This window comes from Humibacillus sp. DSM 29435, assembly GCF_001758225.1.
GTDB lineage: Bacteria > Actinomycetota > Actinomycetes > Actinomycetales > Dermatophilaceae > DSM-29435.
This window is the reverse complement of the sequence record NZ_MAST01000053.1, coordinates 1-57,671: the sequence shown is the minus strand read 5'-3', so window position 1 is coordinate 57,671 and position 57,671 is coordinate 1. Positions and strand designations below refer to the sequence as shown.

General features: G+C 68.9%; 49 protein-coding genes and 1 pseudogene (1 of these 50 running past the window's edge). 20 read left to right on the top strand and 30 right to left on the bottom strand.

From position 1 onward, the window contains the following. On the bottom strand, positions 1-423 hold the 5' portion of the coding sequence (hemQ, locus tag BA895_RS21340) for a hydrogen peroxide-dependent heme synthase (RefSeq protein ID WP_070193904.1). 279 nt of this gene lie to the left of the window's left edge; the window shows 423 of its 702 coding nt (coding positions 1-423); it begins with the start codon at positions 421-423; its stop codon lies beyond the left edge, outside the window. A 59-nt stretch (positions 424-482) separates the two neighbouring features. Next, positions 483-1,871 (bottom strand): protoporphyrinogen oxidase, encoded by a 1,389-nt coding sequence (gene hemG, locus BA895_RS21335; RefSeq protein ID WP_070194038.1) that lies wholly within the window; start codon positions 1,869-1,871, stop codon positions 483-485. On the opposite strand from hemG, the pseudogene BA895_RS24660 reads away from it, so the two are divergent. Continuing rightward, positions 1,777-2,973, top strand: a pseudogene (locus BA895_RS24660) (DUF4349 domain-containing protein); the annotation flags it as partial. The gene hemG and the pseudogene BA895_RS24660 sit on opposite strands and share 95 nt — an antisense overlap. 219 nt (positions 2,974-3,192) lie before the next feature. On the opposite strand, the gene murJ reads toward BA895_RS24660, so the two are convergent. Both murJ and hemE read right to left on the bottom strand, forming a co-directional pair. Next, positions 3,193-4,884 (bottom strand): murein biosynthesis integral membrane protein MurJ, encoded by a 1,692-nt coding sequence (gene murJ / locus BA895_RS21325; RefSeq protein ID WP_070193902.1) that lies wholly within the window; start codon positions 4,882-4,884, stop codon positions 3,193-3,195. Beyond that, the gene (hemE, locus tag BA895_RS21320; protein WP_083283633.1) at positions 4,884-5,945 is read right to left on the bottom strand and encodes a uroporphyrinogen decarboxylase; all 1,062 of its coding nucleotides are present in this window, start codon (positions 5,943-5,945) and stop codon (positions 4,884-4,886) included. The genes murJ and hemE overlap by 1 nt, the downstream gene beginning before the upstream one ends. A gap of 238 nt (positions 5,946-6,183) precedes the next feature. Between hemE and BA895_RS21315 the strand changes: the two genes are divergently transcribed. The 5 genes from BA895_RS21315 (at position 6,184) to BA895_RS21295 (ending at position 13,325) form a co-directional block, all read left to right on the top strand. Further along, a complete protein-coding gene (locus BA895_RS21315; protein ID WP_070193901.1) occupies positions 6,184-6,768 on the top strand; it encodes a DUF3000 domain-containing protein in 585 nt (194 codons plus the stop codon). Next, positions 6,765-8,060, top strand: coding sequence for an HRDC domain-containing protein (locus BA895_RS21310; protein WP_070193900.1), 1,296 nt, complete (start codon positions 6,765-6,767; stop codon positions 8,058-8,060). The genes BA895_RS21315 and BA895_RS21310 overlap by 4 nt, the downstream gene beginning before the upstream one ends. A gap of 145 nt (positions 8,061-8,205) precedes the next feature. Continuing rightward, positions 8,206-9,450, top strand: coding sequence for a thiolase family protein (locus tag BA895_RS21305; RefSeq protein WP_070193899.1), 1,245 nt, complete (start codon positions 8,206-8,208; stop codon positions 9,448-9,450). Between the two features lie 5 nt (positions 9,451-9,455). After that, the gene (locus BA895_RS21300) at positions 9,456-11,648 is read left to right on the top strand and encodes a 3-hydroxyacyl-CoA dehydrogenase NAD-binding domain-containing protein (protein ID WP_083283632.1); all 2,193 of its coding nucleotides are present in this window, start codon (positions 9,456-9,458) and stop codon (positions 11,646-11,648) included. Between the two features lie 147 nt (positions 11,649-11,795). Beyond that, positions 11,796-13,325, top strand: coding sequence for a UDP-N-acetylglucosamine 1-carboxyvinyltransferase (locus tag BA895_RS21295; protein WP_070193898.1), 1,530 nt, complete (start codon positions 11,796-11,798; stop codon positions 13,323-13,325). A gap of 31 nt (positions 13,326-13,356) precedes the next feature. Here BA895_RS21295 and BA895_RS21290 read toward each other — a convergent pair whose 3' ends face one another. The 7 genes from BA895_RS21290 to BA895_RS21260 all read right to left on the bottom strand — a co-directional run bounded on the left by BA895_RS21290 (position 13,357) and on the right by BA895_RS21260 (position 23,692). Continuing rightward, positions 13,357-13,671 carry a hypothetical protein gene (locus BA895_RS21290; RefSeq protein ID WP_070193897.1) on the bottom strand — a complete coding sequence of 105 codons (315 nt, stop codon included), beginning with the start codon at positions 13,669-13,671 and terminating at the stop codon, positions 13,357-13,359. Positions 13,672-13,730: 59 nt separating this feature from the next. Further along, a complete protein-coding gene (dxs, locus tag BA895_RS21285) occupies positions 13,731-15,596 on the bottom strand; it encodes a 1-deoxy-D-xylulose-5-phosphate synthase (RefSeq protein WP_070194035.1) in 1,866 nt (621 codons plus the stop codon). A gap of 173 nt (positions 15,597-15,769) precedes the next feature. Next, positions 15,770-16,138 carry a hypothetical protein gene (locus BA895_RS21280; protein WP_070193896.1) on the bottom strand — a complete coding sequence of 123 codons (369 nt, stop codon included), beginning with the start codon at positions 16,136-16,138 and terminating at the stop codon, positions 15,770-15,772. A gap of 52 nt (positions 16,139-16,190) precedes the next feature. Beyond that, entirely contained in the window at positions 16,191-17,363 is a 1,173-nt protein-coding gene (locus BA895_RS21275) for a C39 family peptidase (protein ID WP_070193895.1), read from the bottom strand. 95 nt (positions 17,364-17,458) lie between these two features. Further along, positions 17,459-20,293, bottom strand: coding sequence for an aconitate hydratase (locus tag BA895_RS21270; protein ID WP_070193894.1), 2,835 nt, complete (start codon positions 20,291-20,293; stop codon positions 17,459-17,461). Between the two features lie 133 nt (positions 20,294-20,426). Beyond that, on the bottom strand, positions 20,427-21,686 hold the full coding sequence (locus tag BA895_RS21265) for a class I SAM-dependent RNA methyltransferase (RefSeq protein ID WP_070193893.1): 1,260 nt from the start codon (positions 21,684-21,686) through the stop codon (positions 20,427-20,429). Beyond that, positions 21,683-23,692, bottom strand: coding sequence for an APC family permease (locus tag BA895_RS21260; protein WP_070193892.1), 2,010 nt, complete (start codon positions 23,690-23,692; stop codon positions 21,683-21,685). Before BA895_RS21260 ends, BA895_RS21265 begins: the two co-directional genes overlap by 4 nt. A 133-nt stretch (positions 23,693-23,825) precedes the next feature. Here BA895_RS21260 and BA895_RS21255 point away from each other — a divergent pair, with 133 nt between their 5' ends. Together BA895_RS21255 and BA895_RS21250 are read left to right on the top strand one after the other, a co-directional pair. After that, positions 23,826-24,488, top strand: coding sequence for a TrkA family potassium uptake protein (locus BA895_RS21255; protein ID WP_070193891.1), 663 nt, complete (start codon positions 23,826-23,828; stop codon positions 24,486-24,488). Between the two features lie 53 nt (positions 24,489-24,541). Continuing rightward, positions 24,542-25,231: a TrkA family potassium uptake protein gene (locus BA895_RS21250; RefSeq protein ID WP_070193890.1), complete on the top strand. Its 690-nt coding sequence runs from the start codon at positions 24,542-24,544 to the stop codon at positions 25,229-25,231. 10 nt (positions 25,232-25,241) lie between these two features. On the opposite strand, the gene BA895_RS21245 is transcribed toward BA895_RS21250, so the two are convergent. The 5 genes from BA895_RS21245 to BA895_RS21225 form a co-directional block, all read right to left on the bottom strand. Next, positions 25,242-25,958: a DUF3159 domain-containing protein gene (locus tag BA895_RS21245; RefSeq protein WP_070193889.1), complete on the bottom strand. Its 717-nt coding sequence runs from the start codon at positions 25,956-25,958 to the stop codon at positions 25,242-25,244. Further along, positions 25,951-26,343 (bottom strand): OB-fold nucleic acid binding domain-containing protein, encoded by a 393-nt coding sequence (locus BA895_RS21240; RefSeq protein WP_070193888.1) that lies wholly within the window; start codon positions 26,341-26,343, stop codon positions 25,951-25,953. Before BA895_RS21240 ends, BA895_RS21245 begins: the two co-directional genes overlap by 8 nt. Before the next feature lie 4 nt (positions 26,344-26,347). Next, complete coding sequence (locus BA895_RS21235; protein WP_139142819.1) at positions 26,348-27,175, bottom strand: DUF3710 domain-containing protein; 828 nt, start codon at positions 27,173-27,175, stop codon at positions 26,348-26,350. Continuing rightward, positions 27,172-27,639, bottom strand: coding sequence for a dUTP diphosphatase (gene dut / locus BA895_RS21230; RefSeq protein WP_070194033.1), 468 nt, complete (start codon positions 27,637-27,639; stop codon positions 27,172-27,174). The genes BA895_RS21235 and dut overlap by 4 nt, the downstream gene beginning before the upstream one ends. Before the next feature lie 191 nt (positions 27,640-27,830). Continuing rightward, positions 27,831-28,130, bottom strand: a complete 300-nt coding sequence (locus BA895_RS21225) for a DUF4193 domain-containing protein (RefSeq protein WP_070193887.1) — start codon at positions 28,128-28,130, stop codon at positions 27,831-27,833. 429 nt (positions 28,131-28,559) lie between these two features. Here BA895_RS21225 and BA895_RS21220 point away from each other — a divergent pair, with 429 nt between their 5' ends. Further along, positions 28,560-28,745 (top strand): hypothetical protein, encoded by a 186-nt coding sequence (locus tag BA895_RS21220; protein ID WP_070193886.1) that lies wholly within the window; start codon positions 28,560-28,562, stop codon positions 28,743-28,745. A gap of 27 nt (positions 28,746-28,772) precedes the next feature. Here BA895_RS21220 and BA895_RS21215 read toward each other — a convergent pair whose 3' ends face one another. From BA895_RS21215 to BA895_RS21205, 3 genes are read right to left on the bottom strand one after another with little or no spacing between them, the layout of a single operon-like run. Then, positions 28,773-29,648, bottom strand: coding sequence for an inositol monophosphatase family protein (locus tag BA895_RS21215; protein ID WP_070193885.1), 876 nt, complete (start codon positions 29,646-29,648; stop codon positions 28,773-28,775). Next, positions 29,645-30,811 carry a ferrochelatase gene (locus tag BA895_RS21210; RefSeq protein WP_070194032.1) on the bottom strand — a complete coding sequence of 389 codons (1,167 nt, stop codon included), beginning with the start codon at positions 30,809-30,811 and terminating at the stop codon, positions 29,645-29,647. Before BA895_RS21210 ends, BA895_RS21215 begins: the two co-directional genes overlap by 4 nt. Positions 30,812-30,861: 50 nt before the next feature. Next, a complete protein-coding gene (locus BA895_RS21205) occupies positions 30,862-31,506 on the bottom strand; it encodes a trimeric intracellular cation channel family protein (RefSeq protein WP_070194031.1) in 645 nt (214 codons plus the stop codon). A 103-nt stretch (positions 31,507-31,609) separates the two neighbouring features. On the opposite strand from BA895_RS21205, the gene sepH reads away from it, so the two are divergent. Continuing rightward, complete coding sequence (gene sepH / locus BA895_RS21200) at positions 31,610-33,031, top strand: septation protein SepH (protein ID WP_070193884.1); 1,422 nt, start codon at positions 31,610-31,612, stop codon at positions 33,029-33,031. Between the two features lie 313 nt (positions 33,032-33,344). Here the strand turns inward: sepH and BA895_RS24835 are convergent, their stop codons facing one another. From BA895_RS24835 to BA895_RS21185, 3 genes are all read right to left on the bottom strand, one after another. After that, complete coding sequence (locus BA895_RS24835; RefSeq protein ID WP_070193883.1) at positions 33,345-35,192, bottom strand: LuxR family transcriptional regulator; 1,848 nt, start codon at positions 35,190-35,192, stop codon at positions 33,345-33,347. Next, positions 35,134-36,255: an AAA family ATPase gene (locus tag BA895_RS21190; protein WP_070193882.1), complete on the bottom strand. Its 1,122-nt coding sequence runs from the start codon at positions 36,253-36,255 to the stop codon at positions 35,134-35,136. Before BA895_RS21190 ends, BA895_RS24835 begins: the two co-directional genes overlap by 59 nt. A gap of 332 nt (positions 36,256-36,587) precedes the next feature. Continuing rightward, positions 36,588-37,256, bottom strand: a complete 669-nt coding sequence (locus BA895_RS21185) for a hypothetical protein (protein WP_083283630.1) — start codon at positions 37,254-37,256, stop codon at positions 36,588-36,590. A 999-nt stretch (positions 37,257-38,255) separates the two neighbouring features. Between BA895_RS21185 and BA895_RS21180 the strand changes: the two genes are divergently transcribed. Then, on the top strand, positions 38,256-38,957 hold the full coding sequence (locus BA895_RS21180; protein WP_070193881.1) for a hypothetical protein: 702 nt from the start codon (positions 38,256-38,258) through the stop codon (positions 38,955-38,957). 628 nt (positions 38,958-39,585) lie between these two features. Here the strand turns inward: BA895_RS21180 and BA895_RS21175 are convergent. Further along, positions 39,586-40,539 carry a hypothetical protein gene (locus BA895_RS21175; RefSeq protein WP_139142818.1) on the bottom strand — a complete coding sequence of 318 codons (954 nt, stop codon included), beginning with the start codon at positions 40,537-40,539 and terminating at the stop codon, positions 39,586-39,588. Positions 40,540-40,754: 215 nt separating this feature from the next. After that, positions 40,755-41,417, bottom strand: coding sequence for a TetR/AcrR family transcriptional regulator (locus BA895_RS21170; protein WP_217493962.1), 663 nt, complete (start codon positions 41,415-41,417; stop codon positions 40,755-40,757). A gap of 210 nt (positions 41,418-41,627) precedes the next feature. On the opposite strand from BA895_RS21170, the gene BA895_RS21165 reads away from it, so the two are divergent. After that, a complete protein-coding gene (locus BA895_RS21165) occupies positions 41,628-42,239 on the top strand; it encodes an NADPH-dependent F420 reductase (protein ID WP_070193879.1) in 612 nt (203 codons plus the stop codon). A gap of 440 nt (positions 42,240-42,679) precedes the next feature. Here BA895_RS21165 and BA895_RS21160 read toward each other — a convergent pair whose 3' ends face one another. Beyond that, positions 42,680-43,468, bottom strand: coding sequence for a nucleoside phosphorylase (locus BA895_RS21160; RefSeq protein WP_070193878.1), 789 nt, complete (start codon positions 43,466-43,468; stop codon positions 42,680-42,682). 360 nt (positions 43,469-43,828) lie between these two features. Between BA895_RS21160 and BA895_RS21155 the strand changes: the two genes are divergently transcribed. Both BA895_RS21155 and BA895_RS21150 read left to right on the top strand, forming a co-directional pair. Beyond that, a complete protein-coding gene (locus BA895_RS21155) occupies positions 43,829-44,062 on the top strand; it encodes a DUF2191 domain-containing protein (RefSeq protein WP_070193877.1) in 234 nt (77 codons plus the stop codon). Next, positions 44,059-44,388, top strand: a complete 330-nt coding sequence (locus BA895_RS21150) for a type II toxin-antitoxin system PemK/MazF family toxin (protein WP_070193876.1) — start codon at positions 44,059-44,061, stop codon at positions 44,386-44,388. The genes BA895_RS21155 and BA895_RS21150 overlap by 4 nt, the downstream gene beginning before the upstream one ends. Before the next feature lie 170 nt (positions 44,389-44,558). Here BA895_RS21150 and BA895_RS21145 read toward each other — a convergent pair whose 3' ends face one another. Further along, positions 44,559-45,011, bottom strand: coding sequence for a MarR family winged helix-turn-helix transcriptional regulator (locus BA895_RS21145; RefSeq protein ID WP_070193875.1), 453 nt, complete (start codon positions 45,009-45,011; stop codon positions 44,559-44,561). A 63-nt stretch (positions 45,012-45,074) separates the two neighbouring features. On the opposite strand from BA895_RS21145, the gene BA895_RS21140 reads away from it, so the two are divergent. From BA895_RS21140 to BA895_RS21130, 3 genes are all read left to right on the top strand, one after another. Continuing rightward, entirely contained in the window at positions 45,075-45,443 is a 369-nt protein-coding gene (locus BA895_RS21140; protein ID WP_070193874.1) for a VOC family protein, read from the top strand. 299 nt (positions 45,444-45,742) lie between these two features. Continuing rightward, positions 45,743-47,248 carry an HNH endonuclease family protein gene (locus BA895_RS21135; protein ID WP_139142817.1) on the top strand — a complete coding sequence of 502 codons (1,506 nt, stop codon included), beginning with the start codon at positions 45,743-45,745 and terminating at the stop codon, positions 47,246-47,248. 79 nt (positions 47,249-47,327) lie between these two features. Beyond that, complete coding sequence (locus BA895_RS21130; protein WP_070193872.1) at positions 47,328-48,518, top strand: DUF4236 domain-containing protein; 1,191 nt, start codon at positions 47,328-47,330, stop codon at positions 48,516-48,518. A 120-nt stretch (positions 48,519-48,638) separates the two neighbouring features. Here BA895_RS21130 and BA895_RS21125 read toward each other — a convergent pair whose 3' ends face one another. The 3 genes from BA895_RS21125 to BA895_RS21115 are packed head-to-tail and all read right to left on the bottom strand — an operon-like array spanning position 48,639 to position 51,095. Next, on the bottom strand, positions 48,639-49,331 hold the full coding sequence (locus BA895_RS21125) for a thymidine kinase (RefSeq protein ID WP_070193871.1): 693 nt from the start codon (positions 49,329-49,331) through the stop codon (positions 48,639-48,641). Positions 49,332-49,341: 10 nt separating this feature from the next. Beyond that, positions 49,342-50,490, bottom strand: coding sequence for an alkaline phosphatase family protein (locus BA895_RS21120; protein ID WP_070193870.1), 1,149 nt, complete (start codon positions 50,488-50,490; stop codon positions 49,342-49,344). Continuing rightward, a complete protein-coding gene (locus BA895_RS21115; RefSeq protein WP_070193869.1) occupies positions 50,487-51,095 on the bottom strand; it encodes a DUF5998 family protein in 609 nt (202 codons plus the stop codon). The genes BA895_RS21120 and BA895_RS21115 overlap by 4 nt, the downstream gene beginning before the upstream one ends. 288 nt (positions 51,096-51,383) lie before the next feature. Between BA895_RS21115 and BA895_RS21110 the strand changes: the two genes are divergently transcribed. From BA895_RS21110 to BA895_RS21100, 3 genes are read left to right on the top strand one after another with little or no spacing between them, the layout of a single operon-like run. Then, positions 51,384-52,748: an ABC transporter substrate-binding protein gene (locus BA895_RS21110; RefSeq protein ID WP_070193868.1), complete on the top strand. Its 1,365-nt coding sequence runs from the start codon at positions 51,384-51,386 to the stop codon at positions 52,746-52,748. A 21-nt stretch (positions 52,749-52,769) separates the two neighbouring features. Continuing rightward, the gene (locus BA895_RS21105; protein ID WP_083283629.1) at positions 52,770-53,801 is read left to right on the top strand and encodes a carbohydrate ABC transporter permease; all 1,032 of its coding nucleotides are present in this window, start codon (positions 52,770-52,772) and stop codon (positions 53,799-53,801) included. Next, entirely contained in the window at positions 53,798-54,751 is a 954-nt protein-coding gene (locus BA895_RS21100) for a carbohydrate ABC transporter permease (RefSeq protein WP_070193867.1), read from the top strand. Before BA895_RS21105 ends, BA895_RS21100 begins: the two co-directional genes overlap by 4 nt. A gap of 25 nt (positions 54,752-54,776) precedes the next feature. Here BA895_RS21100 and BA895_RS21095 read toward each other — a convergent pair whose 3' ends face one another. Further along, on the bottom strand, positions 54,777-57,500 hold the full coding sequence (locus BA895_RS21095; protein WP_083283667.1) for a GNAT family N-acetyltransferase: 2,724 nt from the start codon (positions 57,498-57,500) through the stop codon (positions 54,777-54,779). Positions 57,501-57,671 lie beyond the last annotated feature (171 nt).

The window sequence follows — 57,671 nt, the reverse complement described above, 5'->3', positions numbered from 1 at the left end:
GTACGACCTGACGAAGGGGTAGACGCAGATGTACTTGCGAGCGTTCTCGTCGGCCATGAACGCGGGGATGTGGCTCTTGTTGAACTCGGCCGGGCGATGCAGCGCTGCCGAGCTCCAGACCGGGCGCAGGTGCGCACCGAACTCGGTGCGGAGCAGCCCGTGGTAGGCATCCTGGAGCGACTCGATCGTCTCGGCGTGCCACCAGACCATGAAGTCGGCGTCACCGCGCAAGCCACCCACGTCGTAGAGCCCGCGCACCACGACCCCGCTGTCGGAGACCTCCCCGAGGAAGGCCTCGAACTCGCTCGTGAGCTTCTCGCGGTCATCGCCCAGCGGCTGGTCGACGGCGAAGACCGACCACATGCAGTAGCGGATCGTGTCGTTGATCTCACGCATCTGTGACGGGGTCAGCTTCTCGCTCATGGCCCCATCATCCCAAGTCGGTCGAACACTTCGTGACGCGGGTGCCCGTGCGGGGTTCTTCAGCCGGCGAGGTGGGCCAGCACCTCGCGCGCCGCAGCGCGGCCCGAGCCGATACAGGCCGGGATGCCGACCCCGTCGTAGGCGGCCCCGCACGTGGCCACCCCGGCCGCCGGGGCCCGGGCCGCCTCGATCCGCGAACGGTGGCCGACGGTGTACTGGGGCAGGCCGCCGCCCCAGCGCTGCACGTGGGTGTCGACAGGAACCGGAAGCGGCCCACCGAGCACGGTGGCCAGGTCGCGTAGCGCGAGGTCGACGAGATCGGCATCGGGTCGTTGCAACGTCGCCACCTCACCGAACCGGCCCACGGAGGCCCGCAGGAACGTCGTGTCGGGATGGGCGCGGGCCAGCCAGGGCCACTTGAGCGAGCTGAAGGTCGCTGCCTTGATGGTGAGCGCCTCGGTCGGGGGCACGAGGAACCCACTGCCCTCGAGCACGTCAGGAGCCGGCCCGGCGAGCGCGATCGTCACGATGGCCATCGACGCGTAGTCGACAGTCGCCAGGGATGCTGCGGCCGCGGGCGCCACGTCGGCCAGCAGCCGGGCCGTGGGCGCGGCCGGGGTGGCCAGCACCACGGCGTCGAACACCTCGTCGACGGCATCCGTCGTGGGTCCCGTGGTGAGTACCCAGGCGCCGGCGCCATCAGGTCGCAGGGCGCGGGCCGTCGTGCTGGTGCGCACCTGCACCCCGCGGTGCCCGAGCGCATCGGCGAGCAGGGCCGGCAGGGTGCCGAGCCCACCCACCAGGGAGGCGAACACCGGGGTGGCGTTCTCGGCGGCCGCCGCCGCGACCCGACCGGCCAGCTCGACGATGGAGCGACCCTCGCGGGCAGCGGCGAACATGGCCGGCACCGCCACCTCGAGAGAGATGGCCCGGGAGTGACCCGCGTACACGCCGGCCAGCAGGGGCTCGACGAGCTTGTCGGTCACGGCTCGCCCGAGCCGCCCATCGACGAAGTCACCCACCGCAACATCCGCGTCGGTTCGCGAGATCTTCTCTGCCGCAGCCCGATCCACCTCACCATCGGTGAGCAGGCCTCGGAGGGCTTCGATGTCTGACGGCACCCCCATCAGTGTTCCGCGCGGCAGAGGCCAGCGGCGACCACCCGACACGATCGCCGCGCCCACGGCAGCCGGGTGCGTCACACGGTCGTCGAGGCGCAGCTCGCCGACCAGAGCCAGGGCCTCCGGTCGCCGGGCCAGCATCGACTCGGCTCCGACGTCGATGGCCACCCCGGCCACCGTGTCGAGACGAAGCTTGCCCCCGACCGTGTCAGCGGCCTCGAACACCGAGACCATGAGGTCGGCGGGGCCTGCGGGGTCGTTGACCAGCTGCCACGCCGCGGCCAACCCGCTGATCCCCGCTCCGACGACCGCGACCTTCCTGCCCATGGAGCCACTCTCCCATCCGGCCCCTGCAACGATCCCGGCGACCTGGGTGTCTTCACCAGCATCCCCCTCGCAGCGACCACGCCGCAGCGCCGGAACCCGAAACAGGACGGTCACCATGACGACGATCAGCCACTGGAACGACATCTCGCCGGCTCGCCGCCGCACCGCCCGGCTGGTGCTCGCGGTGGCCGCGGTGCTCATCCTGCTCGCCTCGGTGCCCGTAGGCCTTCGTGTGCTCGGCGGAGGGTCGTCCAGCTCGAGCTCGACCTCTGCCTCAGCCGGAGCGGGCGGGTCGGCCGACGAGAGTGCCGCCAGGTCGGCACTCTCGTCGGCCGACGTGGCCGCGGCGGCACCCGTGGCGGGGGGCGTTCCCGGCGCGGCGTCGGCAGCAGCCTCGCCGGTCGTCACACCGAAGCTGGCCCGCAGCGCCTGGCTGGGCCTCGAGGTCGCCGACCTCAGCGCCTCGAGCGCACAGGCGCGTTCGGTGGCAGCGGGAGCCGGCGGCGCGGTGACCTACGAGAACGTGGTGACCGGCACCGGACCCGACGGGAACACAAACGGGTCGCCGTCACGTGCCGAGGGACCGAGCCAAGCGACCCCCGAAGGCGTCGACCTCGCCCCGGTCGGGGTGGACCAGGCCCGGCTCACCCTCAGCGTTCCCGCACCCAAGCTCGACGGGGTGCTGGCCGACCTGTCCCGGCTCGGGACCGTCTCGTACCGCTCTTCGCAGACCCAGGACGTGACCGACACCTACGTCGACACTCAGGCCCGCATCGCTCCGGCCAAGGCCAGCGTGGCGCGCGTGCAGGCCCTGCTCGCGGACGCCACCGACCTCAAGCAGGTCGTGCTGATCGAGAGCGAGCTGAGCAAGCGGCAGTCCGACCTCGACTCGCTCACCCAGAGACTTGCCCAGCTCGACCAGCAGACCACCATGTCGGACGTCACCGTCACCCTCTGGACCGACGCGACGGCCCCAGCGGCATCCGACAACGGCTTCGCTGTCGACCTGAGAAAGGCCTGGGACGGGCTGCTGGGCTCGGTCACCGTCATTGTCGCCGGTGTAGCCACCCTGCTGCCGTGGCTCGTCGTGCTCGGTCTGATCGCCTGGGTCGGGCTGCGTCTGCTGCGCCGCCATTCCCCAGCAGCCGTATCCGACGTGGCCCAGGCGGCCCACGTAGCCCCGACGCCTGACCCGAGCGCCACCGACCCGACGCAACACACCGGGGAGTCGTCAACCACCGGCAGCTGCAGTCGGGCATGGTTGTCGACTACCAGGTGTGTTGCGGAGGCGCGGGGGTGGGTCGGTCAACGGGGGTGGGCGTCATCGGCCCACCCTGCGCCGAACGAGGTTGCCCAGGTCGCGCACCTCTCGAACGTGCAGCAGGTGCGCCACGAGCAGGTACACGACGACCAGCACGAGCCCGACGAGGCCGATCTCGACGGCGCTGGCGAACATCCGTTCGACGATGGGCGTATTCGCGTTGATCGCGTCGGTCGTGAAGGGGGCCACCACCGACGAGGTGCCCCAGGCGAGAACGCCCGCCACCGCCGCCGCCACACCGATACGGGCGACAGTGTCGAACACCGAGACGAGGCCGAGACCGCCGATGCGCCGTCGCAGGATCGACAGCCCGACGCCTGAGCTGACGACATTGCCGATCGTCTGTCCGAACGCCATCACGGCGATGGCCCAGACGGGCGCGATGACCAGCGTGACGACCGCCGCGGCCGCGCTGATGCCGGTGAGCAACACCTGCATGAGCACGGTGGGGCGCCCGTCTTCGAGGGCGAAGAAGATGCGGTAGCAGAGCAGGTCGATGCCGAAGGGGATGAGGCCGAGGATCATGATGACGAGCACGGCGGCTGCCACGTCGACCGACCTCGGGTCGATGCCGGGGTTGAGCAAGGAGACGACCGGGTGGGCGAGCACCATCACTCCCACCATCACGGGCAGGTTGGCGACGAGTGGCATCACCAACCCGGTCCGGAAGTCACGCCGCAGCCCCGGGAGGTCGCCCTCGGCGGCCGCCCGGGAGAAGCGTGGGAACAGCGCCGTGATCACCGACACCGTGATGAAGGCGTGCGGCAGCATGAAGAGGGTGAACGCCACAGCGGAGACCGCAGGCCCCCTCACCACTTCGGCCAGGCCGAGTCCCTTGCCCACGCTCGTGGCGTGGTTGAGCGCCCCCTGGCTGATGAAGAAGCCGAGCTGCGAGATGGCGAGGCCGGCAAAGGCCCAGAGCGCGAGGCGGCTCACGCCACCCAGCCCGACGCCTCGCACGCCCCACCGCGGCCGGTAACGGAAGCCGGTGCCACGCAGGGCCGGCACGAGCCAGAGTGCCTGAACGACGACCGAGAGGGTGGCTGAGCCGGCGAACAGCCAGATCATCGGACCGGTCCACTCCGACGGGTCGCGGTCGCGCGGCATCCCGTTGGGGTCGAACAGTGCCGGTTTCGGAAAGAGCACGATGAACAGCAGGAGACCGGCCACGGCGACGACGTTGGCCATGAAGGGCGCCCAGGCGAAGGCGCCGAACCGCCCACGGGCGTTGAGGATCTGTCCCAGCAGGGCGAACAGCCCGTAGAAGAAGATCTGCGGGAGGCAGACGAGCGAGAAGGCGACGGCCAGGGCGGTGAAGTCGGGTGAGGAGTTGGAGGCGAGCAGCCAGACGAAACCGCCGGCACCGGCCATGACGGCCACGGTGATGAGCGCCATCCCGGTCAACGCGAGGGTGATGACGCGGTCGGTGAACTCCTGCCCGCCGTCTTCGAGCTTCATCGCCCGCGCCAGCGACGGGATGAGCACAGCGTTGAGGATGCCGCCGGCCGCCAGCACGTAGAGCACGTTCGGCAGCGTGTTGGCGATCGTGAACGCGTCACCCGCGAACTTCGTGCCGATGATCGCGGTGATGAGGCCGTTACGCACCACGCCGAGCACTCGGGAGGCCACCGACCCACCGAACATGGTCAGGCTGGAGCGGGCGACGGACGGGGCCGCGATGGTGGCGGTCATCAGCGCGCAGAGACCTCGTGCACCAGCTCGGTGACCCTGGTGAGCACGTCGGCGTCGACCTCGGGAAGCACGCCGTGACCGAGGTTGAAGATGTGGCCGGGCGCGCGGCGGCCCTCCTCGACGATCTCACGTACCCGTCGCTCGAGAGCCGGCCACGGTGCGAAGAGCAGGGCGGGGTCGAGGTTTCCCTGCACTGCGAACTCAGGCCCGAGGCGCCGGGTCGCGTCGGTCAGCGACACCCGGTAGTCGACACCCACGACCTCGGCCCCAGCCGCACCCATCAGGTCGAGCAGCTCGCCCGTGCCCACCCCGAAGTGGATGCGGGGAACGTCGAGGTCGGCGACCGCGGCGAGGGCGGCGGTGGAGTGACGCTGCACGTGCTCTACGTAGTCGGCGCGCGACAGGGCGCCGACCCAGGAGTCGAACAGCTGCACGACGCTCGCCCCCGCCTCGGCCTGCACGCGCAGGTACTCCCCCGAGATCTGGGCGAGCCGTTCGCACAGGGCTGCCCACAGCTGGGGGTCGCCGTGCATCAGCGCCTTGGTCTTGACGTGGTTCTTGGAGGGACCGCCCTCGACGAGATAGGAGGCCAACGTGAAGGGAGCCCCGGCGAAGCCGATGAGCGGAGTCGCGCCGAGCTCGTCGACCAGCATTCGCACGGCCTCGGTCACGTACGGCACGTGGTCGGGGGTCAGCTCGGGAAGGCGATCGAGATCTCGAACAGAACGGATCGGGTCTGCGACGACAGGACCGACCCCTGGCACGATGTCGAGGTCGATGCCGACAGCCTTGAGGGGAACGACGATGTCGCTGAAGAAGATGGCGGCATCCACCCCGTGTCGTCGCACAGGCTGGAGGGTGATCTCGGTGACGAGGTCAGGGCGCATGCACGACTCGAGCATCGGCACGCCTTCACGAACCCGGCGGTACTCGGGCAGGGAGCGCCCGGCCTGACGCATGAACCACACCGGGGTTCGCGAGACCGGCTCACGGCGCGCCGCTCTCACCACGTCACTCGCTCTGGTGGCTCTGGCGGTGGAGGGCTGGGTGGGGATCGGCACCGGCCAATCGTGCCACGATGCCACTGGTCCGACTAACGATCAGCGCCTCCGTCGAGGACACACCCAGGACGGTCCGTGCTTCAACCGTGCCGTCGACCGCGCCGTCGACTGCGGGATGGCGAAGCGTCACCACAGGCCGACAACCGGGCCGAGGTGGGCCCGCCGCGCCGACCGACCCGCGAGTACTGGTCGGCGCGCCCTGAGGACAGATCGGCTCCCCCCGGCTTATCGTCGTTGGGTGCACACGAGAACGTTGCCGGGCAACCACGGCGCAGTGTTCGCCCGAGCGCTGTCGTCGTTGCGTGACGTTCGGATGCGGGCGGAGGTTCGCCTCACGGAGGTGCCGGCGCCGACGCGCATCGCGCCGTACGCTGCGGCCCTGACGGCTGACGTCATCGACCCCACCGATCCCGAGGAGGATCTCGCGACCGGGCGCTTCGTGCTGCTCCACGACCCGGCCGCCCCCGAGACGTGGGACGGGTGCTGGCGCATCGTCACCTTCGCCCGTGCCGAGCTCGAGCCCGAGCTGGGCGCCGACCCGATGCTCGGTGCCGTCGGCTGGTCGTGGTTGACCGACTCCCTCGCGGACCGCGACCTGAGATGGACCGCCGAGGCCGGCACCGTGACCCGGGTGGTGTCTGAGAGCTTCGCCGGGCTCGCTGACCGCGAGGCGAGCGTCGAGATGGAGATCCGCGCCTCGTGGACCCCCGCCAGCGGCGCGGTGGCCGACCATCTGCGTGCGTGGGGCGACATGCTCTGCACGGTGGCCGGCATCCCGCCGCTGCCCGACGGAGTCGTCCCCCTGCCCGGGCAGCGCCGGTGACGGAGACCTCGCCGACGACCGATCCGGGTGATGACACCGCGCCCGAGCAGCCGGAGCCCAGCGAGCCCCTCCCCCAGCTCACTCTGCTGACGGCGCCTCGCGACGGGGTGCCTGAGGTCACCGCGACGGAACGGGGCCTGATGCGGGCGGCCGAAGCCATCGCGTCGGGCACCGGCCCGGTGAGCATCGACGCCGAGCGGGCATCCGGCTACCGGTACGGGCAACGCGCCTACCTCGTGCAGCTGCGGCGACGTGGGTCGGGGAGCTGGCTCATCGACCCGATGGGCTGCCCCGACCTGTCCCCGCTCGGCGAGGCCATCGGCGAGGAGGAGTGGATCCTGCACGCCGCCACCCAGGACCTCCCCTGCCTCAGCGAGATCGGCCTGCATCCCAGGTCGCTGTTCGACACCGAGCTGGGCGGACGTCTCGCCGGTCGACCGCGCGTGGGCCTCGGCGCGATGGTCGAGCACTACCTCGGTCTGTCGCTCGCCAAGGAGCACTCGGCGGCAGACTGGTCGACCAGGCCCCTGCCCGAGCCGTGGCTGCGCTACGCCGCTCTCGACGTCGAGGTGCTGGGCGAGCTGCGCGATGCGGTGGCGGACGACCTCGCCGCGCAGGGCAAAGGCGCCTGGGCCGCCGAGGAGTTCGCGAGCCTGCTCGACTTCACCGGCCCCGAGCCCCGGGTCGATCCCTGGCGCCGCACCTCCGGCATGCACAAGGTGAGGGGGCGGCGCGGACTGGCGATCGTGCGCGAGCTCTGGTTCGCTCGCGACCGGCTGGCCCAGCAGCGAGACACCTCACCGGGCCGCATCCTGCCCGACGGGGCCATCAGCGAGCTGGCGATCGCGCACCAACGCGCCACCCGGCCACCGACGACCCTCACGTCGCAGGACCCCCGCATGGCACGGTCCATCCGGCGAAACCACGACAGCCTCGTCGACGCCATCGCCATCGCCCTCGCCCTCCCCGAGGCGGAGCTGCCACCGCTCACGTTGCCTCCCACCGGCCCGCCGCCGGTCAAGTCGTGGGCCGACCGTGACCCCGTGGCTGCGGCACGCATGACACGGGCCCGCGAGCTGCTGCTTGCAGTGTCCGACGAGCTGGCCGTTCCGGTCGAGAACCTGCTGACGCCTGACCTGCTGCGCCGCCTCCTGTGGAACCGTGGCGACAGCCCGTCGACCGACGAGGTGCGAGCGGCCCTTCTGGCGCTCGGAGCGCGACAGTGGCAGACCACGATCACGGCCCCGCTGATCGCGCTCGCTTGCCGTGAGAACCCGTCACCGAACGCCTGAGCTCGGCTCGGCTCGGCTCGGTTTCGGTGACCGAACGCGTGACGGTGATCACCTCCGCACCCGTTTGGGTAGAAAGTTACCGAGGAGTAGGATCCGGATGTCGGCTCTGGCCGACCCTTGACCCCGCCTGAACCAGGAGACCATCGTGCCCCGCCAGCTCAATGAGGTCGTCTTCGTCGACGGCATCCGCACGCCGTTCGGAAAGGCCGGGGCGAAAGGCATGTACGCCCAGACCAGGGCCGATGACCTCGTCGTCAAGTGCATCCGGGAACTGCTCCGGCGCCACCCCGAGCTGCCGAAGGAGCGCGTCGAGGAGGTCGCCATCGCCGCAACGACCCAGATCGGTGACCAGGGCCTGACGCTCGGACGCACGGCCGCCCTGCTTGCGGGACTGCCGAACACGACACCGGGCTACTCCATCGACCGGATGTGTGCGGGCGCGATGACGGCCGTCACCAGCACGGCATCCTCGATCGCCTTCGGCGCCTGCGACATCGCGATCGCCGGTGGCGTGGAGCACATGGGTCGTCACCCGATGGGCGAGGGCGTCGACCCCAACCCGCGGATCGTGGCCGAGCGGATCGTCGACCCTGACGCGCTCGTCATGGGCAAGACGGCCGAGAACCTGCACGACCGCTTTCCGCAGCTGACCAAGCAGCGCGCCGACGCCTTCGCGGTGGGCAGCCAGAACAAGCTGGCGAGGGCCTACGCCGAGGGCCACATCCAACCTGACCTGGTGGCCGTCGCCACGCGCCACGACGAGCTCGGCTTCGGTCTCGCAACCGTCGACGAGCCACCCCGGCCAGGCACGACGGTCGATGACCTCAGTGCGCTCAAGACACCGTTCCGGGCGCACGGCAACGTGACCGCCGGAAACGCCGCTGGGCTCAACGACGGCGCCACCGCGTGCCTGCTCGCGTCAGAGCAGGTGGCCGGCGAGCTCGGCCTCCCGGTGCGGATGAGGCTCGTGTCGTTCGCGTTCGTCGGAGTGGAGCCCGAGGTGATGGGCGTCGGACCGGTGCCGGCCACTGAGAAGGCGCTCGCCAAGGCCGGGCTGGCCATCGACGACATCGGGCTCTTCGAGCTCAACGAGGCGTTCGCCGTGCAGGTGCTCGCCTTTCTCGACCACTTCGGCCTCGCCGACGACGACCCGCGGGTCAACGAGTACGGCGGGGCCATCGCCGTCGGTCACCCGCTCGCCAGCTCTGGTGTGCGGCTGATGACCCAGCTGGCCCGGCAGTTCGAGTCACACCCCGAGGTGCGCTACGGGCTCACGGCAATGTGCATCGGCATCGGCATGGGCGGAGCCGTGATCTGGGAGAACCCGCATCACCCCGACTACGTATCGAGCACGGCAGCCACTGCGGGCCAGAAGGAGATCGACCAGTGACCCCCATGACCGAGGCCATCGTGCCCGCATCCCAGCCCACATCCCAGCCCACATCCCAGCCCACAGCCCAGCCCACAGCCGAGTTCGCCGGCGAGGTCGTCACCCACGCGCACGTGCGCGACGTCGAGCTGCCCCACGGCGCCGGCCGACTCGCCCTCGTCACGCTCGACAACGGCTTCGACCACACGCGACCGAACACCTTCGGGCCCGCCTCGATCGCCGAGCTCTCGAGCGCCGTCAACGGCCTGCGAGCCCGGGCCGCGGCCGGTGAGATCGTGGCCGTGGGCGTCACGGGCAAGCCGTTCATCTTCGCCGTGGGCGCCGACCTCACCGGGGTGTCGCACATCGTCGCGCGCGACCAGGCGCTGCAGATCGCGCGGGCCGGCCACGCCGCCTTCGCCGACTTCGCCGACCTCCCCGTGCCGACCTTCGCGTTCGTCAACGGCGCTGCCATGGGCGGCGGGGTCGAGCTCGCGCTCTCGGCCGACTACCGCACCATCAGCAAGGGAGTGCCGGCGGTCGCCCTGCCCGAGGTGTTCCTCGGGCTCGTGCCCGGGTGGGGCGGGTGCTGGATGCTGCCCAACCTCGTCGGCGTCGAGCGCGCGCTGACGATGATCATCGACAACCCGCTGAGCCAGAACCGCATGATGAGCGGCTCGGCCGCGTACCGTCTGGGGCTGGCCGACGCCATCTTCGAGCCGGCCGACTTTCTCGAGGAGTCACTCGCGTGGGCGGCCGCCGTCGTAGCCGGTGAGACCACCGTCGAACGCCCCGAGGTCGACCGCGACGAGCGGCTGTGGGCGACAGCCGTCACCAAGGCCACGGCCCTGGCCGACGCCAAGACCGGACGTCAGGCCAGAAGCCCCTACGCGGCGCTCGACCTGGTCAGCGCCGCTCGCACCGCGACCCGCGAGGAGGGCTTCGCGGCCGAGAACGAGGTGCTCGCCGACCTGCTGATGAGCGACGAGCTGCGGGCCGGGCTCTACGCCTTCGACCTCATGCAGAAGCGGGCCAGGCGCCCGGCGGGAGCGCCCGACAAGGCCCTGGCCCGCCCGGTCACCAAGGTCGGCATCGTCGGGGCCGGTCTGATGGCCAGCCAGCTGGCGCTGCTCTTCGTGCAGCGTCTTCAGGTGCCCGTCGTGCTCACCGACATCGACGACGGGCGCGTGGCCAGGGGCGTCGGCTACGTTCACGCCGAGCTCGACAAGCTCGCCGGCAAGGGCCGGCTGAGCCCTGACAGACTCAGGCGCTACCGGGCCCTCGTCACCGGCTCCACGAACAAGGACGGCTTCGCCGACGCCGACTTCGTGATCGAGGCAGTCTTCGAGCAGATGTCGGTCAAACAACAGGTCTTCGCCGAGGTGGAGAAGGTGGTGGGCCCCAATTGTGTGCTCGCCACGAACACCTCGAGCCTGTCGATCGCCGAGATGGCCTCGAAGCTCACCCACCCGGAGCGCGTCGTGGGCTTCCACTTCTTCAACCCGGTCGCCGTCATGCCGCTGCTCGAGATCATCCCCGGTGAACGCACCGACGATGCCACCCTCGCGACCGCGTTCGCCGTGGGCAAGGCGCTGAAGAAGACCTGCATCAGGGCCGCTGACCGCCCGTCGTTCATCGTCAACCGGCTCCTGGGCCGGTTCATGGGCGAGGCCGCCAGGGTGGTCGACGAGGGCACCCCCATCGACGTCGTCGACCGCGCCTTCGCCGGCCTGGCCCCGATGCCACCCTTCGTGCTCATCGGGCTCGTCGGACCGGCGATCGCCCTGCACAACGGCGAGACGCTGGTGGCGGCTTTTCCCGACCGGTTCTACGCCTCGCCCACCCTGCAGCGCATCGTCGCGGCCGGCAAGCCCGGCTTCTACGACCTCAGCTCGGGTCGCCCGGTGCTCGACCCCGAGGTCGCCGAGATGATCGAGACTCCCGCCGACCCCGTGGTGCTCGGGGCCGATGCCGTTCGCGACCGGGTACTGACGGTGCTGGCCGACGAGGCGCGGCGGATGCTCGACGAGGGGGTGGCGCAGGCACCGATGGACATCGACCTGGCCATGATCACCGGGGCGGGATTCTCCTTCTGGAACGGGGGCATCACTCCCCTGCTCGACCGCACGGGTGTCGCCGTGGCGGTCACCGGCCGCAGGTTCCTGCCCGAGGGTGTCGCCAACGTGGCGAATGCAGCGACGACCAGCACGAGTCGCTGAGCCGGGTTCGCGTGTTCGAGTGGTGGTTCGAGAAGGTCAGGTGCCCTCCAGGCGGGCTGAACGGCATCCACGCTTCTCATCATTCTTGCCGCCTTCATTGAAGGTCACATTTGAGGGGTATCTCATATATGAGTTAGAGTCTCGGGCGTGACTCCGTCTTATCTGACCCGCATCGGCAGCCTCATCCGCGACGCCCGCCGCCACAAGGGGCTGACCCAGACCGACCTGGCCGAGCTGCTCGCCACCTCCCAGAGCGCGGTGGCCCGCATCGAACAGGGCCGTCAGAACCTCAGCCTCGACACGCTGGCCAAGATCGGCGACGCCCTCGATAGCGAGTTCGTCTCGCTCGGGCACTCGGGTCCGCAGCACCTTCGCATCGTCGGTGGCACCCGCCTCAGCGGCTCGATCGACGTCAAGACCTCCAAGAACGCCGCCGTAGCGCTGCTCTGCGCCTCGCTGCTCAACCGGGGCCGCACGACCCTTCGCAACCTCGCCCGCATCGAGGAGGTCAACCGCATCCTCGAGGTGCTCGCCTCGATCGGCGTCAAGACGCGATGGCTGCCCGACAGCAGTGACCTCGAGATCACTCCTCCGGCTCGGCTCAACCTCAGCGACATCGACGTCGAGGCGGCCCGCCGCACCCGCACGGTGATCATGTTCCTCGGCCCGCTGCTGCACGAACTGGAGGAGTTCCAGCTTCCCTACGCCGGCGGCTGTGACCTCGGCACCCGCACCGTCGAGCCGCACCTGAGCGCCTTGCGCTCCTTCGGGCTCGAGGTCACGGCCACCCACGGCTTCTACGACGCCCGGTCCGACCGCTCGGTGGGCCCGACCCGACCGATCGTGCTGACCGAGCGCGGAGACACGGTGACCGAGAACGTCATCATGGCCGCGGCCCGGTACGAGGGCGTCACCGTGATCCGCAACGCCTCGCCCAACTACATGGTGCAAGACCTGTGCTTCTTTCTCGAGAAGCTCGGCGTGCAGATCGAGGGCATCGGCAGCACGACCCTGACGGTGCACGGCCGACGTGAGATCGACGTCGACGTCGAGTACTCCCCCAGCGAAGACCCCATCGAGGCGATGAGCCTGATCGCCGCCGCCGTCGTCACCGACTCCGAGATCACCATCCGCCGGGTGCCGATCGAGTTCATCGAGATCGAGCTGGCGACCCTCGACGGCATGGGCATGAAGTATGAGCTCACCGAGGAGTACCGGTCGGCCAACGGCCAGACCCGACTCGTCGACCTGACCACCATCGCCGGACCCCTCCGCGCTCCGACCGACAAGATCCACCCGATGCCCTTCCCCGGGCTCAACATCGACAACCTGCCGTTCTTCGCGCTCATCGGCGCCGTGGCCGAGGGCAGCACGATGATCCACGACTGGGTCTACGAGAACCGGGCCATCTACCTCACCGAGCTGACCAAGGTGGGCGCCCGCGTGCAGCTGCTCGACCCGCACCGTGTCATCGTCGAGGGCCCGACGAAGTGGCGGGCCGCCGAGGTGGTCTGCCCGCCGGCCCTGCGCCCGGCCGTCGTGGTGCTGCTGGCCATGCTGGCTGCGCCGGGCACGTCGGTGCTGCGTAACGTCTACGTGATCAACCGGGGCTACGAAGACCTCGCCGAGCGGCTCAACCGTCTCGGCGCGACCATCGAGGTCTTCCGCGACATCTGACCGGCCGATCTCTGTGGGCGGTTGACTCGACTCAGCGCCGGTCGGAAACGACCCACGACGCGATGCCGCTCGCGGCTGCGACTGTGAGCACCGCGGGCCAGCCGCCGATCTTCTTCGCGAGCACGTGCGAGGCGCCGAAACCTCCGAGGTAGAGGGCTGCCAGCCCGGCGGCGCCGGGTACGCCGGCCTTGGCGAGCCAGCTGCGACCGGCATACAGCCCGGCCACGCCGAGCACGACCCCACCCAGCGGGCGGATGCCGCTCTCCCGTGCCACGACGTAGCCGCCGACGAGACCGAGGGCGGCGATCGGGGCGGTGGTCACGTCGTGGGCATCTCTTGGCTGCATGTCACCGATGGTAGGCCGGAGACCTGCGCCCCCTCACCTGGGTGGGGCGGCGAGCCGGATCAGAGCCGCCGCTCGAGGTCGGTCACGATGTGCTCGGCCGTGAGCCCGAGCTGCTCGAGCAGCTGACCCCGCGACGCGTGCTCGAGAAACTGCTTCGGGATGCCGTAGGGGTGCACCGGAACGGACACGCCCGCTGTGTGCAGCGCGAGGCCGACTGCCGCCCCGATCCCGCCGCTCACCAGGTTGTCCTCGATGACGGCGACGGCGCCCGCGGCACCCGCCAGCGCCACCACGTCGTCGTTGACCGGAAGCACCCAGCGCGGGTCGATGACCCGCACCGTGCGGCCCATGGCGGCGATCTTCTCGCCGGCCTCGACGGCGAGACCGGCAAAGGCCCCCACCCCGATGACCAGCAGGTCGACGTCGGCGTCTGCGTTCTCGAACAGCACATCGACCTCGCCGTGGCGACGAACCGCCAGCAAGGGGTCGGCCACGTCACCCTTCGGGAAGCGGATCACGGTGGGGCCGTCGGTGACGTCGATCGCCTCGCGCAGGGCCGCCCGCACCTGGTCACCGTCGCGGGGAGCAGCGAGACGGAGGCCGGGCACGATCGAGGTCAGCGTCATGTCCCACATGCCGTTGTGCGAGGCGCCGTCACTGCCGGTCAGCCCGGCCCGGTCGAGGATGAAGGTCACCCCGGCGTGGTGCAGGGCGCAGTCCATCAGCAGCTGGTCGAAGGCCCGGTTGAGAAAGGTGGCGTACACGGCGACGACCGGGTGCAACCCCGCGTAGGCCAGGCCTGAGGCCATCGTCACCGCATGTTGCTCGGCGATGCCCACGTCGAACACCCGGTCGGGGTGAGCCGCGGCAAAACCGTCGAGCCCGACCGGGATCATCATCGCGGCCGTGATGGCCACGACGTCGGGCCGGTCGCGGCCGATCGCGACCATCTCCTCGTTGAACTCGTCGGTCCAGATGCGACCGCTCACCTCGAACGGCAGGCCCGTCTCGGGGTTGATCTTGCCCACGCTGTGGAACTGGTCGGCGGCATCGTCGATGGCCGGCTGGTAGCCGCGCCCCTTCTGGGTGATGACGTGCACGATGACGGGGCCGCCGAACTCCTTCGCCTGGCGCAGCGCCTTCTCCAGGGTCTCCTCGTCGTGACCGTCGACGGGCCCGACGTACTTCAGGCCCAGATCCTCGAACATCCCCTGCGGGGCCATGATGTCCTTGAGGCCCTTCTTGACCCCGTGGAGCGTCTCGAACATGGCGCCGCCGACGACCGGAGTGCGCTCGAGAGAGCGCTTGCCCCAGTCGAGGAACCGTTCGTAGCTGCGGGTGGTGCGCATGGTGGCGAGGTGCTCGGCGAGGGCGCCGATCGTCGGGGCGTACGAACGCTCGTTGTCGTTGACGACGATCACGAGCGGCAGGGTGCGGTCGACCGCGATGTTGTTGATGGCCTCCCACGCCATGCCACCGGTGAGGGCACCGTCACCGATGACGGCGACGGTGTGCCGGTCGTTCTCGCCGCGCAGCCGTCGACCCTTGGCAATGCCGTCGGCCCACGACAGCGAGGTCGACGCGTGCGAGTTCTCGACGACGTCGTGCCTCGACTCGGCTCGGCTCGGGTAGCCCGAGAGACCTCCCCGCTTCTTCAGCTGGGCGAAGTTCTGGCGACCGGTGAGCAGCTTGTGCACGTAGGACTGGTGACCGGTGTCGAACACGATGGCGTCGCGCGGCGAGTCGAAGACCCGGTGGAGGGCGATGGTGAGCTCGACGACGCCGAGGTTGGGCCCGAGGTGTCCCCCGGTCTTCGACACCTCCGACACCAGGAACGAGCGGATCTCCTCGGCGAGCCGGGGTAGCTGCTCGGCGGGCAGCGCTTTGAGCCGAGCGGGGCTCGTGATGGTCTCGAGCAGGCTCACGCTTGCGTCGTCCTCTCCAGTGGGTTGCCCAACCGAGTCTACGGGTCGGCGCGTGAGCCGGTCGGACGGTCGGCCGGTGACCTTCATCGCCCTCAGGGGTGGCCGGGGCGCTCGATGCGCGGATGCCGTACGCGCCGGCTGACCCGCACGGTGGCCCCGCAGGCCTGCGGGCTTCACAGGCGCGGGGCGAACACCTTTCCCTGCAGCGCCTCATGGAGCAGCCTCGTCGATCGTGACGCCGCGAGCAGCCGAATCCCCTCGGCCTCGATCTGCAGCAGGATCTCGGTCAGCGCCTCCGGCGGAACGTGGGGTCCGATCGCCACGCGCGCCTCGCGCCAGGCTTCCCGCATCGCGGTGACCTGGCCCTCGAGGTGGCGCCCCGTCAGCCAGGCGAGGGCGATCGGATGCTTGCGCCACCCGTCGTAGGCGCGGTAGTCGGGCGGACACTGGTCGAGCAGCCAGAGCACCGCACGGGCCTCCCAGCCCGGTGTCTGCGCAGGCGGCACCCCGACGGGCCATCCGGGAGGAGTGTGGGCGGCCATGCCCCCAGTGTGCCCCGGTGGTGGGTCAACGCCCCGACGGGTGGGGGTGGCGTCACGCCCAGTTGGCCTCTGAAGGCGGGCTGGGTAGCGGCACGTGGTGGGGGTGCATGACGTAGGTGAGGCCACCGTGCTTGCCAAGCCACACCTTCTCGAACTGGTCGCGCCGGTACACGGTGCGGACCTGCTCGTTGCTCGCGATGCGGTGGCTGTTCGGGTCGTTGGAGATGACGTCGCCCTCGGCCGTGAAGCCGATGATGGTCAGCAGGTGCCCTCCGGTGTCGTAGCCGGCCCCGTCGAGCTGGTCGGAGGTGAACGTGACCGACACGACGAGGGGGATGCCGGCCGCGACGAACGACTCGGCCTCGGTCAGGTCACGCAACCGGGTCACGTAGGCGCGCAGCCCGCGGGTCGCGGCGTACGCGACGTTGAAAGCCCAGTTTCCGGCGCCACCGTACGACTGGTCGAACACTCGGCTCACGGCGTGCACCACGGCCAGCTCAGCGGTGTCGACAGCGTCAGACGCCGCGGGCACCTGGGTCACCCAGGCCACCTCGTCGGGGCCTGGCCCCACTCCCCAGTGCTCGAGCAGCATCGTCGTGGAGGTGGGCGAGCACCACGACTCGCCGCCGCCGTCCCAGGCCGGGAACGAACCCACGTGCAACCGCTGCGAGTGCGGCGGCACTGCGATCTCGGAACCGACCCCGGCACCGGCTTCGCTGACCGGGGCGTCGTCGATGACCATGCCTGACACCGCCCCGGCCACAAGCGTGACCTCGGGCCACGGGCCGGCCGGATCGGCGCTCAGACCGGTCACCCGAACCTGCCATGCCGAGAAGGGGTGGGCAGGGGCCGCGACGAAGGCATCCGCCGCCACGTGACCGGCATCCGTGGTCTGCCCCTCGACCGTGGTTCGGGTGATGGCGCCGCCGTCAGCCGGAAGCCGGTCGCACCAGCGGGCGAAGGTCAGCCACGGCGTCCAGCCGAGGTCGCTGCGCAGGCGCGCCTCGACGAGGAGCCAGGAGCCGGGCGGCGTCGTGCAGTTCCAGGAGGGGATCAGCTCGGTCGCCGGAAACGCCGACTCGACCACGGGTGAGCTCCAGTGCCGGGTAGACCAGACCACCGTGGAGTCGTCGGAGGAGTGTGCATCGGCGTCGAGCAACGGCTCGCCCGGCTCCCACCCGAAACGGTTCTCCCAGACGGTCAGGGTCACGTGGCGATCGGTCACGCGAGCAGCATGCCAGAACGCCGGTCAGCACACGTCACGGTCTGCCGTCGCCCCAGGCGACCGCAGACCGTGACGTGTGCGCTGGCGGGCCCAGGTCAGCTGTTGACGAGCGACCGCAGCACGTACTGAAGGATGCCGCCGTTGCGGTAGTAATCGGCCTCGCCCGGGGTGTCGATGCGCACGACGGCTTCGAACGTCACCGTCTCACCCGACTCCTTGGCTGCAGTGACGGTGACCGTCTTGGGGGTGGTGCCCTCGTTGAGGGCCGTCATGCCGCTCACCGAGAACGTCTCGGTGCCGTCGAGCCCGAGCGAGTCGGCGTTCTCACCCTGCGGGTACTGCAGCGGGATGACGCCCATGCCGATCAGGTTCGAGCGGTGGATCCGCTCGTAGCTCTCGGCGACGACCGCCTGCACGCCCAGCAGTGCGGTGCCCTTGGCCGCCCAGTCGCGCGAGGAGCCGGAGCCGTACTCCTTGCCGGCCAGGATGACGAGCGGAACGCCGGCCTGCTGGTAGGCCTGCGAGGCGTCGTAGATCGTGGCCTGTTCGCCGCCCTCCAGGAAGTTGCGCGTGAAGCCTCCCTCGACCCCGTCGAGCAGCAGGTTGCGCAGCCGGATGTTGGCGAAGGTGCCCCGGATCATCACCTCGTGGTTGCCGCGACGCGAGCCGTAGGAGTTGAAGTCCTTGCGCTCGATGCCGTGCTCACGCAGGTAGACGCCGGCGGGGCTGTCGTTCTTGATCGCCCCGGCCGGGCTGATGTGGTCGGTCGTGACCGAGTCACCGAGCTTGGCCAGCACCCGGGCTCCGTCGATGTCGGCGACCGGGGTGGTCTCCATGGTCATCCCGTCGAAGTACGGGGGCTTGCGCACGTAGGTGGAGTCGTCCTCCCACGCGAAGGTGTCACCCTCCGGCGTCGGAAGTGACTGCCACCGCTCGTCGCCCGCGAACACGTCGGCGTAGTCGTCGGTGAACATCTGCTGGCTGATGCTGCTCGCGATCGTCTTCTCGACATCGGACGGCGCGGGCCAGATGTCGTTGAGAAACACGTCCTTGCCGTCGTGGTCGACGCCGAGCGGCTGGGCTTCGAAGTCGAAGTCCATCGTGCCGGCGAGGGCGTAGGCGATGACCAGCGGCGGGCTGGCCAGGTAGTTCATCTTGATGTCAGGGTTGATCCGACCCTCGAAGTTGCGGTTGCCCGACAGCACCGAGACGACCGCCAGGTCGTTGCCGTTGACGGCCTCGGACACCTCGTCGATGATCGGTCCGGAGTTGCCGATGCACGTGGTGCAGCCGTAGCCGACGAGATAGAAGCCGAGCTTCTCGAGGTAGGGCCACATGCCCGCCTTGTCGTAGTAGCCGGTGACGACCTTCGAGCCCGGGGCCATCGACGTCTTGACCCAGGGCGGAACCGTCAGCCCCTTCTCGACGGCGTTCTTGGCCAGCATGGCGGCCGCCATCATCACCGACGGGTTGGAGGTGTTGGTGCACGAGGTGATCGAGGCGATCGCCACGTGCCCGTGGTCGATGGTCACCTCGGTGCCGTCGATGGTCACCGTTGCCGGGTTGGTGGCGCGGTCACCGTTGACCCGAGCGCCGGAGTGGTAGGGCCGGCCCGCCTCCTGTGAGGCTTCCAGCGCGTCGTGGCTGGGCGAGTCGGAGGCGGGGAAGGTGTCCATCAGCTCGTTGTCGACCGCGCTCTTGTCGATGCCCTTGCCGTTGACGACGTAGTTCTTCAGGTCGTTGCGGAACTGCTCCTTCGACGCGGTGAGCGAGATGCGGTCCTGGGGCCGCTTGGGCCCGGCGATCGAGGGCACCACCGTCGAGAGGTCGAGCTCGAGGTACTCGGAGAAGCGGGCCTCGGGCTGGCCGGGGCCGGCGTCGAGCCACATGCCCTGTTCCTTGGCGTAGGCCTCGACGAGCGCCACCTGTTCTGTCGAGCGGCCGGTGAGGCGAAGGTAGTCGAGGGTGACGTCGTCGATCGGGAAGATCGCACAGGTGGAGCCGAACTCGGGGCTCATGTTGCCGATGGTGGCGCGGTTCGCGAGTGGCACCTGGGCCACGCCCTCGCCGTAGAACTCCACGAACTTGCCGACGACGCCGTGCTGGCGCAGCATCTCGGTGATGGTGAGCACCACGTCGGTGGCCGTGGCCGCCGTCGGGATGGAGCCGCTCAGCCTGAAGCCGACCACGCGCGGAATGAGCATCGACACGGGCTGACCGAGCATGGCCGCCTCGGCCTCGATGCCGCCGACCCCCCAGCCGAGCACCCCGAGCCCGTTGACCATGGTGGTGTGCGAGTCGGTGCCGACACACGTGTCGGGGTAGGCGAACCGCTCACCGTCGATCTCACGCACCATGATGGTGCGGGCGAGGTGCTCGATGTTGACCTGGTGCACGATGCCGGTGCCCGGTGGCACGACCTTGAAGTCGTCGAAGGCGGTCTGGCCCCAGCGCAGGAACTGGTAGCGCTCCTTGTTGCGGTGGTACTCGAACTCGACGTTGCGCTCGAAGGCGTCGGCGCGCCCGAACACGTCGATGATGACCGAGTGGTCGATCACGAGCTCGGCCGGGGCCAGAGGGTTGATCGTGGTCGCGTCGCCGCCGAGGTCGGCCACGGCCTCACGCATCGTCGCGAGGTCGACGATGCACGGCACCCCGGTGAAGTCCTGCATGATGACGCGGGCCGGCGTGAACTGGATCTCGATGTCGGGCTGAGCGTCCTTGTCCCACGACCCGAGAGCGCGGATGTGGTCGGCGGTGATGTTCGCGCCGTCCTCGGTGCGCAGCAGGTTCTCGAGCAACACCTTGAGGCTGTAGGGCAGACTCTCGTGTCCTTCGACTGCGGCCAGCCGGTAGATCTCGTAGGCGTTTCCCTCGACCTCGAGGGTTCCCTTGGCCTTGAAGCTGTCAATGCTGCCAGTGCTGCTCACAGCGGGCTCCTTCCAGCGACTCTGCTCGATGAAATATATCTTGACGTCAAGATATATCTAACCACATGGCCCGACCGTTGTCAGCCCCCGCCGGGCCGACAGTGAGAGCGGGTGGTGGCTGGGGGCGCGATGGTCACGCGGTCGGCTCGAGCACGGCGATGCACTCCACGTGGTGGGTCATCGGGAAAGCGTCGTAAGCCTCCAGCGACGAAAGCGACCACCCGTGCGACGAGGCGAACTTCACGTCTCGGGCCAGCGCGGCCGGATCACAGGCCACGTAGACGACCCGTCGGGGCGAGAGCCGGGCGAGCAGGGCCATGACCTCCTTGCCCGCGCCGGTGCGCGGTGGGTCGAGTACGACCAGGTCGGCCGAGACACCCTGCGCCACCAACGACCGCAGCTCTCGGTCGACCCGGTTCGCGCGCCACTCGACCGACTCCAGATGCTCGGTGTTGCGGATGCCGTTGCCGACCGCGCGTGCGTCGCCCTCCACTCCCAGCACGAAGCCGCCGGGTTCGACGAGCTCGCCGAGCCGGAGGGTGAACAGACCGGACCCGGCGTACAGGTCGATGACTCGGTCGCCGGGACCAGGGTCGAGCAGGGCCGTCACCCGCGACAGCAGCGTTGACGCGGCACCGGGGTGCACCTGCCAGAAACCCCGCGCGTCGACGACGTACTCCCCCGACCAGTCGCCGTCGGTGGCCAGCTCGCCGACCAGACCCCCACCGGGGGCGGAGCCTGCCGGAGCGGGCACCGGCACGAGCACCGGCTCGTCGGGGTGGGCGGCGTCGACCACGTCGACCGCCTCGCAGCCGGCCCACTCGGTGTCGAGCACGCCCGAGTCGATCACGCCGGCCGTCGCGATGAGGCAGTCGTCGACCGCCTCGAGCTCGCTGGAACGGTGCCGGTGCAGGCCGGCTCGACCGTTGGCGTCGACTGCGAACTCGACGCGCGTGCGCCACCGGAGGCCGTCGACGTCGCCCGGAAGGGGCAGCACCGTCACCGCCACCTCGAGGCCGGCCAGACGCGAGAACTGCTCACGCACGACCGCCGCCTTGAGGCTGCGCTGCTCCTCGATGGCGACGTGCTGAAAGTCGCAACCGCCGCAGCGACCAGGGGCGGCGTACACGCACGGGGGCGTGACCCGTTGGGGGGAGGGCGACTCGACCTGCACGGCATCCGCGCGGATGAACCGGTCGCCGACCCGGCCCTCGGTGACGCGTGCGACGACGCGCTCACCGGGAAGGGCATGCCGAACGAAGATCACCTGTCCCTCGTGGCGGGCCACGCAGTGTCCCCCGTGGGCGATCGGCCCCACCTCGACCGACCATTCACGGCCGACGAGCGACTCCCCGCCCGCTGTCTTCTCGCGTGCGTGGCTCCGATCGCTCACAGGTTGCCGCCGCGCACCGAGCCGGGCACCGGCGGCTCGTCGATCCAGTCACGCTCGGCGCCCTCCGACGACGCCAGCTGCCACGGCACGCTGACCACCATGACACCGGGCGTGAAGAGCAGCCGGCCCTTGAGCCGTAGGGCACTCTGGTTGTGCAGCACCTGCTCCCACCACTTCCCGAGCACGTACTCGGGCAGGTAGACCGTGACGATGTCGCGCGGGTTGCCGCTCCGGATCGAACGCACGTACTCGAGGATGGGCCGGGTGATCTGCCGGTACGGCGACGAGAGCACCTTCAGGGGCACGGGGATGTCGTGCCGGTCCCACTCGTCGAGGAGCGCCTGCGTCTCGTCGGGGTCGACGTCGACGGTCACCGCCTCGAGGTAGCTCGGCCGGCTGGCCCGGGCGTAGGCGAGGGCCCGCATCGTCGGCTTGTGGATCTTGCTGATGCACACGATGGCGTGCACGTGGCTGGGCAACAGCGGCTTGTCCTTGTCCCAGTCGATCGCCAGCTCGTCGCGCACCCGGTCGTAGTGCTTGCGGATGCCGAGCATGATCACGAAGATCACGATCATGGCGAGGATGGCGTAGCGCGCGCCCGCCTCGAACTTCGTGATGAGCACGACGAGCAGCACCACTCCCGACATCACCGCGCCGACGGCGTTGATGACCCGGGAGCGCTGCATCCTCGCCCGTTCCTTGGAGTTGCGCTCCAGCCGAAGGTGGCGGGTCCAGTGCCGCACCATGCCGGTCTGGCTGGTGGTGAACGACACGAAGACACCGACGATGTAGAGCTGGAGCAGGGCGTTGACGTCGGCGCGGAAGACCACGACGAGCAGGATCGCGGCCGCGGCGAGGATGAGGATGCCGTTCGAGAACGCGAGCCGGTCGCCCCGGGTGTGCAGCTGACGCGGCAGGTAACCGTCACGAGCCAGGATCGAGCCGAGCACCGGGAAGCCGTTGAACGCGGTGTTGGCCGCGAGGAACAGGATCAGCCCGGTGACGATCGAGACGAAGATGACTCCGAGGTGGAAGTTGGCGAACACCGACTCGGACAGCTGGCCGATGGCCGTGTTCTGCACGTAGGACTCGCCCACCGCCTGCCCGTCACGCAGCAGCTGGGTGGCCGGCTCGTCGGCGATTTGGATGCCCGACCACTGGCTGAGGGCGATGATCGAGGCGAGCATCGTGATCGACAGTGTGCCCATGAGCAGCAGCGTCGTGGCGGCGTTGGTGCTCTTGGGCTTCTTGAAGGCGGGCACCCCGTTGGAGATCGCCTCCACACCGGTCAGGGCGGCGCACCCCGACGAGAAGGCACGGAGCAGCAGGAACCCGGCCGCGAGGCCGGTCAGCTCCTTGCCGTCTTCGGGCACGAGGGTCAGACCGGCGCTCTCGGCCGGGGCCAGGGTGCCGTTGAAGTGCTGGAAGAAGCCGACGATGCCCATGCCGATGATGGCGAAGATGAACAGGTACACCGGAACGGCGAACGCCTTGCCCGACTCCCTTACTCCTCGCAGGTTCATGGCGGTGATGAAGACGATCACGATCACCGCCACCATCACCTCCTTGCCCTGCACGAAGTCGAGCACCGTGCCGGCGTTCTGCACGCCCGAGCTCACCGACACCGCGACGGTGAGGGTGTAGTCGACCAGGAGGGCGCTCGCCACCGTGAGGCCGGCCTTCGGCCCGAGGTTGACCGTGGCCACCTCGTAGTCGCCGCCGCCGGACGGGTAAGCGTGCACGTTCTGGCGGTAGGACGCGACGACGACGACCATGACGAACACGACCGCGATCGTGATCTGCCAGCTGTGCGTCGTGGCGAAGGCACCCCCGGCGAGTCCCAACATGAGCATGATCTCGTCGGGCGCGTACGCGACCGAGGAGAGGGCGTCACTGGCGAAGATCGGCAACGCGAGCCGCTTCGGCAGGAGGGTGTCCCCGAGCTTGTCACTTCGCACCGCGCGACCCACGAGCAGCCGCTTGAAGAGCGAACCTGTACCTGGCACGGGTGACACTGTATGCCGCTCAGCCGCCGGTGCGCGCACCCACGGACCACCGAGGTCCGAGGGGCGATACCCGGATGCCGGTACGTTCGATCTGCAGGCTGTCTGAGGCCCGGCTGGGTGTAGCGTCGCGCTCGTGCACTTCGTCATCATGGGCTGTGGCCGAGTCGGCTCTGCGCTCGCGCGCACGTTGGGCCGCAGCGGCCACGACGTGGCCGTCATCGATGTCGACGCCGCCGCCTTCCGCCGCCTCGGCACCGAGTTCGAGGGCGAGACCGTCACCGGCATCGGGTTCGACCGCGACACCCTGATCGCGGCCGGCATCAAGGGCGCCTACGCCTTTGCCGCCGTGAGCAGCGGCGACAACTCCAACATCCTCGCCGCCCGGGTGGCCCGCGAGACGTTCGGGGTGGAGCATGTGGCCGCCCGCATCTACGACCCGCGCCGGGCCATGGTCTACCAGCGGCTCGGCATCCCCACCGTCGCCACGGTCAAGTGGACGGCCGACCAGATGATCCAGCGCCTGCTCCCCCAGGGCGCCATGCCCGAGCTGACCGACCCCAGCGGGAAGATCGTCATCGCCGAGGTCCCGATCCACCCCGCCTGGATCGGGCGGGCGCTGACCGACCTCGAGCAGCAGACCGGGTCGCGGGTGGCCTACGTGACCCGGCTCGGCGAAGGCAGCCTGCCCAAGCCCGACATGGTCGTGCAGCAAGGAGACCTGATGCACCTGGCCCTGCGGCGCGACGAGCTGGCGCGGGTCGAACGCCTCTGTGACCAGGCCCCGGCCGCCCACTGACCTGCTCGACTCGCTGATCCGCTGAACTCACTGACCGGCAACAGGAGAACCACATGCGCGTCGTCATCGCGGGAGCCGGGAGCGTCGGCCGGTCCATCGCCCAGGAGCTGCTCGGCAACGGCCATCAGGTGCTGCTCATCGACAAGGACGCCGATGACGTGCAGGCCTCTCGGGTGCCCGAGGCCTCATGGCTGCTCGCCGACGCCTGCGAGATCGCCGCTCTCGAGGAGGCGCGCCTCGAAGCCTCCGACGTCGTGGTGGCGGCCACCGGAGACGACAAGGCCAACCTGGTCATCTCTCTGCTCGCCAAGACGGAGTTCGGGGTGCCGCGCACGGTCGCGCGGGTCAACAACCCGAAGAACGAGTGGATGTTCGACGAGTCGTGGGGCGTCGACGTCGCCGTCTCGACGCCCCGGCTGATGACGGCCCTCATCGAGGAGGCCGTCAGCATCGGCGACCTCGTGCGCATCTTCGAGTTTCAGCAGGGACAGGTCTCGATGGTCGAGATCACCCTGCCCGAGGCGAGCCCCTTCGCGGGTCGGCGGGTCGGCGACATCGCCTGGCCGGCCGACACGGTGCTGGTCGCGATCATCCGCGAGCAGCGGCCGTTGGCTCCCACGGCCGACGACGCGATGGAGATCGGCGACGAGCTGCTCTTCATCACCACGAACGAGTCGGAGCAGCATCTGCAGCAGGTCGTGGCTCCCGGCGACCGCCCGAAGACGGTCGAGAGCCAGTTCTGAGGTCGGTCGCTCAGGCCAGGTTCGGACGGCCGCCGTGCGGGTCGATGGGAGTGCGACCCTTCACCAGGATGGCACCCATCACGGTGAGGGCGACGAGGTAGAGCGGCCAGCCCAGCACCACCTTGGCGACAGCCAGGGCCGAGACCCGCTCGGCGAGATAGAGCGGCACCATGATCGACAGGCGCACGACGTTGAGGGCGATCAGCACCCAGGCCAGCCGCGATGCCACGGTGACGATGCCCGGGTGCCGCCGCCACCAGGTCGGGTCTTCGGCGAAGACCTCGGGCTCGGCCACCCCGACGATGAAACCGAACAACGGCCATCGAGTCAGGTTCGTGACCAGCAGCACGAGCATGAGCCCCGCGTTCTGCAGCATCCCGGGCAGGAAAGCGTCTTCGGCCCGGCCGGAACGCAGGGCGAAGAACGCGGAGATCGCGACGCCGGCTGCGGCGTAGGCGATGAAGCGGGCGTTCTGTCGCTGCGCGAGTCGCACGATCAGCAGCACGACCACGCCGGCCGCCGCGATCACCAAGGACGTGCGCAGGTTGCCCGTGCGAGCCCACGCCAGGGCGAAGGCAAGCGTCGGCACGGCCGACTCAGCGGCCCCCCGCCACCCGCCGATCGCCTCTGACAGCTTCTCTCGGAGCAGCTCCTCAACGGTTGCGTACCGACGCAGGTCGGCTTCGCTACCCGTTCGTTCGTCACCCGTGCTCGCGGCTTCAGTCATGACTCGCGCCGGGGCGACCGATGATCTCGTACGCCGGGTTGAAGATGGTGGTGACATCTCGCTGTCGGGTGACCCGACCCGTGGCCTGCACCTTGATGCCCGGGGCGATGCCCGCGATGCGACGCCTTCCGAGCCAGACGAGGTGCAGGGAGTCGGTGCCGTCCCACACCTCCACGTCGAGTGCCGGGACGTCGTCGCGGGGGCGCAGGGTGACCGAACGCACCTCTCCGCAGACGGTGGCCAGCGAGCGGGGCTCGAGGTCACCGATGTGCACGACCCCCAGGTCGTTCGACTCCCGCTTCAGGTCATCGGAGTCGAGCTCGTCGGACGTGCGGGTCAGGCGCTCGGTGAGACGGCGCAGGGCGCCCGATCTGGCACTACCCATGGGGTCACCGAACCTCGGTGATCTCGGGACCGCGCTCGAAGGGCTTGAAGTCGGCGAGGTTGGCCGGCCGGCCGGCCTCGGCGGTCTCCGCCTCGTCGTCGAGAGCGTTCGCCGGGTCGTTCTGCTCCAGTGGCGGCGCCTCGGGAGTCTCCGGGGTCTCGGGGAGGCGAAGCGGCAGCACCTCGCGAGGCGGCATGGCCTCGTCTCCGCGGTCGATGACGGCCGTGCGGATGACGTGGTGCACCGCGTCGGCCGCCTCGGGGTCGATGGCCGCGCGCCCGCTCACCACGGCACGCAGGAACCACCGGGGCCCGTCGACGCCGACGAACCGGGCCGGCATGAAGACGGTGCGCCCGTCGGCCCCGGCCTGGGGCATCCGGGTGAGCAGCTCTTGACCGAAGGGTCCGGCCACGATCTCGGCCGTGCCCCCCGACCCGGTGATGCTCGCCGCGATCTCGTCACGGATGTCGACCCAGACGCCCTCCGTGCGGGGCGCGGCAAAGGCCTGCAGCTGCACGGCGGACTCGCCGATGACGGCGGTCACCCCGGTTATCTGCTGCTCCTGCTCGTTGATCTCGAGCCGCAGCTCCATCCCCTGCTGGCCGCGTAGCCAGATCGCGCCCAGGTTGAGGTAGTCGGTGTCGTCGTCGACGGTGGTGCGGTCGAAGGGGCCTGCCTCGCCCTCGGCGGGCGCCACCTCGTCACCGATCGCGCCGTTCGCCGTGTCGAGGTCTGCCTCACCCTCCGCGAGGTCGAGGTCGAGGCCGGTCGCGTCGCGAGCGTCAGCGGCATCCTGCTTGCTCTTGCCGCGGCTGAAGAGTCCCACCGTCATTCCGTCCTTCGAGTCGTGTTTCTCTCGGCACCGAAACCGCCGGTCGATCCGTGTCCAGTGTCCCCCCGCGGGGTGGAATCGAGCGAATCCACCTCGAGCAGAGCCACCGTCTCCACCCGCTGCACCACGAGCTGGGCGATGCGGTCGCCGCGGGCGACCACGAACGACTCTGCCGGGTCGAGGTTCACCAGGTTCACCAGGATCTCGCCGCGGTACCCCGAGTCGATGGTTCCGGGAGCGTTGACGATCCCGATGCCGTGTCGCGCGGCCAGCCCCGAACGGGGGTGGACGAAACCTGCGCACCCCGGCGGTATCGCGATCGCCACACCCGTCGGCACCAGGGCCCGTTCGCCCGGCCCGAGCGTCAGCCCGTCGCGGGCCAGCAGGTCGAGCCCGGCGTCGCCCGGCCGCGCGTAGACGGGCAGGGGCAGGCCACGGTCGAGGCGCACCACCGACACGGGCAGCGGGTCTGCGAGCGGCCCGTTATGGGCGAGGTCGTGGGCACGGTCATCAGCGCGGTCATCGGCGCGGTCATCGGCGCCGTCATCGGCTCTGACACCGACGCCGGGCGTGCTGCCCGGAGCGTGCACGGACCTGCCGGAGCAAGCACAAGGGTCGGTCACGAGGACCGACCCTACTTGCTCCATCCGTGGGCTCAGGCGGCACACTCCGTGCAGATCATCGTGCCGCCGACCTCTTTGGCCAGCTGGCTGCGGTGGTGAACCAGGAAGCATCGCCCGCAGGTGAACTCGTCGGCCTGCTTGGGCAGAACCCGCACCGAGAGCTCTTCGCCCGAGAGATCTGCGCCAGGCAGCTCGAAGCCCTCCGCCTGCTCGGTCTCGTCGACGTCGACGCTCGAGCTGCTCTTGTCGACCCGTCGTGACTTGAGCTCCTCGATGGAGTCCTCGTTCAGGTCGTCGTCAGTCTTGCGTGGCGCGTCGTAGTCAGTTGCCATTCGTTTCCCCTCGATCCTCTTCGGGCTGCGCCTACAGCCTGTGCGCGATGAACGCCTGTGAACCCGTGCTTTGTTCCCGTTCCGACCGTGCTGGGGACGGGGCTGGGAACGGCACTGGAACCAAGCCGGGACCACAGTGCGTGGACATCATCGCGTGCGCGGATTGTGCACCATCCGGGGCGCGTTGTCATCTTGCCGGTGCGCCCCGGTGAGACGGTCACTCGACCCGCGCCGCCCGAGCGACCGAAGACTGACCAAGAGTTCACCTGCGCTATGCCAGATCTCGGGCTGCTTCGATGGATGCTGGGCCAACGACGACGATGTAGGGTCGCCGAACCCGACTGATCGAAAGAACACCGATCAGCAGACACCGACTCGCAACCATCGATCAACAAGGACCGACCCACCAACCTGGCCCGGAGGTGCACCATGACGGAGTTCGTCGACCAGATCCGAAAGCGCGTCAGTGACGCACTGCACGACCTCGACCAGGCCCGGGCGGCCGGCGACGACTACGCGGCGCAGGTGCACACCGGCGAGCTCGAGTCGTTCGCCCGGTTGGCCACCGAGAACGGTCTGACCGTTCCGGAGCTCGCCCCCTTCCGCGCCGCCTGAGCTGCGGCCCGCTCTGGCAGTGCGAGCTCAGAGGAAGAGCTCGCGCACCTGTTCGACGAGCGCCGGCCCCGCCGCCACCGTCAACGACCTGGTCGGATGCCGGTCGACTCCCATCACGACTCCCCCGGCCTCCTCGACGATGAGCCACCCGGCGGCGAGGTCCCAGGGGTGCAGTCCCGACTCCGCGTAGGCATCGACCGAGCCCTCCGCCACGCGGACCAGGTCGAGCGCGGCGCTCCCGATCCTTCGGATGTCGCGAACGGCGGGGAGCACCCGCGTCATCACCTCAGCCTGGCGGGCCCGGGTCTCGGCGGAGTAGGCGAACCCGGTGGCGAGCAGGGTGCGCGACAGCCGGTTCTCGCCGGAGACCGACAGCCTGGCGACCGGCTCGGGCACAGGGCCGGCGGATGCAGGGCCGGCGGGCGCAGCCGTCTCCTCACTCGTCCAGGCTCCACCACCACGGCGGGCGTGATGCACGACCCGGCGCGACGGGTCGGCCACGGCGCCCGCCACCGTCGACCAGGCTCCCTCGACCGCGACGTCACCCACCACCACGGCCACCGACACGGCGTAGGCCGGAATGTCGTAGAGGTAGTTGACCGTGCCGTCGATGGGGTCGACCACCCAGGTGAGGCCGGACGTCCCGGCGACGTCGAGCCCCTCCTCCCCCAGGATGCCGTCCTGCGGGCGAGCGGCCTGGATCAGGCCGTGCAGCAGCTCCTCCGAAGCCCGGTCCATGACGGTCACCACGTCGGTGTCGGTGGACTTGGTGGCCGCGACGCTGACGCTGGCCGGGCGCTCGTCACGGATGAACCGTGACGCCTGGGCCGCCACGCTGACACAGAGCCGTTCCAAGAGAGCGAGCTCAACGGCATCCGGCACGGCTCGCGAGTCTGTGCTCATCGAGAACCCGCAGACTGGGGCACGGCTCCGTCGCTGCCGCACAGGGCCGGCTTGTCGACTCTCAGGTTGGGGCAGCAGCCGGGAGCACAGACCGAGGGCCGGCGGCCCTCGAACTGCGGCGGCTCGATGCCGCGGGCCTCGGCCGCCCGCTCGACCAGCGCGTCGACCAGGTCGGTGACGAACAGTGGGTCGGTGCCGACCGTGGGCACCCGAACCAGCTCGACTCCCACCCGCTGAGCCGTCTCGAGCGCCTCGGTGTCGAGGTCGAAGGCGACCTCCATGTGGTCGGAGACGAAACCGATCGGGGCCAGCACGACCGACTTCACCCCGTCGTCCGCGAGCTGTTCGATGCGGTCGTTCACGTCGGGCTCGAGCCACGGCTGGCTGGGCGGGCCGGAGCGGGAGCACAGCACGAGCTCACCCGTCAGCTCGCGGCCGAGCGCAAGGTTCGCCCCCTCGGTGAGCCGCGAGGCGAGGGCCAGGTGCTGGCGCTGGTAGAGCCGGCCCTCCCCGTCGCCCGGACCGGACGTCTCGTCCATCGCGTCGGGGATCGAGTGCGTCACGAACAGCAGCGCGACCTCCCGGTCGGGGGCGCCGTCGAGCGCGCGCATCGAACGCACGAGATGGCCGAGGTTCGAGGCTTCGAACCCGGGCCGGGGCGCGTAGGGCCCGATCTTGTCGACGACGATCTGAGCCGCGTCGTCGCCGAGCGCCGTCACGGCCTCGGCGAGGTTCTCGCGGTACTGACGGCACGAGGAGTAGCACGAGTAGGCGCTGGTGGTCACGGTGACGACGCGCCGGTGGCCGGCATCGAACGCCTCGCGCAGAGTGTCGTCGAGGAACGGCTCGCTGTTGCGGTTGCCCCAGAGCAACGGCAGGGGCAGCCCCCGAGAGTCGAGCTCGTCTCTCAGGGCCACGAGCAGGGCCCGGTTCTGGTCGTTGATCGGGCTCCGGCCACCGAAGTGGTGGTAGTGCTCGGCCACCGCCTCGAGACGCTCGTCGGGGATGCCGCGACCGCCTGTGACCCGACGCAGGAAGGGCATGACCTCCTCGGGAGCCTCGGGCCCACCGAACGAGAGTAGCAGCACGGCGTCGTAGGGGGCCAGCTCGTGCTCGCCGTTGGCGGTGACGTCAGCGGTGGCGTCGGACGTGGTGTCGGACATGGTGTCGGACGTGGCGTCGGGGTTCTCGACAGGGGGCATGGGTTCCGCCTTCAGGTGGGGGTGTTGGACGACGACCGAAGCGGTGTCGGGGCGTTGAGGTCGAGACGGACGGCGATCAGGCGAACGGCGAAGACGACACCGGCGGCGCCCCAGAGGGTCCAGTCGTGCAGGGGGCCGAGCTGTGAGGAGACGACGACGAACAGCGACCCGATCAGGGCGGGGATGGCGTACAGCTCGCGCCGCAGCACTTCCGGAACCTGACCCGCCAGCAGGTCGCGGATCACGCCGCCGCCGATGGCGGTCAGCACCCCGACGATGACGGCCGTCACCGGGGCCACGCCCGGGGTCGCCACGGCTTTGAGGCTGCCGGCCACCGCGAACGCGGCGAGCCCCACGGCATCCAGCACCCGCACGAGTCGGGTGATGCGCTCGACGCCGGGGTGGAAGAAGAAGGTGACCAGGCCACCGCCCGTCGCGGCCGAGAGCAGCCGCCAGTCACTGATTCCGACGGGCGGGATGTCGCCGATGAGCAGGTCACGCAGGATGCCGCCGCCGAGGCCGGCCGCGCACGCCAGCACGAGAACGCCGACGAGGTCGAACCGCTTCTTCACCGCCACGAGCCCGCCCGAGAGCGCGAAGACGAACACGCCGACGAGGTCGAGGGCGAGCTGAGCGGACGGATTCGTGGAGAGCACCACCTCAAACGGTACCTGTGCGGCGTGGGCGCTTTCGTGCCACCCGGCGCGGTGGCATGCTCGAAGCCGCTGACACCAATCGATCGACCGGGAGACCTCAGACATGCACGACCTCAGGTTCATCGGTGTCGACGACCTCGCAGCGCATCTGCTGCTGTCCGACGATGCGGGGCAGCACTTCCGGGTGCCGCTGAACGAGTCGTTGAGAGGCGCCGTGCGACGCGACCGCCCACACCAGGGCCGGCTGCCGGTCGAGGTCGGCGACGGCCTGCGACCCAAGGAGGTGCAGGCGATGATCCGTGCCGGCCTGACGGCCGAGGAGGTGGCCGAGCGGGCCGGGTGGCCGGTCGAGAAGGTGCATCGCTACGAAGGCCCGATCCTGGGTGAGCGCGAGTACGTCGCCGGGCTGGCCCGCCAGGTGCGGGTGCGCCCCCGTGGCGCCACCCACGGCACCGCGCCGACCCTCGACGCACGGGTCTCGGAACGGATGCGGTCACGCGAGATCGAGCCCGGGTCTGCCAGCTGGGACTCCTTTCGGGCACCGAATGGTCGGTGGACTGTCGTCGTGGTGTTCACCGCCGGTGGTCGTCAGCGGCAAGCTGGCTGGGATTTCGACCAGCTGGCCCGCACCGTGTCGGCCACCGACGACGAGGCCCGCTGGCTGAGCGAGGACGAAGACGGCCAGACGCCCGGCCCGATTCCGGCGCCCCACCTGCAGCCCCCGGCCAGCCCCAGCCAGGTCTATGACGTCGAGGCCGAGGGAGGCGTCGGGGCTCCCCAGAAGCGGCGCCGTGCCGAACCGGTCGACCTGATGGCCGCCATGCGAGAACGCACCTCCCAACGCGGCCGCCGGCGCCGGTCCAAGGCCACCGAGGCCCCCGGCCTCGACCGCGTGCCCGACGAGGCGCTCCCCCTCGAAGAGCTGGCGATGAGCCCGGCGGATGCCGGAGACCCGCCGGCCGCGCACGAGCGAGACACTGGCTCTTTGGTCGATGAGACCGGCCCTTCCGACGACGACACCTCAACGGGTGAGGCCGCCCCGACCAGGCGAATGGTCGATGAGCCGCTCCCCCTCGACGAGCCGGAGCCTGCTGAGCCCGAGCCCGCCGAGGTCGAGTCCGTTGACGTCACCACTGCGGATGCCGCCCGTGTCGGGCACGACGGCGGCGAGTCGACCCCCGCGGAGCCTGAGGCGCCGTTGACGCCCGAGGTCGACCCCGCTGCGCTCTCTGAGCCACACGATCAGAGCGCGGAGATTGAGTCTGAGACAGACCTCGCAGAGCCGTCGGAGCAGGCTTCCTCTGGCCCCGACGAGACCGAAGAACCACCGGTCGAGTCGGAGGTCGAACAGGTGGCCGAGTCCACCACGGCCGCCGAAGAGTCTGCCGGCGCTGACCCCGTCGCTGAGGATGCGGTTGAGGAGCGCCCCGTTCCCAAGGCCTCCAGCCAAACGGCATCCCGCAAGTCCGGCCGCCCAAGCGTGCCGAGCTGGGACGACATCATGTTCGGCCGCAAGTCTGAGTGATCCCAGGCGTGAGGGACGACTGACGGCCTCCCGCGTTGGACCGGCCCGTCGATTCGGTCCACGTCACCCATGAACCCGCCGCCGGTGCTCTGTTTGAGTCTCACCTCGCCAACCAGCTTCTCCTGGCCGGGCAGTCGTTGCACCAAGTGCCCGAATCACCCGCATGGACATCATGGACATCAGGGCATCATGGACAACTATTGAGGCCGCGTCCTACCGCCCAGATAGGGCGTGTACGAGACTCACGGCCTACTGCCCAATGTGACGAGCGGCGAGCCGTGTTGGAAGGCGATGAACGAAGCGTGGAGGAGGGTCATTGTCGCGTCAACCGGGAGCGGGAACCCTGTCGCGCTAGCGCGGCGGCTTCGCCGCGGTTCTTCACGCCGAGCTTGGCGAGCACGTGCGTGACGTGGATGCTGACGGTCTTCTCGCTGATGAACAAGCGGCCGGCGATCTCGCGGTTGGTCGAGCCCGACTCGATGAGGTCGAGCACCTGGACTTCCCGCTCGGTGAGGCGTGCCCGCGGCCCCGCGCCCGCGGCGCCTTCCCGTAGTCGAACGCGGTGGTGCCGGGCGAGAGCGGCCGCTTGGCGCTCGAACTGACCGGCGCCCATCGCGGCAGCGTCGGCCCAGCAGCCGATGAGCAGCGGCCGGCCCTCATCGCGGGAGCCGCTTTCGAGCAGGGCCCGGGCCAGCTCGAGGCGGGGGCGCAGGGCGGTGAACGCTCCGAAGCGGGCCGACGCGTCGACGGCTCGGCGCCACGTCGCCTGGAGGTCGGCCCCCGTTTGGCCTTGGAGGCGGGCGCGGTAGCCGCGAGCGAACAGCAGGCGCAGACCGTCCAGAGAGTCGGCCCACTGGTCGTCGAGGGTGGCTTCCGCCCGGCCGACCTGCTTCTCAGCTCGCGCCAGCAGGTCGCCCGGCGGCGGGAGGCCGGCATCGGCTGCGGCGCTGAGCCCCAGCATCACGAAACAGGCGGCGGCGGCGGTATCCGCGACAGAATCCCTTGCTTCAGCGCGGTCGACCGGAACCGGCAGGTAGGACAGCAGCTCGGCGAACGCCCCGGTGCCAACGAGCTGTTCCACGTGGGTCTCCACGAGCTCATCGTTGGAGAAGAACGTCCGGCGCGTACCGAGCTCATACACCTCAGCCTCGAGCGGAGCCGCGTCCTCGAACCGGCCCTGAACCTGCAACAGCCGGCATCGCAGCTTCGTCGACCGGTACGCCACCAGGTCGGGCTCGACCGCGTCGGAGAACAACCGCCCCGCCTCGGCGAACCTCCCGCGCCATTGCAGCGCCTCCTGCTCCTGCTCGGCGTAGAACGCCGCCCGCCCCATCAGCCCGAGCTCCGACATCGCCTGCCTGCCTGCGCGGGCGACCGCCACCCCTTCGTCGAGCTCACCCACGATCATGAGCAGGAACGCTCGGACGGCGTCGTAGTGGGCCCCCTCCCCGGGGTGCCCATCGGCGGCAGCGCATTCGACGCCCTCGCGGATAATTCTGATCGCCTCGGGATAGCGGCCGAGGTCGGCGAGCGGATCCCAACGTGCGAACAGGGTGCGCGCCCGCTCGATTCCGCTCCCCACCGCGTCGGCAACGGCCAGCGCCTCGTCGAGCAGCACCAACGCCGCCTTGGGGTCACCGCGCTGACGGCGCACACCGGCTGCGGCTCGTAACGCCATCACGCGCTCGACGGAGACGAAACCGGTGGACAGCTCGATCGCCCGAGCCATTGCGTGGTCGATCGCGGTCCCGTTAGGTGGTGCGGAATCCAGATTCTCGTAGACGGACTCCTCGATTGCATAGGTTGACCAGATCCGCACGGCGAGCGCGGGCTGCGTCTCCTCGTCGACCAGGCGCAAGGCCATCTCGATGTACTTTGTCCCGTTCTCCGAGCCGAGTAGGGGGTAGGCCAGGGTGTAGCACAGCTCGGCCTTGGTGCGGCCGGTCAGCGCGGCGGCATCCGGCACGAGGTCCCACAGCTCGACGGCCCGGCCCAGGTGCGCCTCGCCCTCGTCGGCCCCGACCTCGAAGGCCGCCATCCCGGCCCGGGTGGAGGCCACCAGTGCGCGGGGCAGGTCGCCCGAGGCGTTCCAGTGGAAGGCACTATGCGACAGGTCGGGGGTGTTCAGGTCGCGGGTGTTGAGAGTGGAACCACGGCCCACCCGTTCGTCGATCAGCCGCCCGTAGGTGGCGTGCAGGCGGGCCCGTTCGCTCGGGAGCAGGTCCTGAGACGGCGTCGCGGATCAGGGCGTGGTGGAACACCAACTGGTCACCACGTGGGTCGAGGACGTTGGCGTCGATCAGTCCCCTCAGTCCATCGTCGAACCGCTCCTCGGTCAGCCCGGCGAGCCCGACCACCTCGGTCAGCAGCGGGAGGTCAATCATGCTGCCGCCTACCGAGGCCGCCCGCGCGAGCCGGCGTGCATCCTCGGGCAGGGCTCGCACCCGGGTCAGGAGCAGATCCCGCAAGGAGGCCGGCACCCCCGGACCGCGGTCGGCCAGGATCGCCTCGATGAACAGCGGGTTCCCCTGCGCCCGCCGGCCCAGCTCGGCCACCACCAGGGGGTCGGCCGGCGCCGCGGTGTGCCGCTGGACCAGGGCCGCGGTGGCGACCGCGTCGAGCGGGCCAACATCCAGGCGCAAGACGCCGAGGCGGCCGTCGAGCTCGGCCAGGCGCCGGCGGAAGGGGTGGTCGCGGGTCAGGTCGTCGTCGCGGAAGGTCAGTGCAAGCAGCAGCGGCTCACGGAAGGAGCGGGCCAGGGCGAGGGCGAAGTCCTGGGTCGAGGGGTCGGCCCAGTGCAGGTCCTCGACCACGAGCAGCACCGGCCGGCGCCGGGCGGCGCGAGTGAGCTCGGCGCGCAACCGGTCAAAAGGTGACTCCTTCACCATGCCGACGGTGCCGCTGATGCCGCTGGGCGGCGGATCGGTCGCAGCCGCCGGGCCGCGCGCGTGAGTCGGCGGCCCTGACGGCAGGTCGGCGAGGGCCTGAATCACCGGGCCGAGCGGCACAGCGGCATCGATGTCGAGGCAGTGCCCCTCGATCGGCTGCAACCCGGCCACCCGGGCCCGCCGCACCAGAGCGTCGACCAGGGTAGTCTTGCCGATCCCGGCGCTACCGCAGACCACCAGGGTGCGTCGACCTCCGGCCGCGACCTCGGCCACGACCTCGTCGAAGCACGCGAACTCTCGCTCGCGACCGTGAATGGCGTCGTCACCGCTGGCCATGGGGCCCCTTTCGGGGTGAGGCCGAGAGGGCAGCTCCCTTTCGGCCCTCTCAGACTACGACCGTCGTCTTTGATGCACGAGCGGTTTCTCGGGCGCGAGTACGCCTGAGTCCCTTACATCACCAATGGCCGGAGTCCCGGCAAAGGGTTTAGGCCTCGACCTCTGTCACAACCGAGCACCGTGTCAAGCACGCCGAGTTGCGCCTGACGTCCGCTCGCGACCATCGACGGCTGTGGCCTGAGGCTCGACAATGATGGGAAGAGAAATGAGACGTACCTCGGCTGTCGCGACGTCGGCTCCTCACCATTGCTCGATCACCAGGCGGCCAATGGTCAACTGCAACTCACCTTCGGGTTCCAGTCCGCGAACATCCCTGAGGGGTTGTGCTTCCACAACCAGGCATGCAAAAGGTAGAAGGCTGGCCCAGGGGGTGGGACCAGGATGTGCATTTTCATCCCCAGGACCGTCGGCGGTTCTGAGACACCGGGTGGGTTGGACTGTGCGCTCCGAACGACCCACTCGACGGCCACGAGCCTCAGGCCGCCACTTCTGGTCGGCGCGTAGACCAAGGCCTCGGGCTGCCGGGTGTTGACGGCATTGTCCGCCATCAGTTTCGCGCTGAAGTAGTGGTAGCCCATCGCGCCCGCGGTGGGGTCAGAGACGCACCCCGTGAGGATCCTCACCCCGGACCCGTTCACCCATCCGAGCTCATAGCCAGCCGCAATTGCCGCGTCGACCCGATGGAACTTGGCCGTGGCTTTGCGCACCTGCGCAAGCTTTCTGTGCAGCATCCGGCGGACGGCCAGTGAGTTCGTGCTGGGTGCTTCAGCAGCGATCTCGTGAACGGTGGCCTGCCACCTGGTCTGGGTGGTTGACGGCTCGGGCACCGGACTCGCGGTCGCCGAGGCGATGGGGCCGGCGGCCAGTGCCGCGGCCGTGGCGAGCGTGAGGACGATGCCGGTGGTCGAGGCGGCTGCGGAGGGGCGGTGGGCCGGGAACATGAGTCTCTCCTTAACTGATGCCAGGTCTGGCGACACCTTTACGATCGTTCGTGGGCCCCTCTCGACACATCCGGCAGACTCCCTATCCTCGGCCGCCCACCCCCCTATCTTTCGCGGGCACTCGGGAGGGCACGGTCAGCAGTACAGCAGCCCTCGTGTCGGTGTGATCACGGGCCGACAGGGGTATGACCGTGCACCCACTCCGACCACATCCGGCCGACCTCTGTGCGCTCCCCAAGATCCCAGGATGCCCGACTCCTCACCGCCCGCCTCAGCCCAGCAGCCTGCCGACCCCGGCGGTGGGCGTCCGAAGGAGAATGACCGTCGTGGTCAATCCGACAAAGGTCGATGACCTCGACGCGGCCCAGACCCTGCTGTCGCAGGAGCGCCGGCGCGACGGGTGGCGTGAATCGACCTAAGCGCTGACCACCAAGGACGAGACCGGTGAGTAGACGCGTTGCGAGAAACACAGGATCTGCCCCTTCCGGCGCAAGGTTGACGGTCACGTCTCCTCAAGATTTGGCACACCTCGTCGAGATTGGACCGGTGATGGTCGCCGAGGTCGACGCGGTAGCGGTCGGGTGTTTGGCCATGTGGCCGGTTCTGGAACCAAGTCCGACGTCATAGACCTGCTCCGGGCCGTCTAGCAATGACTTGACCACGGAGCCGGAACGAGGTCGGCTGAGACGTGGGAAACGGCCCACCTGGCTCTGGGGCTTGTTTTGCGCCCGGCGCTCACCTCCGCGCCCTCCACCGAAAAAGGCGCAGAAACACCTCTACCGACGGCTCGGCTATGTCGACAGCGGCCGCTTGCTCCTACCCCGGAGCCAACTGAATTCATACTCCGTACGCCCCTCGCGCAGGGACGGCTCATGCCGCGATTCGCTCGAAAAGCCAACCTCCGAGAGGCTGCGTCACTTCGCCGCGAGTGGCGCCGCGGATTCTGCTTCATATCGCGGTGGTGAGGACGGGCCATTCGTAGGCTGCGAGCATTGGGTCATGCCGATAGACACCCGCTTCGACTTCCGGACCGACGCTAGGGGCAGAGACCCTGACACATGGAGTCCCACCTTGTGCCAGTACCACCAGCTTCTCTGGAGCAAGCCGTTGCCAAGCGGCATCCTGTTCGTCCTGACACCGACTAGCAGACCTCCCTACTACCTTCGTCACAGTTCGTCGGTAGGCAGCTTTGTGCTGTCGAGTGACGCATTCGTTCCTGCCTACACGCGGTACGGCGTCCCAAAGGACGTCATCAAGGAGCTACCGGCCGCGGAGCACGATTTCTTCAACACGATTGGCTACACCATCGGCGGGCTCATCCTGTGGCCCGCAAACCGCATCGATGGGAAGTGGACCATCAACCAGGCACGAGGATGTCTCCGCAGCACTATTGGTGACCGGATGGACCTCACCCTTGAATGCATCCGTCGCCACTACCGCGGAGAGCCCAGCCCGTTGGGGGATGTACTCGCTCGGTATAGCGACTTCTTCGCCGCCTTCACCGACTTCCGCGGCTACGTCGACTTCTGGCTGATGCAGGACATGGTCAATGCTGACTCCTCTACCATCCAGTTCTTCACGCCGTTCGATGACTTCCGAACGCGTGCGATCCCTCAAGACTTCGACACCTATGTCGAATACCGACGCCGGAGCGTGGCGTTCATCGAGTCCCGCAATGCGCGGATCGCTGGGTCGTCGTAGGTGCCGTGACTCTCGGGGGCACGCGCAAATTGCCTGGGGAGGTCAACCATGCACCCTCATGGGAGGTGCGTCTAACCGCCGCGATCGGGCGTCGGCCGGAACGCGTTCGTCTTCCGCAACCCGGTCAACCAACGACGCCGATACGGTGGTTATGCACCCGCCAACACCGGCGGCTGCCAGGCAGAAAGACTACGGTGCCCGGTTAAGTTCGAAGAGCCGACATGGTGGGTAGTGTCGCCTCCTACGAGGGCTTCAGCATCCGGCTCAACGGTGGAAACTCACCAGGACACCCAGGGCCTGTTCAAAGTCGGCGCCACGGCGCGGCTCACGCGGCCAACATCGGCGCGAGGTATACGACGCGACCGGCCCGTGGTGAGCACGAATTCCAAGATCGTGAGGAGACCGTCGTCGCAACCGGGCTCCGTACCCGGCGGTAACATTACGAGACGATCGACTTCGAACTGGCCTTGCCAGGACACCCACGCCTCGGGCCAAGGTCCGCCTTCCTCGCACGCAACGTGGGTCACTGTCCACTTTGCCAACGTCCAAGTGATGCAGGTGATTCGGACGAGCACACGATTCGAACCGAGCATGCGCACCATCTTCCAGCGGTGTTCCCCAAACCGACCTACCGAAGGAGGTCGCGGCGACGCAGCAGCCTCCAAACGTCGACGCTTGCGAGCGCCCAGAACACCACGAAGAAGACGATGCCCGCGACTTCTTCGGCGATGACCCAGTGGCCGTTCAACTCATGACGATGGAAGTCCCTGACGATCATGGCGAACCCGACCGCGAGGCAGATCCACATGACGGAGGCGAAGGCCCTGTAGAAGCCCCGGCCTCGAGACGGCTGGTCGACTGTGACCGGCCCGCGAGGGTCTGTCAGTCGCAGCGGCCACCCGTGGCTGGCGATCGCGAAAGAAAGGTTGAGGATCAGGAAGATTGCAGCGAGGTTGTGAATCCAGCCGACCCCGAGCCATACCGTCGACCCAGCCACGACGAAGGCAACGATCTCGACCACGAGAACGGCCTCCGTGACAACCGAAACGCCGATGAGGAACTTCGCGAGCCGCGGCTGACTCTTCCAGTCGAAGCCCTCCGGCGAGAAGATGAACCGATCCAGCACGACGAACACTGCCGATAAGACGAGCAGGGCCGCGAGCTCGGACCGCGTGATGGTTAGGTACTGATCGGGGGTCAGGCCGTTGGGCAGCTTGCTCGTGGGTTCCCCGGCGATGGCCTGCTCGAAGTTGCTGGGTATCAGAGCGACGAGCAACGCGTTGAATCCGGCGAAGTTGAGGGCGAAGTCCTCGAACTTGCTGTCGCCCTTGTACGCGATCAGACACATGGCGGTGGCGATCAGTCCACCAACGAAGACGTCTCGGATCGGTCCTTCGTAATAGGCGCTTATGGAGTTCCGCCAATATCCCACCGTCAGGCGGTCGATGACCAGGGCGACGAGGATGAACGCGGCCGGGAAGGGCAGCGCGACGCGCAGATACTTGTAAGTCAGGAGGCCGCGGTCCGCTATCGATAGTCGAGGTGGTGGCGCTGTGTGGGAAAGCGTCTGATCCGTCGCCATTCATTCATGGTGGCACGGCCCGCCCTGAGACGGAACGATTTAGCCGGAATGGAAGGTTGCGTCTTTGGCGGCGGGCGGGTGCCACCGAGGTGCGTCATACCGCCGCGAGCCGGGCGTCTAGGTTCGCGCTCACATGTCGAGTTCCGTGCGTGGTCCACCGCTGATGCGATGCCGAAGGCGACCACTGGTCTAGGTCTACCTGGTTGCCCGAGTCCCTACCTCACCGTGCTGAGATGGACCATGGCGTCGTAGAGCTGGTCGTCCGTCATTGGCGGCTCGGGAATCGAGTGTGCCCGCTCGGAGCGGTAGGCGTCGAGCATGAGGTAGAGCTGACGTCGCCAGGCCGTGGGCGCCCTGGTGCTGGTGGCGTCGATGATGCGGCCATTGGACCAGATCAGGTTGATGATGTCTGCCCGGGTGATGTCACTCCGAGCCTTGCCAGCTTTTTGGGCTCGAGCAAGAACGTCATCGATCTGTTGGCACATCACGTCGTGAATGTGCTCGGTCTCAGAGTTGCCGGGGAAGCGGCGCGAGAGAAAGTCGTTGAAGCCTCGGTCTCCGGCTTGGACTGCGAACAGGTTGTCCAGATAGGCGACGAACCCGTCCCAGGGATCGTCCAGCTCCACGGCCTTATCAGCCCCGTCAACGAACTCTTGGAGCCGAGGTCTTAGGGCGGCCATGAGCAGGTCTAGGCGAGTGGGGAAGTGCCGGTACAGGGTGCCGATGGCGACGCCGGCGTCGCGGGCGATCCTCTCCAAGGAGGCTTCCACGCCGTGGGCGGCGAACTCGGCCTGCGCCGCGGCGATGAGCTTGTTGCGGCTTTCCCGCGCATCCCGACGCATAGGCCTCCGCATCTGCTTGACGTCACTCTGGCTCACTCCACCAGTCTATCCACGATCCTGAGGAGGGCCTCCGTTTCTGCACTGACGAGAGGCCGCATATACGCCCGGGTCTCGAAGCCCGAGGAACCTTCGATCAAGTTGAGGGTCCCCTCCGGAATAGAGTGAGGGGTACCTCCGGTTGTGACAGACGCAGGCAAGGGCGCCTCACCTGGCACCCGCCCACCAAGCCACGGAGGAACCGTCATCATGACCACCATCAGCATCATCGGCTCAGGCAACATGGCCAAAGCGATCGGCACCCGGGCTGCAATGCACGGTCACACGGTCGAGCTCTTGAGCCGAAACACCGCCAAGGCTCGGGCGCTCGCCGACGAAATCGGCCACGGAGCCACCGTCGGCACATTCGGCGCACGGCCGGCAGGTGACATCGTCATCCTGGCCGTCCTGTACAGCGGCGTAGTCGATGCGGTCGCGAAGTACGGCGATGCGCTGGCCGGCAAGATCCTCGTGGACATCTCCAACCCGTTCAACGCCGACGCCAGCGGGCTCGTGACCACAAGCTCAGCTGCTCAAGAGATCGCGGCTGCCGCTCCCGACAGCGCCCATGTGGTGAAGGCGCTGAACACGATCTTCGGCCACGTTCTTGCGAAGGGCACGCCGTTGGACGCGTTCATCGCGAGTGAGACCGCCGAGGCGAAGTCAAGTGTCGCGGCGTTTCTGGAGAGCTTGCAGTTGCGGACCCTCGACGCAGGAGGGCTGCAGGCGGCTTCGATCCTCGAGTCGGCCGGCCTCCTGCTGATGGGGCTCGCCCGTAATGGGGCGGGCTTCGATCTCGCCCTGGGTGCCGAGGTCCACTGAGGGTTCTTCTCCTCGGCGATTCAGGTGACATTCCGCCGCAACACGAACGTCCAGATCCAGCCGCGTTGAGGGCGCTACGTCGGCTCGGATGTGCCGCGACGCGTGAACTGCGTCTCATCGCCGCGAAGCGGCAGTGTCCTTCCGCCGCCTTGCGGACGCGACCTGGTGACAGGTCTAGCGTCGATGAAGTCCCAGTTGCCTTGCCGGGTTGGCGGCTGACGAGGCGTCGGCTGTTCAACGTCTCCGCGTGAGCTGACTCCATGTCCGCTCCGACCACTCTTCCGTTCCAGCCCGCGACTATGTCAACCGCGCAACTGGCCGCGGTCTCCTACCTGGCCCGCTACGTCGGGCGCCCCACACCTCCTACGCCGGCGGGCTCGGCGCGGATGGTGGCCCTGGTGGCTCCGTATGTCCGCACCCAGGTTCGGGGTCAGTCTTGGTCAGCCAAGGGCCTGTGCAACGGCGCGGACGACGGCCAGGGCGGCATGCACGCCATTCGTCGGCCCCTTCTCGAAGTCCGAGCCCTGGGTGGCCATGGTGTTGGTCACATGGGCCAGACACACCACCGAGCGATCGCGTGCGGTGGCATATGCGTACAGGGCCGCGGCCTCCATCTCGACGCACAACGCACCCTCTATTCGGGCCGCCTCGATCTGGCTGGCGGTTTCCCGGTATGGCGCATCGGTGGTCCATGAGGCGCCGGTGAGGACTGGCTCGGGCAGGCCTGCGAACGCCCCGTCGAGTCGCTCTCGCAGCCGGCGGTCGAGGCGACTCCAGCGGCTGGGAGGCAGGTAGTGCACGCTGGTGCCCTCGTCGCGCAAGGCACGCTCGAGAAGCACGAAGCACGGGGTGTGCGGAAGCGGGGCGATCTGGCCGGCCGAGGTGATGCTCAGCACGAGCTCGGCGCCTGAGACGGCGAGCTGCTCGGCGACCAGCACCGCGAACGGTGCGCCGACAGCCATCCCGACCACACCGACCTCGGTCCCGTCGAGATCGGTCGTCCACATGTCGGTGTGGTAGCACGCCCACCCCTGGTGCCTCCGGCCGTGGCCCGATGTCGCGAGGTACCGCACGATGTCGCCGTCAGGGTCGAGAAGGGCGACCCGCGGCACGTCCTCGACGACCAGCCGCTTCTGGCGACGGGCTTCGCGCAGCAGGTTGGCCGGTTCGAACACCGAGGGCGCGGCGTAGTCCTTCGGTCGCAGAAGCGGAAGAAGGTCACCGGTCACCGCGCTATTCCACCAGACTCACACCGCGCCGCAAATCAGGGCGTCTGGACGCGAGCCGGTAACCGTTCTGGTCGACCCACCGCAGGGCTGAGAGTAAGGCGAGCGACAGGCCAACAATCGATGACCCGTTCGAGCACCAGTGGGTCCTCAACCCGACGATCGTCGACGGCGCGCCCGAGCAGTGGCGCGGTCAGCCCGTAACCCCGCGCTCTATATCCCAGCAGCTCACGCGGCCGGCGGCGTCAGAAGATACGCCGGCAGCCAGTCCTTTGTGCTCCCATCGCCGCCCGTCGACCCCAGTGGTGTGACCGGGCACGAGTGGCAAAATCCTTCAGAGACCGGATGTGGCATGATTGTGGCATGAGCCGCACACGGTTGAGCACGACGGTGGACTCGGACCTGCTGGAAAGCGCTCGCAGAGTGTCCGGGAAGGCGGACTCTGCGCTGGTCGACGAGGCTCTAGCTGCCTTGTTGGCTCGCCACCGCGCGGCCGAAGTGGACGCCAGCTACGCCGTCTACGACGCACATCCTCTCGATGAACCCGACGAGTGGGGAGACCTGGCCTCTTTCCGGCGTGCGGTTGCGGCCTCATGACGGACCTCCCTTTACGCGGGGAAGTGTGGTGGTGCGAGATGGCCGAGATCGGCCGCAGGCCCGTCGTGGTCCTGTCTCGTGACGTCGTGATCCCGCGTCATCGCCGCGCACTGGTAGCACCCTGCACGACCACTATCCGGAACCTTCCGAGCGAAGTCCTCCTCGAACCCGGCGAAGATCCGGTACCACTTCGCTCGGCGGTCAACCTGGACTCGGTCGAAAGCGTCTCGATCGCGATACTTGTCGAACGCCTCGGACGCGTGGCCGAGGTTCGGATGCGTCAGATCTGCGCCGCCCTCGCCGTCGCGGTGGACTGCCCAGATTGATCATCGGCTGCGCACCGACACCTGAGCCTCTAGGTGGCTCGAGAGTGAATCCGCCTGGCACCTTCGCGAGTGGCGTCACGCCGCCGCCAGCGGGGCGCGGTCGCGACTGGAATCGGCAGCGTCGCCGACTGCGGGAACCACCGCGGTGCGTAATGCGCGCCGGAGGCGAACTATCCACCGTCGGCGCCGTCGCGCAGGGAATGGACCATGCTCTGCAGCATCCGCAACGCGCCGGACTGCTCGGTCTGCGTCAGGCCGGCCACCATTCTGACCTCGACGGATCGGACCGCTACGGTCGCTTTCTGTATGCTCCGTCGGCCGAGAGGAGTGAGTCGCGTGGGCAGAACCTTCCCGACGGGTGCCTCCGCAGGCCGGGTGACGAAGCCCTCTCGTTCCAGGGTCTGGAGCAGCACATTCATCGACTGCCGCGTCACAAACGCGCCCCGCGCCAGCTCGGAGTTCGACAAGCCGGGTCGTTGAGCGAGCAGCTCCAGGCAGGAGTATCTCGTCACGTTCATTCCCAGTGGCCGCAAAACTTCGTCCATGGCTGTGCGAAGGGCGCTCGACGCCTCTTTGAGTAGGTAGCCCACTGACGTCTCCAGGTCGACACCGTCTTGACTCATGTCAGCATTCTGACATACATTGGTGCGTGTCAGCAATCTGACACACTTCAAAGGAGCACCCTCATGCCCGCCACCGGCCCCGACTTCATCTCCCTCCAAGCCCGCAACCTCGACGCTTCGCAGGCGTTCTACGAGCGGTTCCTGGGCCTCGTGCGCTCTCGGGTGGGCCCTCCTCACGCCGTTGTCTTCGAGACGTCGCCGATCGCCTTCGCTCTGCGTGAGATTGTTCCTGGCACCGATCTCGCCTCCGCTGCTCAACCGGGCATCGGTGCCGCGATCTGGCTCCACGCCACAGACGTCCAGGACATCCACGATGCCCTCGCCGCCGACGGTCACACCATCGTCTCCGCACCGATCGATGGCCCGTTCGGTCGGACATTCACCTTCGCAGACCCCGATGGCTACCAGATAACGCTCCACGACCGCCCCTGACCGGTCACACGACACTGAGAGACCGCGTCTGAGCCCGACGCCAGCAAGCCGAAAATCGTTCGTTCGTCCGTCGCCGAGGGAGCGACACCCTTTGCTGCGTCGCGGCAGCGGTCGAAAGGTGGCTGACCCGACCGTGATCCATCTGTCATTTTGTCCGAAGTGCGCGCCTTTCCGGACCAGCAAAGGTAGCGTGGCGGTACGGGCGGGGCCGCCCTCGAGACCCTTCGAAGGATTGCTGATTCACGATGCCTGTGGTGTTCAACGAGCCTCCTGGTTGGCCCTCTCCACCGGCCGGGTGGGTGCCCACACAGGGATGGCTGCCCGACCTCTCCTGGCCCCCCGCCCCGCCCGACTGGCAGTTCTGGACTGACGCGCCAGGCGGCCTGCCGGCATCCGCCTGGGCTCCACCCGTCACGCCTTCCGTCGACAGCCCGGGCACCTACGGGTCGGCGGCGCCGCTGCGACCGCCGTCGCTCGACGCCAGCCCCTCCGCCGGCGCTGCCCCCTCCTCAGTGACCCCAGCGTTGGTACAGGCTCCGGCGGCGACTGCTCCCCCGCGGGACCGTTCGCGCCTGCTCGCAGGCGTCTGCTGGGGCGGTCTGGCCATGACCGCTTTGGCGGGCCTGACCTCCGGTATCGGCGGGGTACTGCTGTTCGCGGGCCTGTTCGCGTTCGTCGTCGCCATCGTCGCCGTCATCCGGGGCCGCGTGGCGTGGGCGCACCTGTCGACCCGGGGCGCCGGGGCTGTGGCACTCGCCGGGTCGGTGGTCGCGGTGGTCGTCGGAACAACCGTGCTGCCCACGACCGGTGGAACCTCACCCCTTCCGTCGGCCGGCAGCGTCGTAGCGCCACCCGTGAGCTCGTCGGCCGCGAGCCCCACCACCACCACCAGCACCAGCACCACGAGCACAGCCACGCAGGCCACCCCCGAGACAGACCCCGCCGGGTCCGCGATCAGCGAGGCCCAGCCGGGTACCGCGTTGGCGCTGGTCGGGACGCTGAAGGTGCAGGGCCGCGGTGCGATGACCGGGTACACGCGTGGCGAGTTCGGCCCGGCCTGGACCGACACCGATCGCAACGGCTGCGACCAGCGCAACGACACCCTTCGGCGCGACCTGAAAACCGTCACCCTGAAGGCGGGCACCAACGGCTGCACCGTGATGACCGGCACCCTCACCGACCCGTACACCGCCACCACGGTGCCCTTCACCCGAACCACCTCGACCGTGTCGCCGGTGCAGATCGACCACGTCGTCGCGCTGGCCGACGCCTGGGTCAAGGGCGCCGCAGGCTGGACCCAGGCCAAGCGGACGTCGTTCGCGAACGACACTCTGAACCTGGTGGCCGTGTCTGCGAGCGTCAACGCTGCCAAGGGCGCGGGAGACGCCGCCACGTGGCTGCCCCCTGCGAAGGCGTACCGGTGCGTGTATGTGTCGCGGCAGGTCGCCGTGAAGGCCAAGTACCAGCTGGCCGTGACCGGTGCAGAACGCAACGCCATGGTCGCCGTGCTCACCAGCTGCGCCACCACCAGAGTGCCGACGGTCGCGGTGCCCCCGCTCGGCGGCCTCCCCCTCTACGCCGCCCCCACGCCTGCGACGGCCCCGAAACCGAGTACGAAGCCCACACCTCGACCGACCTCCACCCCCACTCGCACCTCAACGCCCCAGGCTCCAGCGCCGATCCGCGTGGTGAGCCCCGGCGCGTTCTGCTCGCCAGAGGGCGATCTCGGACGTACCAAGAAGGGCACGTTGATGCGCTGCTCGACGAAGCTCGGTGACGCCCGCGCCCGTTGGCGAGCGGCCTGAGTCTTACGAACGTTCAGAGACGGCAACCACACTCGAACACCCGCCGGTGACTGCGGCGGGCGAAAGGCAGGGCAGGTCGATGGGGCTCTCGGTCGGTTTCAAGATCGCCCCCGGGGTGCGGGTGCGCGCCTCCTCTCGCGGCATGCGCGCGAGCATCGGGCCTCGCGCAGCCCGGGTGCACGTCGGCGCCGGCCGAACCCGCATCTCGTCCGGGGCCGGCCCCGTCACCGTCTCAACCGCGATCGGCGGCGGGCAGCGCCGTGGCACCGCCCGCTCGGCCGGCTCGTCAGGCCGTGCGGCACGTTCGCCGGGGCCCCGACAGCCCACCGTCGCACAGCTACGAGCGCAGGCCCGGGCTGCGGAACGGGCGCAGCAGGTCGCTGACGTTGCTACCGCGGAGCGGTCGCTGACCACCCTGCACCTCGCGAAGTTTCCCGAACCGTCCCGGCAGGTGCTGCCGGTGCCGCCCAGGCCCGCCACCGACACGGTGGAATCGGTGCGGCGCGAGCTCTACCAGGGCGCCACCGCAGGCGTGCCGGTGTGGAAGCGCGCTCTGCGTAGGCAGGCCAAGGCCTGGGCAGTGCAGCTGGCCCCAAGCGAAGCCGAGCGCCGCTACACGGGCGCGGTCGTCGCCACGCAGCTGGAGCAGTGGCATCTCGACCAGCAGTGGCAGGCCCTCCTGACGCACGACCCGCACACGGTGATCGCAGCCGTTGACGAGGCGTTCGCCGACAACGCCAGCGACTCCACCTGCGTCGACGCCGGAACCGACCACGACACCGGGGCCCGGTACGTCACTGCCGTCGTCAGCTACGGCGGCATCGACCTAGTGCCCGAGCACCGGCCCGACACCACCCCCGGTGGCAAGCCCACCCTCCGAAAGCGCACCAAGACCAACCGCAACACCCTGTACGCCACTGCGGTGGCCTCGACCGTGCTGGCCACCGCGAAGGAAGCCCTCGCCGTCGCCGTCGCCGCTACCGAGGCGCGGGTTCTCGTGGTCCGCCCGCACGGCGCAGTCGGCGTCGAGCCGGTGTATGCCGGAACGTTGCGCCGCGAGCTCCTGGCTCACCGGGACTGGCGCAGCCTCGACCCGCTCGATGTGGTCATGGCTGCCGAGAACGCGGAGATGGCCCGCAAGGGCAGCACTCGTGAGGTCGTCACGTTGCCGGTAGACGTCGACTCGCCAGCACGAGACATCCTCAACGCCTGGTCGCGGACGTACGACTCGGAGCCGGAGACAGAACCCGACGAGTCAACGGACGGCTGAAGCCGCATCCCGTCGAGCACGTGCCCCACATCGTTCCTTGCCGCGCTGAGGGCGACCACAGCCGCGAGCCCGACTGCAAGAGAGACGTATACCGGCCGGACGACCGGATCCGACCTGCCGTCAGTCGGCTTGGGTGATCGGCAGCGGCGGCACCGGGCAGACCTCGAGATCGAAGGGCAGCACCTCCGGTGAGAGGGCAGCGACCCGGGCGGCGTGTGAGGTCATCCGCCGCATGTAGTGCCGGCGGCAGAGCACCTCGTACTCCACCTGGCCCTCGAGACCAGAGGCGGTGTCGCCGACGACGACCTGCTCACCCTCGATCACCATCGACCCCTCGACGACGCGGGCGTTCGTCGTGGCCCTGCGCCCGCACCAGCACAGCGCCTCCACCTGCAGCACCTGCACGCGGTCGGCCAGCTCGATCAGCCGCTTGCTGCCCGGAAACAGCTCGGTGCGGAAGTCGGCAGTGATGCCGAAAGCGAAGACGTCGACGTCCATCTCGTCGACCACCCGGGCCAGCTGCTCGACCTGCGCGCCGGTGTAGAACTGCGCCTCGTCGCACACGAGATAGTCGATGCGGCCGCCGGCCGTGGCCCGGCTGACGATGGACTCCCAGAAGTCGAGGTCGTCTGCCACCTCGAGTGCGCCCGTCGACAGCCCCAACCGCGAGGAGAGCACGTTGGCTCCGGCCCGGTCGAGCTTGGTGAAGATCAGGCCCACCCGCCCCCGCACGGCGTGGTTGTGGTTCATCTGCAGGGCGAGGGTGGACTTGCCGCAGTCCATGGTTCCGGAGAAGAAGACCAGCTCAGCCACGGGCACCCACCTAGGTTCTGGTGCCAGGCGGCACCACGATGACGGGAACGGCCAGCTCGGCGTCGCTGAGGGCGCCGTGCAGACCGAACAGGGCCACCAGCTGGGGCCGCATCCTGCCGGAGTGCACCATCGCGAACGACCCGCGCATGACGGCCACGACATCGCCGATGCGCGGCGCGACCCGAGCGTCGACCGGGCCGAACCAGCCCGTGTCGATGATCTCCTCACGGGTGAGCACCCGGGCGCGGTCGCCCAGGGCGGCCCGCCACGTCGACGCCACGTCGGCGGTGCTGCCGTTCTCGGTGTAGAGCTGCAGGCAGCGCGGCTCTCCCCCGAGGTGGCGGATGCCGCTCATCAACGCCGGCTCGTGGGCGAGGTCGATACGGTTGCGGAAGGGGATGTCGACCATGCCGTGGTCGGCCGTGATCACGATCGAGGTGTCGCCCGGAACCCGGTCGGCCAACCGGGCGAGGGCGCGGTCGACCGACTCCACCTCATCGCCCCACTGCCACGACTGACAGCCGTGCACGTGACCGACCTTGTCGACCTCACCCCAGTAGAGGTACACGAGAGCGCGCGGTGTGGCGCGAACAGCGGCGAGGGCGGCATCGACGCGGTCGTCGAGTGCTGCGGCGGCGCGAAAACGCCCACCGCGCAGGGCCGCCGAGGTCAGACCCGAGCCCTCGAAGTAGTGCGGGCCGATCATCGTGACCGACACACCGGCCGACTCGGCGGCCTCGAACACCGTCTCGTTCGGTTGCCACTGGAGCGGGTCAGGACCCTGCTCCCACGACAGCTCGTTGAGCAGACGGTCGGTGTCGGGGTCGAGCACCTGCATCCCGACGAGGCCGTGCGACCCCGGCGGCAGGCCGGTGCCGAAGGTGGCCATCGAGGTGGCGGTGGTCGTGGGAAAGCCGCAGGGGACCCGGCTGGCGCTCGCCAGTCGCTGCCGCAGGAACGGGGCGTGCCCGCTCCGCTGCCGCAGCAGGTCATAGCCCAGGCCGTCGACAAGCACGACCACCGTGCGTCGCGCCGGGGGCAGGTCGAAGATGTCGTGGCCATCGAACCGCGGCACGCCGAGACGGTCGGACACCGAGGGCAGCACAGACGCGAGCGTGCCCGCCGACCAGTCGAGTCGGCCGGATGCCGGTGAGCTCACGACGCGGAACCTGCGGAACCGCCCCCGATGCTTCCCGAGAGCACCCTCGCGAAGCGGAGGGCGTTCTCGACGGCGGACGCACCGTCGGCGGCGGCGCTCACGCGCAGCGAGATGTCGTCGCTCGCGATGGTTCCCTCGAAGCCGTGGTCGGCGGTGCAGTCGGGGTCACCACACTGGGCGGGCACCATGTCGAGCCGGCTGACCGCGCCCCAGCCGATGGTCAAGGTGATGTCGCGGCTGTGGGTGCCGGGTGAGAACGACTCCGGTTCGGCCACCACGTGAGTCACCATGACGCCGCGGACGGCGCGCAGCGGTACCGTCTCGGTGGTCGCGGTGGCCATCAGCTGTTCGCCGGGCTCGGCGTGGTCGTCGGCGTGGGCGATGACGAGCCGGTGTGGGGTGACCACGAGCACCGTCACGTGCCGCCGCACCGAGTCGTGGTCGAACGTCGTCTCCTGGTGCACCAGGTGCGACACCACCAGGTCGTCTGCGACGGCCGACTCCACGACATCGCAGACCAGGGCCGGGTAGTACCCGGCGTGGGTGATGGCCCGGGTGAGGTCATCGGGAAGGGCCTGCCCGGTGCCGTGGCTGACGCGTCTCATAGGCCCCATCCTTGCACCGGCTCGGACGACCGACCCCACCGTGTCTGACGGTCCCCAATATGACGCCACTGTTTCACTTGTGTGGCAAGGTCGCCCACTCGATTGACCGGTTTCAAGGCCGGTGATGCACTCAGCCCAATGGGTCCAGTGCCGCTGCTAACGGGAGGCGGGCGGCCAGGTCGGCCCAGACGACAAGCGGTCTCCCGCAGCTGGGTCCGACGTGCCCGAACAGTCACGCCAGGCCCGCCGCTGGGCACGGCCGACGTTCGTTACCAACCAGGAGAACCGATGAAGAAGCTCACGATCCTCGCGGCGGCGGCCGGAGTGCTCGCCGTGACCGCCACTGCTGCCTGCTCGAGCAGCAGCCCCACGCCGCAGGCGGGCGGCGGCGGTACGACGCCGACGCTTACCGGTGACTGCGCGCAGTTCCAGCCCTACGCCGGGCACAGCGGGTCGACTGTGACGATGTTCGGCTCGATCCTCAGCCCGGAGTCGGACTCGCTCAACACCTCGTGGGCCGATTTTCAGAAGTGCACCGGTATCAAGATCCAGTACACCGGCTCCAACACGTTCGAGTCCGACCTCCCGGTCAAGGTGAACGGCGGCAACGCGCCGAACCTCGCGATCATCCCGCAGCCCGGGCTGCTCCAGCAGATGGTGCAGACGGGCACGGTGAAGAAGCCTCCCGCGCAGACCGTGAAGAACGAGGACAACTGGAGCAAGGTCTGGAAGACCTACGGCAGTGCCGACGGCACGTTCTACGCCGCCCCGATGAGCGCCAACATGAAGTCGCTGGTGTGGTACTCCCCCAAGTACTTCGCGTCGAAGGGCTACAAGGTGCCCACCACCTACGCCGATCTGATGAGCCTGTCGGCAAAGATGGCCAAGGACATGAGTGGTACCGCCAAACCGTGGTGCGGCGGCATCGGCTCCGGAACGGCCACTGGCTGGCCGGCGACGGACTGGCTCGAGGAGACCGTGCTCGGCACCTACGGGGGGCAGGTCTACGACGACTGGATCAGCCACAAGGTGAAGTTCGCCGACCCGCAGATCCAGGCGGCGATGAAGACGGTGCAGGGCTGGATGCTCAACCCGGCCTGGGTCAACGGTGGCGTCGGCAACGTGCAGACGATCGCCACGACCACCTTCCAGAACGCCGGTCTGCCGATCCTGAAGAACCAGTGCGGCATGTTGCAGCAGGCCTCCTTCTACGAGGCCCAGTGGCCCAAGGGCACCAAGGTCGGGCCCGACGGCGACGTCTTCGCGTTCTACCTACCCGCCGTGAACCCCAGCATCAAGACACCGGTGGAGGGTGGTGGTGAGTTCGTCACCGCTTTCGCCGACGACCCGGCCACTCAGGCGGTGCAGAACTACCTCTCCAGCCCGGAATGGGCGCAGAGCCGCATCGAGGTCGCCCCAGGCTGGGTGTCGGCGAACGAGAAGGTCGACCAGAGCCTCTACAAGGACCCGATCGACAAGATCTCGGCGAAGTACCTGGCCGACCCGAGCGCCACGTTCCGGTTCGACGCCTCTGACTCCATGCCGGCGGCGGTGGGTTCGGGCACCTTCTGGAAGGGCATGGTCGACTGGTTCGGCAGCGGCAAGTCGGCCACGGCTGTCGCCCAGGAGATCGACTCCTCCTGGCCGAACTGAACCCGGCTGCCACCGGCCACCATGTTCACGTCATCCGCTCCCGCCCTGCTCACCGACAGCAGCCCCGTGAGCCAGGCAGCATCCACCCTGCTCGGTGTGGTGGTCGTGGTCGTCGGCTTCGTGGCCCTTCTCGGCGTCGTGTTCCTCGTGGCCGGCCGGGTCACCGGCCGGTTGCAGAAACCGGTCGCCGTCGTCATCTGCCTCGGCCCCGCGCTCTTCCTGCTGCTGCTGGGGCTGATCATCCCGGCCGTCGTCACGTTCAACAACAGCCTGAAGAACCAGCAGTTTCTCGGGCAGCTGCTCACCAAGTACGTCGGTCTGAAGAACTACGCCTTCGCGTTCACCGACCCCTACACCTTGGGCAGCCTCTTCCGAACGCTGCTGTGGCTGGTCATCGTGCCGACCCTGACCGTGGCCGTCGGTCTGTCGGCGGCCTTGCTGCTCAACCGCATGAAGCACACTGCCGTGCCCAAGACCCTGATCTTCCTGCCCACGGCGATCTCGTTCGTAGGGGCCTCGGTGATCTGGAGCTACGTCTACAACTACGTGACGCCGACGCAGCCCCAGACCGGCCTGCTCAGTGCCATCGTGATGAAGCTGGGTTGGAGCAACCCCCCCAACTGGCTGATCAGCTCTCCGGTCAACACCTTCCTGCTCATGGTGATCATGATCTGGATCCAGGCCGGGTTCGCCATGGTGGTCCTCGGGGCCGCCCTCAAGGCGATTCCCGACGAGATCATCGAGTCGGCTCGACTCGAGGGGGCCGACGGGTGGCGGCTCTTTCGCAGCATCGAGATTCCCATGATCCGCAACACCGTCGTCGTGGTGCTGACCACGGTGATGATCACCACCCTCAAGGTCTTCGACATCGTGTTCACGATCACCAACGGCAACTACGACACCGACGTGCTGGCCCGTCAGATGTACGCCGACATGTTCGTCACCAGCCAGGTCAGCCGCGGCAGCGCCCTTGCGGTCATCATCTTCATCGTCGTGCTGCCGCTCATGTTCTACAACATCCGCCAGCTGCGCCGGGAGAGGAGCGAACGATGACCAGCGCCACCCCGCCCGTTCTCGACCCGGTCGCATCCGACGGCAAGCTGCGTGGACGCGAGGCGACCTCGGCTGTTCGACGGGCCTTCAGCTCGCCCGTCGCCTCGGCCGTCGTCGTCGTCATCTCCGTGCTCTGGACCGTCCCGACCCTGGGGCTGTTCATCAACTCGTTCCGGTCGAAGGAGGACGCCGCCACCACGGGCTGGTGGGAGTTCTTCGTCCACCCCAGCTTCAGCCTCGCCGGCTACAAGCAGGTGCTGACCGGCAGCGGCGGCCTCGCTCTACCGCTGGTCAACTCCCTGGCCATCACCATTCCCGCGACCATCATCCCGATCTTCATCGCCTCCATGGCGGCCTACTCGCTGGCCTGGCTGCGGTTCCGGGGCAGCGACGCCATCTTCTTCCTCATCTTCGCCCTGCAGATCATCCCGCTACAGATGGCCCTGGTGCCGCTGCAGCAGTACTACGTCAAGGGTCTGCAGATCGGCGGGGTCACGGTGCTGCCCTCCCCCGGCGTCAATGGCACCCTCGCCCAGATCTGGCTGACGCACACGATGTTCTCGCTGCCCCTCGCCATCTTTCTGTTGCACAACTTCATCGCCCAGATTCCGGTGTCGCTCATCGAGGCGGCGCGCGTCGACGGAGCCAACGCTCTGCGCATCTTCCGGTCGATCGTGCTGCCCTTGTCGATGCCGGCCATCGCGTCGTTCGGGATCTTCCAGTTCCTTTGGGTGTGGAACGACCTGCTGGTCGCCAAGACGTTCGGCAGCACCGACCCGTCACAACAGCCGGTCACTGCCCGGATGCAGAGCCTCACCGGAAGCTACGGCGCCCATCTCGAGCTGCTGGCCCCCGCTGGGTTCATCACCATCGTCATTCCGCTCATCGTCTTTCTCGCCCTGCAGCGCTACTTCGCCAGTGGCCTGCTGGCGGGCAGCGTCAAGGGGTGACCCCGAGCAACGTCAGGTGCAACCGTCAGGTCATCGCCCGACGGCCCGCGTCCTGGCGCAGCTGGGGTGGCCGCACGGTGATCTCGGCCCCGAGCACATCGACGCCGCCGGTCCAGGCGTTGACCGGGTTGAGCTCGACCGACGACAGCTCGGGATGGTCATCGGCGAGCACCGAAAGGCGGGCCACCAAGTCGCAGAGGGCAGCCCGGTGCACGGGAGCAGCCCCGCGGTGGCCGGAGAGCAGCGGTGCGGCCTTGACCCCGTCGATGAGGTCGCAGACATCGACGTCGGTGAGCGGCGGGATGCGGTGCGCGATGTCGCCGAGCAGGTCGGTGGGCGGGCCCGCCACCGAGAAGCTGACCACCGGGCCGAACAGCGGGTCCTCCGTCGCTCGCAGCACGCACGAGACCCCGGGCACGGCCATCCGCTGCACCACGAAGCGGTCGGCACCCAGCGGGCCGAGGCGTTCGCTCAGAGACGTGTGAGCGTCGAGCACCGACTCGGCATCGATGAGGTCACTGCGCACCCCGACGATGCCCGGCTGGTGACGCACGACCGGCGAGGTCGACTTGAGAATGACCGGGTAGGTCAGCGTGTCGGCCGCCGCCACGGCGGAGGCGGCATCCGACACCTCGATGGCAGGCCACAGTCGCAGGCCGTAGGCCGCGAGCAGCTGCTCCGTCTCGTCGCGGGTGAGGACGCGCCCCTCGGGGCTGTGCTGAAGAAAGCCGTCGATCAGCGCTTCGGCCCGAGCACGGTCGACCCCCACCGGAGCGACCGCTGCCCCTCGGTCGCGGGCTCGCCACTGCGCGTACTTCGTCACCGCGTTGAGGGCCCGGATGCCGTCTTCGGGCAAGGCGTACGCCGGCACCGACCGGGCCACCCCGTCGGACTGTTTGTAGTCAAGCCACTTGTCGATGCCGCGAACGCCGAGAAACGTTGCGACGCAAGGCTTCTCATGCCGCGCTACCACGGCGACCACAGCAGCTGACACGTCTTCGTCGCTCGCGCTGATGGCCGGGATGAAACTCGCGACGACACTGTCGACCTGCGGATCAGCGAACGCAGACTCGAGGGCCGTCGAGAACTCCTCGGCACTGGCTTGCGGGAGCAGGGAGACGGGCCCGTGCGTGACCTTCAGCCCCCAGCTGACGCAGGCGCTGGCACTGATCGCGCCCAAGGCGTCGGAGTTGCCGACGATGGCCACCCGGTCGCCGCGCGGCAGGGGTTGGTGCAGGGTCAGCTGGGCGACGTCGAAGAGCTGGTGGATGTTCTCGACGCGAATCACGCCCGCCTGACGGAGCAGCGCCCGGAAGGCTCCCGGCGGCACGTTCGTCGTGCGAGTGCGATGCCCGGCCGGGGCCGCGAAGCTCGACACCCCCGACGAGACGACGACGACCGGCTTGACCATCGCGAGCTGCCGAGCGATACGCGAGAACTTGCGAGGGTTGCCCATCGACTCGAGGTACAGGCCGACCGTGTCGGTCTGCTGGTCGTCGATCCAGTACTGCATGAGGTCGTTGCCCGAGACGTCGACCCGGTTGCCCGCCGAGGCGAACACCGAGATGCCGAGCCCGCGCCGAGCCGCCGATGCCAGCACGGCGATGCCGAGCGCTCCGCTCTGCGCGAAGAGGCCGAGGCGGCCGGCCTCCGGGATAACCTGCGCCAGACTCGCGTTGAGCCGCACCGTCGGGTCGTTGTTGATCAGGCCGAAGCTGTTGGGCCCGACCACGCGCATGCCCGCCCGGCGGGCTCGGCGACGCAGCTTGTTCTGCAGCTTCACCCCCTCGTCACCCGCCTCGGCGAAGCCGGACGACAGCACGAGCAGGGCCCGCACGCCGGCTCGGCCGCACTCCTTCACGACGCCGAGGGCCTCGTCGGGCGGCACGACGACGACGGCGAGGTCGACCGGGCCCGGTGCTTCGCCGATGCTGCGGAAAGCCGGGACCCCCTGGATCGAGTCGGCCTCGGGGTGGATCGGGTAGAGCTCACCCATGAAGCCGGCCGCGACGATGTTGCGCATCACCAGTGCCCCGATCGAGTCGGCGCGACGGCTGACGCCGATGATCGCGACCCGTTCGGGGAAGAGGATGGTCGTCATGCTGCGCGACTCGGCGCGGTGCTCGCGGGAGAGCTGCACGGCCTTGCTCTTGTCGGTGGGCAGCACGTCGAAGCCCACCTCGACGACGCCGTCCTGAAGGTGGGAGGCGACCTCGTAGCCCGCCTCCTTGAACACCATCAGCATCTTGCGGTTCTGCGGCAGCACCTCGGCCGTGAACCGGGTGATGCCGACCTCCTGGGCGATCGCGGCCAGGTGTTCGAGCAGCACCGAGCCGATGCCCTTGCCCTGGAAGTGGTCGGAGATGTTGAAGGCGACCTCGGCCGATGAGGCATCGATGCGGTCGAAGCGGCCGATGCCGATGATGTCGTTGTCGAGAGTGGCCACCAGTGCCACCCGGTCGTGGTGGTCGACGTGCGTGAACCGATACAGGTCACGTTCGCTGATCTCACGGACCGGTGCGAAGAACCGCAGGTAGATCGACTCCGGCGACTGCTTGCTGTGGAACGCGCGGATGCCGTCGGCATCGTCGGGGCCGATCGGCCGCAGGTGCGCGACCGTGCCGTCCTTGAGCACGACGTCGGCCTCCCACCCGACCGGGCCTCCGGCTGCCCGGGCCGACGCGACCGGCAGCGGCACGGTGTCGTCAGCAGCGTCGATGGCGTCGGGGCCTTTGTCACGATCGGACATGACGTCATCGTGCCACGCCCGTGCCCACCCCGGATCGCGGCTCACGCCGCCACCGTCCGGTCGGACCTCGGAACCCCGCCACGGTCCGACTCCTGCGGGACAGCCGGCCCCACCAGCACCCGAACCCCGCCACGGTCCGACTCCTGCGGGACAGCCGGCCCCACCACCACC

What these genes read in the sequence shown, in the direction of transcription:
- hemG (WP_070194038.1), bottom strand. Translation starts at nt 1,871, where the DNA reads ATGGGCAGGAAGGTCGCGGTCGTCGGAGCGGGGATCAGCGGGTTGGCC.
- murJ (WP_070193902.1), bottom strand. Translation starts at nt 4,884, where the DNA reads ATGACCGCCACCATCGCGGCCCCGTCCGTCGCCCGCTCCAGCCTGACC.
- BA895_RS21300 (WP_083283632.1), top strand. Translation starts at nt 9,456, where the DNA reads ATGACCGAGGCCATCGTGCCCGCATCCCAGCCCACATCCCAGCCCACA.
- BA895_RS21290 (WP_070193897.1), bottom strand. Translation starts at nt 13,671, where the DNA reads ATGCAGCCAAGAGATGCCCACGACGTGACCACCGCCCCGATCGCCGCC.
- BA895_RS21280 (WP_070193896.1), bottom strand. Translation starts at nt 16,138, where the DNA reads ATGGCCGCCCACACTCCTCCCGGATGGCCCGTCGGGGTGCCGCCTGCG.
- BA895_RS21250 (WP_070193890.1), top strand. Translation starts at nt 24,542, where the DNA reads ATGCGCGTCGTCATCGCGGGAGCCGGGAGCGTCGGCCGGTCCATCGCC.
- BA895_RS21245 (WP_070193889.1), bottom strand. Translation starts at nt 25,958, where the DNA reads ATGACTGAAGCCGCGAGCACGGGTGACGAACGAACGGGTAGCGAAGCC.
- BA895_RS21240 (WP_070193888.1), bottom strand. Translation starts at nt 26,343, where the DNA reads ATGGGTAGTGCCAGATCGGGCGCCCTGCGCCGTCTCACCGAGCGCCTG.
- BA895_RS21235 (WP_139142819.1), bottom strand. Translation starts at nt 27,175, where the DNA reads ATGACGGTGGGACTCTTCAGCCGCGGCAAGAGCAAGCAGGATGCCGCT.
- BA895_RS21225 (WP_070193887.1), bottom strand. Translation starts at nt 28,130, where the DNA reads ATGGCAACTGACTACGACGCGCCACGCAAGACTGACGACGACCTGAAC.
- BA895_RS21220 (WP_070193886.1), top strand. Translation starts at nt 28,560, where the DNA reads ATGACGGAGTTCGTCGACCAGATCCGAAAGCGCGTCAGTGACGCACTG.
- BA895_RS21215 (WP_070193885.1), bottom strand. Translation starts at nt 29,648, where the DNA reads ATGAGCACAGACTCGCGAGCCGTGCCGGATGCCGTTGAGCTCGCTCTC.
- BA895_RS21210 (WP_070194032.1), bottom strand. Translation starts at nt 30,811, where the DNA reads ATGTCCGACACCACGTCCGACGCCACCGCTGACGTCACCGCCAACGGC.
- sepH (WP_070193884.1), top strand. Translation starts at nt 31,610, where the DNA reads ATGCACGACCTCAGGTTCATCGGTGTCGACGACCTCGCAGCGCATCTG.
- BA895_RS21190 (WP_070193882.1), bottom strand. Translation starts at nt 36,255, where the DNA reads ATGGCCAGCGGTGACGACGCCATTCACGGTCGCGAGCGAGAGTTCGCG.
- BA895_RS21185 (WP_083283630.1), bottom strand. Translation starts at nt 37,256, where the DNA reads ATGTTCCCGGCCCACCGCCCCTCCGCAGCCGCCTCGACCACCGGCATC.
- BA895_RS21180 (WP_070193881.1), top strand. Translation starts at nt 38,256, where the DNA reads ATGCCGATAGACACCCGCTTCGACTTCCGGACCGACGCTAGGGGCAGA.
- BA895_RS21175 (WP_139142818.1), bottom strand. Translation starts at nt 40,539, where the DNA reads ATGGCGACGGATCAGACGCTTTCCCACACAGCGCCACCACCTCGACTA.
- BA895_RS21165 (WP_070193879.1), top strand. Translation starts at nt 41,628, where the DNA reads ATGACCACCATCAGCATCATCGGCTCAGGCAACATGGCCAAAGCGATC.
- BA895_RS21155 (WP_070193877.1), top strand. Translation starts at nt 43,829, where the DNA reads ATGAGCCGCACACGGTTGAGCACGACGGTGGACTCGGACCTGCTGGAA.
- BA895_RS21150 (WP_070193876.1), top strand. Translation starts at nt 44,059, where the DNA reads ATGACGGACCTCCCTTTACGCGGGGAAGTGTGGTGGTGCGAGATGGCC.
- BA895_RS21145 (WP_070193875.1), bottom strand. Translation starts at nt 45,011, where the DNA reads ATGAGTCAAGACGGTGTCGACCTGGAGACGTCAGTGGGCTACCTACTC.
- BA895_RS21140 (WP_070193874.1), top strand. Translation starts at nt 45,075, where the DNA reads ATGCCCGCCACCGGCCCCGACTTCATCTCCCTCCAAGCCCGCAACCTC.
- BA895_RS21130 (WP_070193872.1), top strand. Translation starts at nt 47,328, where the DNA reads ATGGGGCTCTCGGTCGGTTTCAAGATCGCCCCCGGGGTGCGGGTGCGC.
- BA895_RS21115 (WP_070193869.1), bottom strand. Translation starts at nt 51,095, where the DNA reads ATGAGACGCGTCAGCCACGGCACCGGGCAGGCCCTTCCCGATGACCTC.
- BA895_RS21110 (WP_070193868.1), top strand. Translation starts at nt 51,384, where the DNA reads ATGAAGAAGCTCACGATCCTCGCGGCGGCGGCCGGAGTGCTCGCCGTG.
- BA895_RS21105 (WP_083283629.1), top strand. Translation starts at nt 52,770, where the DNA reads ATGTTCACGTCATCCGCTCCCGCCCTGCTCACCGACAGCAGCCCCGTG.
- BA895_RS21100 (WP_070193867.1), top strand. Translation starts at nt 53,798, where the DNA reads ATGACCAGCGCCACCCCGCCCGTTCTCGACCCGGTCGCATCCGACGGC.
- BA895_RS21095 (WP_083283667.1), bottom strand. Translation starts at nt 57,500, where the DNA reads ATGTCCGATCGTGACAAAGGCCCCGACGCCATCGACGCTGCTGACGAC.